Annotated in this window: 51 protein-coding genes, 2 tRNA genes and 2 pseudogenes (1 of these 55 only partly in view); 21 read left to right on the top strand and 34 right to left on the bottom strand. The window is 66.7% G+C overall.

From position 1 onward, the window contains the following. From QM741_RS11830 to QM741_RS11760, 15 genes are all read right to left on the bottom strand, one after another. Window positions 1-1,883, bottom strand: partial view of a serine/threonine-protein kinase gene (locus QM741_RS11830; RefSeq protein WP_415207887.1) — the 5' portion only. It extends 391 nt beyond the left edge of the window; the window shows 1,883 of its 2,274 coding nt (coding positions 1-1,883); it begins with the start codon at window positions 1,881-1,883; its stop codon lies off the left edge, out of view. 53 nt (window positions 1,884-1,936) lie between these two features. After that, window positions 1,937-2,503, bottom strand: a complete 567-nt coding sequence (locus QM741_RS11825) for an ECF-type sigma factor (RefSeq protein WP_415207886.1) — start codon at window positions 2,501-2,503, stop codon at window positions 1,937-1,939. A 140-nt stretch (window positions 2,504-2,643) separates the two neighbouring features. Beyond that, window positions 2,644-3,762, bottom strand: a complete 1,119-nt coding sequence (gene alr / locus QM741_RS11820; RefSeq protein WP_415207885.1) for an alanine racemase — start codon at window positions 3,760-3,762, stop codon at window positions 2,644-2,646. A gap of 160 nt (window positions 3,763-3,922) precedes the next feature. Beyond that, entirely contained in the window at window positions 3,923-5,308 is a 1,386-nt protein-coding gene (locus QM741_RS11815) for a replicative DNA helicase (protein WP_415207884.1), read from the bottom strand. Window positions 5,309-5,557: 249 nt separating this feature from the next. Further along, window positions 5,558-6,007, bottom strand: coding sequence for a 50S ribosomal protein L9 (gene rplI / locus QM741_RS11810; RefSeq protein WP_415207883.1), 450 nt, complete (start codon window positions 6,005-6,007; stop codon window positions 5,558-5,560). A 191-nt stretch (window positions 6,008-6,198) separates the two neighbouring features. Next, entirely contained in the window at window positions 6,199-6,423 is a 225-nt protein-coding gene (gene rpsR, locus QM741_RS11805) for a 30S ribosomal protein S18 (RefSeq protein ID WP_415207882.1), read from the bottom strand. Between the two features lie 69 nt (window positions 6,424-6,492). Then, window positions 6,493-6,930, bottom strand: coding sequence for a 30S ribosomal protein S6 (gene rpsF, locus QM741_RS11800; RefSeq protein WP_415207881.1), 438 nt, complete (start codon window positions 6,928-6,930; stop codon window positions 6,493-6,495). 243 nt (window positions 6,931-7,173) lie between these two features. Beyond that, on the bottom strand, window positions 7,174-8,055 hold the full coding sequence (locus tag QM741_RS11795; RefSeq protein ID WP_415207880.1) for a carbon-nitrogen hydrolase family protein: 882 nt from the start codon (window positions 8,053-8,055) through the stop codon (window positions 7,174-7,176). Window positions 8,056-8,106: 51 nt separating this feature from the next. After that, the gene (locus QM741_RS11790) at window positions 8,107-8,787 is read right to left on the bottom strand and encodes a GNAT family N-acetyltransferase (RefSeq protein ID WP_415207879.1); all 681 of its coding nucleotides are present in this window, start codon (window positions 8,785-8,787) and stop codon (window positions 8,107-8,109) included. A gap of 98 nt (window positions 8,788-8,885) precedes the next feature. Further along, the gene (locus QM741_RS11785) at window positions 8,886-10,046 is read right to left on the bottom strand and encodes an AAA family ATPase (RefSeq protein ID WP_415207878.1); all 1,161 of its coding nucleotides are present in this window, start codon (window positions 10,044-10,046) and stop codon (window positions 8,886-8,888) included. Window positions 10,047-10,073: 27 nt separating this feature from the next. Continuing rightward, window positions 10,074-11,744, bottom strand: coding sequence for a urocanate hydratase (gene hutU, locus QM741_RS11780; protein WP_415207877.1), 1,671 nt, complete (start codon window positions 11,742-11,744; stop codon window positions 10,074-10,076). 114 nt (window positions 11,745-11,858) lie between these two features. Next, window positions 11,859-12,491 (bottom strand): class I SAM-dependent methyltransferase, encoded by a 633-nt coding sequence (locus QM741_RS11775; protein ID WP_415207876.1) that lies wholly within the window; start codon window positions 12,489-12,491, stop codon window positions 11,859-11,861. Window positions 12,492-12,671: 180 nt separating this feature from the next. Further along, window positions 12,672-13,064: a hypothetical protein gene (locus QM741_RS11770; RefSeq protein WP_415207875.1), complete on the bottom strand. Its 393-nt coding sequence runs from the start codon at window positions 13,062-13,064 to the stop codon at window positions 12,672-12,674. Window positions 13,065-13,209: 145 nt separating this feature from the next. After that, window positions 13,210-15,381 carry a bifunctional 23S rRNA (guanine(2069)-N(7))-methyltransferase RlmK/23S rRNA (guanine(2445)-N(2))-methyltransferase RlmL gene (rlmKL, locus tag QM741_RS11765; protein ID WP_415207874.1) on the bottom strand — a complete coding sequence of 724 codons (2,172 nt, stop codon included), beginning with the start codon at window positions 15,379-15,381 and terminating at the stop codon, window positions 13,210-13,212. A gap of 120 nt (window positions 15,382-15,501) precedes the next feature. Then, window positions 15,502-15,678: a 30S ribosomal protein THX gene (locus QM741_RS11760; protein WP_415207873.1), complete on the bottom strand. Its 177-nt coding sequence runs from the start codon at window positions 15,676-15,678 to the stop codon at window positions 15,502-15,504. 112 nt (window positions 15,679-15,790) lie between these two features. On the opposite strand from QM741_RS11760, the gene QM741_RS11755 reads away from it, so the two are divergent. Continuing rightward, entirely contained in the window at window positions 15,791-16,750 is a 960-nt protein-coding gene (locus QM741_RS11755; RefSeq protein ID WP_415207872.1) for a patatin-like phospholipase family protein, read from the top strand. Window positions 16,751-16,797: 47 nt separating this feature from the next. On the opposite strand, the gene QM741_RS11750 is transcribed toward QM741_RS11755, so the two are convergent. Further along, window positions 16,798-17,745: a cation diffusion facilitator family transporter gene (locus QM741_RS11750; protein ID WP_415207871.1), complete on the bottom strand. Its 948-nt coding sequence runs from the start codon at window positions 17,743-17,745 to the stop codon at window positions 16,798-16,800. Between the two features lie 128 nt (window positions 17,746-17,873). After that, window positions 17,874-18,329, bottom strand: coding sequence for a MerC domain-containing protein (locus tag QM741_RS11745; RefSeq protein ID WP_415207870.1), 456 nt, complete (start codon window positions 18,327-18,329; stop codon window positions 17,874-17,876). 147 nt (window positions 18,330-18,476) lie between these two features. Here QM741_RS11745 and QM741_RS11740 point away from each other — a divergent pair, with 147 nt between their 5' ends. Next, complete coding sequence (locus QM741_RS11740; RefSeq protein ID WP_415207869.1) at window positions 18,477-20,462, top strand: TonB-dependent receptor; 1,986 nt, start codon at window positions 18,477-18,479, stop codon at window positions 20,460-20,462. A gap of 16 nt (window positions 20,463-20,478) precedes the next feature. On the opposite strand, the gene QM741_RS11735 is transcribed toward QM741_RS11740, so the two are convergent. The 7 genes from QM741_RS11735 to QM741_RS11705 all read right to left on the bottom strand — a co-directional run bounded on the left by QM741_RS11735 (window position 20,479) and on the right by QM741_RS11705 (window position 26,081). Next, window positions 20,479-20,952: a transcriptional repressor gene (locus tag QM741_RS11735; protein ID WP_415207868.1), complete on the bottom strand. Its 474-nt coding sequence runs from the start codon at window positions 20,950-20,952 to the stop codon at window positions 20,479-20,481. 78 nt (window positions 20,953-21,030) lie between these two features. Then, complete coding sequence (gene queA / locus QM741_RS11730) at window positions 21,031-22,080, bottom strand: tRNA preQ1(34) S-adenosylmethionine ribosyltransferase-isomerase QueA (RefSeq protein WP_415207867.1); 1,050 nt, start codon at window positions 22,078-22,080, stop codon at window positions 21,031-21,033. Window positions 22,081-22,207: 127 nt separating this feature from the next. Next, window positions 22,208-22,372, bottom strand: a complete 165-nt coding sequence (locus QM741_RS11725) for a LiaI-LiaF-like domain-containing protein (protein ID WP_018974141.1) — start codon at window positions 22,370-22,372, stop codon at window positions 22,208-22,210. Between the two features lie 106 nt (window positions 22,373-22,478). Then, the gene (locus tag QM741_RS11720; RefSeq protein WP_415207866.1) at window positions 22,479-23,081 is read right to left on the bottom strand and encodes a response regulator transcription factor; all 603 of its coding nucleotides are present in this window, start codon (window positions 23,079-23,081) and stop codon (window positions 22,479-22,481) included. A gap of 6 nt (window positions 23,082-23,087) precedes the next feature. Further along, complete coding sequence (locus QM741_RS11715) at window positions 23,088-24,305, bottom strand: sensor histidine kinase (RefSeq protein ID WP_415207865.1); 1,218 nt, start codon at window positions 24,303-24,305, stop codon at window positions 23,088-23,090. 24 nt (window positions 24,306-24,329) lie between these two features. Then, a complete protein-coding gene (locus tag QM741_RS11710) occupies window positions 24,330-25,109 on the bottom strand; it encodes an ABC transporter permease (RefSeq protein WP_415207864.1) in 780 nt (259 codons plus the stop codon). A 75-nt stretch (window positions 25,110-25,184) separates the two neighbouring features. Further along, window positions 25,185-26,081 carry an ATP-binding cassette domain-containing protein gene (locus QM741_RS11705; protein ID WP_415207863.1) on the bottom strand — a complete coding sequence of 299 codons (897 nt, stop codon included), beginning with the start codon at window positions 26,079-26,081 and terminating at the stop codon, window positions 25,185-25,187. A gap of 260 nt (window positions 26,082-26,341) precedes the next feature. Here QM741_RS11705 and QM741_RS11700 point away from each other — a divergent pair, with 260 nt between their 5' ends. The 10 genes from QM741_RS11700 (at window position 26,342) to QM741_RS11655 (ending at window position 35,521) form a co-directional block, all read left to right on the top strand. Further along, window positions 26,342-27,838, top strand: a complete 1,497-nt coding sequence (locus QM741_RS11700) for an aminotransferase class III-fold pyridoxal phosphate-dependent enzyme (RefSeq protein ID WP_415207862.1) — start codon at window positions 26,342-26,344, stop codon at window positions 27,836-27,838. A 209-nt stretch (window positions 27,839-28,047) separates the two neighbouring features. Further along, the gene (locus QM741_RS11695) at window positions 28,048-28,398 is read left to right on the top strand and encodes a PsiF family protein (protein WP_415209117.1); all 351 of its coding nucleotides are present in this window, start codon (window positions 28,048-28,050) and stop codon (window positions 28,396-28,398) included. Window positions 28,399-28,708: 310 nt separating this feature from the next. Further along, entirely contained in the window at window positions 28,709-29,065 is a 357-nt protein-coding gene (locus QM741_RS11690) for a high-potential iron-sulfur protein (protein ID WP_415207861.1), read from the top strand. A 127-nt stretch (window positions 29,066-29,192) separates the two neighbouring features. After that, window positions 29,193-31,241, top strand: a complete 2,049-nt coding sequence (locus QM741_RS11685; RefSeq protein ID WP_415207860.1) for a heme lyase CcmF/NrfE family subunit — start codon at window positions 29,193-29,195, stop codon at window positions 31,239-31,241. Further along, window positions 31,238-31,780: a DsbE family thiol:disulfide interchange protein gene (locus QM741_RS11680; RefSeq protein WP_415207859.1), complete on the top strand. Its 543-nt coding sequence runs from the start codon at window positions 31,238-31,240 to the stop codon at window positions 31,778-31,780. Before QM741_RS11685 ends, QM741_RS11680 begins: the two co-directional genes overlap by 4 nt. Continuing rightward, window positions 31,780-32,241: a cytochrome c-type biogenesis protein gene (locus QM741_RS11675; RefSeq protein ID WP_415207858.1), complete on the top strand. Its 462-nt coding sequence runs from the start codon at window positions 31,780-31,782 to the stop codon at window positions 32,239-32,241. The genes QM741_RS11680 and QM741_RS11675 overlap by 1 nt, the downstream gene beginning before the upstream one ends. Further along, entirely contained in the window at window positions 32,238-33,482 is a 1,245-nt protein-coding gene (ccmI, locus tag QM741_RS11670) for a c-type cytochrome biogenesis protein CcmI (RefSeq protein WP_415207857.1), read from the top strand. Before QM741_RS11675 ends, ccmI begins: the two co-directional genes overlap by 4 nt. Before the next feature lie 104 nt (window positions 33,483-33,586). Then, a complete protein-coding gene (gene metX, locus QM741_RS11665; protein WP_415207856.1) occupies window positions 33,587-34,702 on the top strand; it encodes a homoserine O-acetyltransferase MetX in 1,116 nt (371 codons plus the stop codon). A 33-nt stretch (window positions 34,703-34,735) separates the two neighbouring features. After that, window positions 34,736-35,314, top strand: a complete 579-nt coding sequence (locus tag QM741_RS11660) for a cysteine dioxygenase (RefSeq protein ID WP_415207855.1) — start codon at window positions 34,736-34,738, stop codon at window positions 35,312-35,314. A 120-nt stretch (window positions 35,315-35,434) separates the two neighbouring features. Then, window positions 35,435-35,521 (top strand) — tRNA-Leu (locus tag QM741_RS11655). Window positions 35,522-35,762: 241 nt separating this feature from the next. Here the strand turns inward: QM741_RS11655 and QM741_RS11650 are convergent. Next, a tRNA-Gly gene (locus tag QM741_RS11650) sits at window positions 35,763-35,836 on the bottom strand. Between the two features lie 81 nt (window positions 35,837-35,917). After that, window positions 35,918-37,372: an FAD/NAD(P)-binding protein gene (locus tag QM741_RS11645; protein WP_415207854.1), complete on the bottom strand. Its 1,455-nt coding sequence runs from the start codon at window positions 37,370-37,372 to the stop codon at window positions 35,918-35,920. 327 nt (window positions 37,373-37,699) lie between these two features. On the opposite strand from QM741_RS11645, the gene QM741_RS11640 reads away from it, so the two are divergent. From QM741_RS11640 to QM741_RS11630, 3 genes are all read left to right on the top strand, one after another. Further along, window positions 37,700-39,562, top strand: a complete 1,863-nt coding sequence (locus QM741_RS11640; RefSeq protein ID WP_415207853.1) for an assimilatory sulfite reductase (NADPH) flavoprotein subunit — start codon at window positions 37,700-37,702, stop codon at window positions 39,560-39,562. Window position 39,563: 1 nt separating this feature from the next. Then, window positions 39,564-41,300 carry an assimilatory sulfite reductase (NADPH) hemoprotein subunit gene (gene cysI / locus QM741_RS11635; RefSeq protein WP_415207852.1) on the top strand — a complete coding sequence of 579 codons (1,737 nt, stop codon included), beginning with the start codon at window positions 39,564-39,566 and terminating at the stop codon, window positions 41,298-41,300. A 166-nt stretch (window positions 41,301-41,466) separates the two neighbouring features. Continuing rightward, window positions 41,467-42,186, top strand: coding sequence for a phosphoadenylyl-sulfate reductase (locus QM741_RS11630; protein ID WP_415207851.1), 720 nt, complete (start codon window positions 41,467-41,469; stop codon window positions 42,184-42,186). 138 nt (window positions 42,187-42,324) lie between these two features. Here QM741_RS11630 and QM741_RS11625 read toward each other — a convergent pair whose 3' ends face one another. Both QM741_RS11625 and QM741_RS11620 read right to left on the bottom strand, forming a co-directional pair. Next, entirely contained in the window at window positions 42,325-42,672 is a 348-nt protein-coding gene (locus tag QM741_RS11625) for a GFA family protein (RefSeq protein WP_415207850.1), read from the bottom strand. Window positions 42,673-42,726: 54 nt separating this feature from the next. Beyond that, on the bottom strand, window positions 42,727-43,722 hold the full coding sequence (locus tag QM741_RS11620; RefSeq protein WP_415207849.1) for a LysR substrate-binding domain-containing protein: 996 nt from the start codon (window positions 43,720-43,722) through the stop codon (window positions 42,727-42,729). A gap of 299 nt (window positions 43,723-44,021) precedes the next feature. Here QM741_RS11620 and QM741_RS11615 point away from each other — a divergent pair, with 299 nt between their 5' ends. Further along, entirely contained in the window at window positions 44,022-45,047 is a 1,026-nt protein-coding gene (locus tag QM741_RS11615; protein WP_415207848.1) for a cysteine synthase A, read from the top strand. Here the strand turns inward: QM741_RS11615 and QM741_RS11610 are convergent. The 5 genes and pseudogenes from QM741_RS11610 to QM741_RS11590 all read right to left on the bottom strand — a co-directional run bounded on the left by QM741_RS11610 (window position 45,039) and on the right by QM741_RS11590 (window position 49,650). Further along, window positions 45,039-45,929 carry an EamA family transporter gene (locus tag QM741_RS11610; protein WP_415207847.1) on the bottom strand — a complete coding sequence of 297 codons (891 nt, stop codon included), beginning with the start codon at window positions 45,927-45,929 and terminating at the stop codon, window positions 45,039-45,041. The genes QM741_RS11615 and QM741_RS11610 overlap by 9 nt on opposite strands. 192 nt (window positions 45,930-46,121) lie before the next feature. Beyond that, window positions 46,122-46,832, bottom strand: a pseudogene (locus tag QM741_RS11605) (sulfate/molybdate ABC transporter ATP-binding protein); the annotation flags it as partial. 74 nt (window positions 46,833-46,906) lie between these two features. Continuing rightward, entirely contained in the window at window positions 46,907-47,776 is an 870-nt protein-coding gene (gene cysW, locus QM741_RS11600; RefSeq protein WP_415207846.1) for a sulfate ABC transporter permease subunit CysW, read from the bottom strand. After that, complete coding sequence (gene cysT / locus QM741_RS11595; RefSeq protein WP_415207845.1) at window positions 47,773-48,657, bottom strand: sulfate ABC transporter permease subunit CysT; 885 nt, start codon at window positions 48,655-48,657, stop codon at window positions 47,773-47,775. Before cysT ends, cysW begins: the two co-directional genes overlap by 4 nt. Before the next feature lie 6 nt (window positions 48,658-48,663). After that, window positions 48,664-49,650 carry a sulfate ABC transporter substrate-binding protein gene (locus QM741_RS11590; RefSeq protein WP_415207844.1) on the bottom strand — a complete coding sequence of 329 codons (987 nt, stop codon included), beginning with the start codon at window positions 49,648-49,650 and terminating at the stop codon, window positions 48,664-48,666. A 349-nt stretch (window positions 49,651-49,999) separates the two neighbouring features. Here QM741_RS11590 and QM741_RS11585 point away from each other — a divergent pair, with 349 nt between their 5' ends. The 5 genes and pseudogenes from QM741_RS11585 (at window position 50,000) to QM741_RS11565 (ending at window position 56,453) form a co-directional block, all read left to right on the top strand. Further along, window positions 50,000-52,288, top strand: coding sequence for a DUF6600 domain-containing protein (locus QM741_RS11585; protein ID WP_415207843.1), 2,289 nt, complete (start codon window positions 50,000-50,002; stop codon window positions 52,286-52,288). A gap of 108 nt (window positions 52,289-52,396) precedes the next feature. Then, a complete protein-coding gene (thiS, locus tag QM741_RS11580; protein ID WP_415207842.1) occupies window positions 52,397-52,600 on the top strand; it encodes a sulfur carrier protein ThiS in 204 nt (67 codons plus the stop codon). A 77-nt stretch (window positions 52,601-52,677) separates the two neighbouring features. Further along, window positions 52,678-53,490 (top strand): thiazole synthase, encoded by an 813-nt coding sequence (locus QM741_RS11575; protein ID WP_415207841.1) that lies wholly within the window; start codon window positions 52,678-52,680, stop codon window positions 53,488-53,490. Next, entirely contained in the window at window positions 53,487-54,170 is a 684-nt protein-coding gene (gene trmB / locus QM741_RS11570) for a tRNA (guanosine(46)-N7)-methyltransferase TrmB (protein WP_415207840.1), read from the top strand. Before QM741_RS11575 ends, trmB begins: the two co-directional genes overlap by 4 nt. Before the next feature lie 437 nt (window positions 54,171-54,607). Beyond that, window positions 54,608-56,453 (top strand): annotated as a pseudogene (locus tag QM741_RS11565) (SLC13 family permease). A 6-nt stretch (window positions 56,454-56,459) separates the two neighbouring features. Here the strand turns inward: QM741_RS11565 and QM741_RS11560 are convergent. Then, complete coding sequence (locus tag QM741_RS11560; protein WP_415207839.1) at window positions 56,460-56,807, bottom strand: Rieske (2Fe-2S) protein; 348 nt, start codon at window positions 56,805-56,807, stop codon at window positions 56,460-56,462. Between the last annotated feature and the right edge of the window lie 18 nt (window positions 56,808-56,825).

Raw genomic sequence — 56,825 nt, 5'->3', positions numbered from 1 at the left:
TGCGTGTACATCATCAGCGCGACCTCGCGGTCGTCCTCGCGCGGATACTTGCGCCGCAGCAGCTCGACCGCGCGCAGCAGCGGGTTGCCTTCGAACTTCGCGTCCTTGCCGCCTTCGAGGCGCTGCATGTTGCCTTGCCAGGTCCACAGCCGCGCGCGTTCGAGCGAATCGCCGTCGCGCGCGCGGTCGAGCAACGCCTCGCTGCGCGCGAGCAGCGGCTTGGCCGCATCAGGCTTGTCGTGGTTGCTGTAGACGCCCGCGAGCGTAGTCAGCGCAGAAACGACGCGCGCGTCGTCCGCGCCGAACGCCGTTTCCGCCGCGGCGACGCGCGCCCGCGCCAGTTCCTCGGAGCGCGCCGTATCGCCGCTCGAATCGAAGATTTCGATCAGCGTTTCGTAGAGTTCGTCGCGCATTTCGGGCTGCTCACCGAGTTCGGTCTTCAAGCGTTCCGCGCCGTTGTTGAGGATGTCGAGCGCGCTCGCACGGCGCACCTGGATGCCCGCGCGCGTGTTGCGCGTGTCGTCGAACAGGTCGATCAGGAACTGCTTGACCGCCGTCGCGCGCGCGGCTTCGCGCCGCGCCGCTTCGGCCTGCCAGAGCACGCCGGCGACGCCGGCGACGATGGCCAGCGCAAGCAGCGCGCCGATCGCCGCGCCGACGCGATGCCGGCGCAGATATTTGCGCAGCCGGTAGCCCGCGCTGTCGCCGCGCGCGAGGATGGGGCGATGCTCGAGATGGCGGCGCACGTCGTCGGCCAGCGCCGCGACCGAGGCGTAACGCTCGGCGGGCTCGCGCTTGAGCGCCTTGGCGAGGATCGTGTCGAGATCGCCGCGCAGCGCGCGACGCAGTTGCTCGGGCGTCGTCGCGCGTGCCGCGGCGAGCGCGGCCGTGTCGCCGGTCCGTTCGGCCGCGGCCGCCGACGGCCGGCGCGGTTCGTGCTCGCGGATCGCGCGCGCGAGCTGCGCGGGCGTGGGCTCGGTGTCGCCGTAAGAGCGACGTCCGGCCAGCAGCAGGTAGAGAACGACGCCGAGCGAGTAGACGTCGGTCGCGACGGTGACGGGCTTGCCGTCGAACTGTTCGGGCGCCGCGTATTCGGGCGTGAACGCGGCGCCGCCGGCGCGCGTGAGTTCGCTCGTCTCCTCGGCTGCGCCGTCGGCTTCGAGCAGTTTCGCCGTGCCGAAATCGAGCACTTTCGCTTGGCTATCCGCCTGCACGAGGATGTTCGACGGCTTCAGGTCGCGATGCACGATCAGGTTGGCGTGCGCGTAGGAAATCGCCTCGCACACCTGCAGGAACAGGCGCAGGCGCGCGTCGATCGTCGCCTTGTGCCGGTCGCACCAATGGTCGACGCGTTCGCCGTCGACGTATTCGAGCACGAGATAGCGCTGGCCCTCGTCCGTCTCGCCGACGTCGAGCAGGCGCGCGACGTGCGGGTGCTGCAGGCGCGCGAGCAGTTCGCCCTCGCGCGCGAAGCGCTGCTGCGCGGCCGGGTCGAGCGCGGCGAAGCGCAGCATCTTGAGCGCGGCCTCGCCGGCATGGCGGCCGTCGTCGCGGCGCACGCGCCATACCTGGCCCATGCCGCCGACGCCGAGCAGACCGGTCACGCGCCACGGACCGATACGCTGCCCGGCGAGGTCGCGCAATTTGGTTTCCGGCGCCTGCGTGCGCGCCACGTCCATCAGCGCGCTGCCGGCGAGGAAACGCATTGCTTCCGCATCGCCGTCGGTGCGGATCGCCTCGGCGAGTCGCGCGTGCAGTTGCGCATCGTCGCGCGCGACATCGTCGAGCAGCGCGCGACGCGCGTCCTCGTCCGCATCGAGCCAGCGCTCGATCAGCGCCATGACCTCGGGCCAGCGGCCATCGTCCCCTGCGTGCGCGTTCATCGTGATCTCTCCGGCGGTTCCCCTCGACAGACGCAAACCGGCGCGCGCAACGATCAGCCGCGGCGCAGCTGGTCGAGCAGGAAAATGCGTGCCTTGCGCCAGTCGCGCTGCACCGTGGGCGTCGATACGCCGAGCACCTCGGCGATGTCCTGCTGCGACATGCCGCCGAAATAGATCATTTCGACCACGCGGCAGGCTCGCTCGTCGAGGCGTTCGAGCGCGCGCATGGCCTGCTCGATGGCGGACACCGGCATCTCGGTGATCGCCGCCTCGCCGAGCGCGTCGCTCAGGGTCAGCGCGATCTGGTCACCGCCGCGCTTGCGCGCGCCGCGCTTGCGCGCGCCGCGCTCGCGCACGTAGTCGACGATGACGCTGTGCATCGTGCGCGAGGCATAGGCGTAGAACGTGCGCCGGCTCGCGATCGAGACGTTGGCCGCGTTGCCGAAGCGCAGCCAGGCCTCGTGCAGGATCGTGTTCGCGTCGAGCGACACGCTGCCCGCGTTCGCCAGACGGTGCCGCGCAAGACGCATGAGTTCGGGATAGAGCAGCCGGTACAGCGGCTCCTGCGCGGCGCCATCGCCAGCCGCCACCTGCCGCAACAGCTCGGTGATGTCGCCCATGCGCGGTCCTCCCCGGCCGTTCCGGAATATAGCACGGGCGCAGGATCGGGCTTGCCGCGGGCGCAGAGGCATGTGTCGCGTAGGCGCGTCGAGCGAATGCGCGCCAGGCGCATCGGCTCCGGCTGCGACATCCCGTACGACTAGCGATCGTCCTCGACGAACAGCACGCGACGCGTCATGCCGCAGGTAAGGTCATAAGAAATCGTGCCGGCATGCGCGGCGATCGTTTCGACCGGAAGTTCGCGGCTCCACAGCGTGATCCGGTCGCCGACCTGCGCACGCGGCGCGCCGCGCAAATCGATCGTGATCAGATCCATCGACACGCGGCCGACGATCGCAGCGCGCATTCCGTTCACGAGCACCGGCGTGCCGGGTTGCGCGCTGCGCGGATAGCCGTCGCCGTAGCCGATCGCGGCGACGCCGATCGGCATGTCCTCGGGGCATTCCCAGGTCGCCGCGTAGCCGATGCGTTCGCCCTTTTTCACGCGCTTGACCGAGATCAGCTTCGTCGACAATGTCATCGCCGGCTCGAAACCCAGGTCGGTGCCGCTCTTGCCCTCGACCACGGACAGGCCGTACAGCAGACCGCCGACGCGCACCCAGTGGCCCGCAGGCGAAGCGCTGCCGGCGAACGCCGCAGGCCAGCCGAGCAAGCCCGCCGAGTTCGCCAGCGCGCGCGCACCGGCAAGATGGGCGGTGGCTTGATCGAAGCGTGCGATCTGCGCGGCGGTCAGGTCGTTGTCGAATTCGTCCGAAGCGGCGAAGTGCGTCATCAGCACGATGTCGGCGTCGACGTTCGGCAGCGCGCGCAGCTTCGTATAAGTTTCCACAATGCTCCGTGGATCGAAGCCCAGCCGGTGCATGCCCGTGTCGACCTTGAGCCAGACGCGCAGCGGGCGCCCGCTCGCGGAAGACACGCTGCGGTCGGCAGCGAGCCACGCAAGCTGCGATTCGTGATGGATCACCGCATCGAGTTCGAGCCGGCGGAATTCGGCGAGGTCGCCCGCCTCGTCCGGCCCCGACAGCACGACGATGCGCTGCGCGATGCCGGCGGCGCGCAGGCGCAGGCCGTCGCCGAGCGCGGCGACGCCGAGCGCATCGGCATCAGCGCAGGCGCGCGCGACGCGCTCGAGACCGTGGCCGTAGCCGTCGGCTTTGACCACGGCCATCACTCTCGCCCCGCCGGCGCGTTCGCGCACGCGCGCGAGATTGCGGCGCAGCGCGCCGAGGTGGATGGTAGCGAGGGCGGTGCGGCTCATCGATCGGGAACGGAATGAAGGACGGATCGCATTATGGTAGCGGCTCGCGCCGCGGCGACGTCTTGCATCGGGATGGCGAGCCGTGGTTTTTTCATGGCGAATTCGCCGCGCGGCGGCCGCTGCCCCGGTGCGGGCGTCGTGCGATTTCCGTAGGAAAAGCTCAGTCGTAATTGCCGTAACTATCCGCCGCGAAATTCTCGAACTTGGTGTACTGGCCGAGGAAGGTGAGCTTGATGTGCCCGGTCGGGCCGTTGCGCTGCTTGCCGATGATGACTTCGGCCTGGCCCTTATCGGCCGATTCGGGGTTGTAGTACTCGTCGCGGTAGATGAACAGGATCACGTCGGCGTCCTGCTCGATCGCGCCCGATTCGCGCAGGTCGCTCATCATCGGCCGCTTGTCGGTGCGCTGTTCGAGCGAGCGGTTGAGCTGCGACAGCGCGATCACCGGCACGTTCAATTCCTTGGCCAGCGCCTTGAGGCCGCGCGAGATCTCGGAAATCTCGGTCGCGCGGTTTTCCTTGTTGCCGGGCACGGCCATCAATTGCAGATAGTCGATGACGATGAGGCCGAGGTCGTGCTCGCGCTTGAGGCGCCGCGCGCGCGCACGCAATTCGCCCGGCGAGAGAGCAGGCGTGTCGTCGATGAAGATCTTCGCCTCCGACAACAGCGTGATCGCGCTCGTCACGCGCGGCCATTCCTCGTCCTGGATGTCGCCCGTGCGCAGGTGCTGCTGGTTGATGCGGCCGAGCGAGGAGATGAGGCGAAACGCGATCTGCGAGGACGACATTTCCATCGAAAACACCGCGACCGCCTTCTTCGACTTGATCGCGGCATGTTCGGCCATGTTGCACATCAGCGCCGATTTTCCCATTGACGGTCTCGCGGCAAGGATGATGAGGTCGCCCGGCTGCAGGCCCGCGGTCATCTCGTCGAGATCGGCGAAACCGGTCGCGAGCCCCGTGACCGTGCCTTTCGACTCGTAACGCTGATGCAATACCTGGAACGCCTCCTTGACCGCGGCCCGCATCGGCACGAAGCCCTTGCGCCCGCGCGCGCCGGCCTCGGCGATGCGGAACACTTCGAGTTCCGCGCTTTCGAGGATCTCCTGGGTCGAGCGCCCTTCCGGCTGGAAACCGTCGCCGGCGATCTTGGTGCCCGCATCGATGAGCTGGCGCAGCACCGACTTCTCGCGCACGATGTCGGCGTAGGCGCCGATGTTGGCCGCGCTCGGCGTTGCGTTGGCGAGCTCGATCACGTAGCTCGCGCCGCCGACGAGTTCGGCGAGCCGGTTCGACTCGAACCAGTCGGCCAGCGTGACCGCGTCGCACGGCATGTTCTTGTTCGACAGCTCGCCGATCGCGCGGAAGATCAGGCGATGATCCTTGCGGTAGAAATCGTCCTCGCCGAGCTTGTCGGCGATGCGCTCCCATGCGTGCGCGTCGAGCATGAGGCCGCCGAGCACGGCCTGTTCGGCATCGATCGAATGCGGCGGCACGCGCAGCGCGTCGATGCGTGCGGGTTGGAAACGATCTGGAGAAACGGCCATGTGTTCTCGTTATTTTGCCAATGTCTTTACGGTCCCGGGCGTTTCCGATACTTGCAATCGCCAGTCTCACGCTCTGCGATTGGCGTGATTGGAGCGCAGGAAGGATGCTGGCACAAAGGCTTGTGAATTCGCTTGTGGATATCGTGTGGAAATGAAAAAGGCGCCGGAAGGCGCCTTTTCGCTGCGGCGTCGAGCGGACGAACGTCCGCTCGAACGGCGCAAATCATTGCCGATGCAGGTCGGCAATGATCACTCTTCGCCCGTCACCGTGACCTTGACCATCGTATGCACGTCGGCGTGCAGGTGCACGTGGACCTCGAACTCGCCAGTGTGGCGGATCGGGCCTTCGCCCATGACGACCTCGCTCTTCTCGAGCGGATGGCCGGCGGCGCTGAACGCCTCGGCGATGTCGCGCGGGCCGACCGAACCGAACAGCTTGCCCTCTGGGCTCGCATTCGCCTTGATCGTGATCGCGGCGCCTTCGAGCGCGGCCTTGCGCGTCTCGGCGGCGGCGAGGATCGAGTTCGCCTTGGCCTCGTATTCGGCGCGGCGTTTCTCGAATTCGGCCACGTTCTTCTCGGTGGCCGGCACGGCCTTGCCCTGCGGCACGAGGAAGTTGCGACCGTAGCCCGGCTTGACCTTGACCTTGTCGCCGAGGCCGCCGAGGTTCTTCACTTTCTGCAAAAGGACCAGTTCCATTTCTTTCTCCGATTCGTTAGCGCCGCTCTGGAATACGGCGCAGCAGTGGGTTGTTGTCCGAATGTTTTAGCCCCTCTCCCGCCGGGAGAGGGGGTGGGGTGAGGGTTCGGGAATCTTCAACGCGGCACGGAAAACCGGACCCTCATCCGGCCCTTCGGGCCACCTTCTCCCGATGTGAGAAGGAACAATGCTCAGTGCGCGTCGCTGTACGGCAGCAGCGCGAGGAAGCGCGCGTGCTCGATCGCCGTCTTGAGCTGACGCTGGTAGCGCGCCTTCGTGCCGGTGATGCGGCTCGGCACGATCTTGCCGGTTTCGGTGAGGTACTGACGCAAGGTGTTGAGGTCCTTGTAGTCGATCAGCGTCACGCCTTCGGCGGTGAACCGGCAGTATTTCTTGCGGCGGAAGAATTTGGACATGGTGTTTGTCTTCGGTTTCGTCTTTGGCTTCATCATGATGTCCGGGGGCGAATGATCGCGCCCCTGTGATTATTCGGCGGTGGCGGGAGCGGGACGCGGAGCGCGCGGCGCGCGTGGACGGTCGTCGAAATCCTCGCCGCCGAAGCCGATGACTTCCTCGCCGTCGCGGCGGCGGCCGCCCTTGTCGTCCTTGTTCTTGAGGATGTGCGACTGCTCGGTGATCGCCTCGTCGCGCTGGATGATCAGGTGGCGCAGCACCGCATCGTTGAAACGGAAACCGGTTTGCAGTTCCTTGACCACGTCCGCGCCGCACTCGATGTTGAGCAGCACGTAGTGCGCCTTGGCGAGATTGTTGATCGGATAGGCGAGCTGGCGGCGGCCCCAGTCTTCGAGGCGGTGGATCTTGCCCTGGCCGCCTTCGATCAGCGCCTTGTAGCGCTCGATCATCGCGGGCACCTGTTCGCTCTGGTCCGGGTGGACCAGAAACACGACTTCGTAATGACGCATGTTGTCTCCTCGTGGGTATCGCGCGAAGGGATTTCCGCCGCGACAGCCTCCCGTTCCGATCCAGCATGGCGCGGTGAGGCAAGGCTTCGCCAGCACAGTGGCCGTGCGAAGAACTGCGTATTCTAGGAGAAATCAGGGGATTTGCGCAACCGCGGGCTTTCGTCGTCGCCGAAGCCCCGAAAGCCCCCGAGGCCGACACCCGCCGCCGGAAAGGCACGAAAGGCTAGACGCAACCTGGCGCAGCTACCCCTTCTCGACCTTCGCGCGTTCGACGCCGGGCCGCGCCTGCTGGCTCCAGTCGGCGGGGACCGCGACTTGCGCGTCCGCCGCGTTGGCTTCGATCGCGGCGAAATCGATGTCTACGACGAGCCATGCCTGCCCCGCCCGCGCCGCGGCGACGACGCCGTCGTCGGGCAGGCCGCGATCGCTCGGCGCGTACAGCGCGGCGATGCCGGTGTTCGTATCGAGCGCGGGATTGTCGGGTGCGCAGCCCGCCGTCACCGAGCGCGCGACGTAGACGCGGTTTTCCAGTGCGCGCGCCATGCAGCCGATACGCACGCGCGTGGCGCCCGCCTCGGTATCGGTACAACTCGGCACGAGCAGCAGGCGCGCACCGGCCTCGCGCTGCGCGCGCGCGTAGAGCGGGAATTCGCTGTCGTAGCAGATCGCGATGCCGATGCGCCCGTGCGCGGTGTCGAACACCTTGAGCGCGTCCCCCGGCTCGATCACGCGCATGGCCTTCTCGAAACCGGTCAGGGTCAGCTTGTCCTGAAACACGCGCGAGCCGTCCGGCGCGAACAACCACGCGCGATTGCGGTACCTGCCGTTCGGCTGCGCGAGCAGGAACGTGCCGGCCAGCAGATGGATGCCATGCGCCGTGGCGAGCCCGGCGAACAGGCGCAGCCAGCGGTCATGCACGATTTGCAGCGCCGCCAGCGTCGCGGGAATGTCCGCGCGCGTCTTCGGGTCGAGCGTCGAGGCGAGTTCGAGCGCGAGATATTCCGGCAGCACGACGATGCGCGCCCCTTGCACGGCCGCGGCGCCGACTTCCGCGCTCACGCGCGCGGCGAATTCGTCGAACGAAACGGGCGCTTCGACGCGCCATTGGGCGAGTGCGATTTTCATGGAGTCCAGTGTAGCCGGTCGCCGGAGGCGAAATGCGCCCGGCGAGGCACGTCAGTCGCGTCGCAGCGACCAGAACGCAATATCGCGGCGCAGGCGGAAACCGATCCGCTCGTACAAATGCAGCGCGCGCGGATTCTCATGGCTCACGTGCAGGAACGGCAGCTTGCCGCGACTCAGCGTATCGTTCGCCAGCATCGCCGTGAGCCGGCGCGCGTAGCCGTGGCCGAGAAAGTCCGGATGCGTGCAGATCGCGCTCATCTCGCGCGCCGAATCGGTGCCGAGGCGCTCGCCGATCATCGCCGCGAGCCGTCCGCCCTCGTAGATGCCGAAATAGCGCCCCAGCTCCATGGTGCGCTCGCGGAAATAATGCGGATAGACCAGCGCGGTCAGCGCGAGCACGTCGGCGCGATGCGCGGCGGACAACTCGATCGCCTCCGGTCCATCGACGATCGCGATCGGTTCCTCGCAGACCATCTGCGCGAGCGGACGAAACGCTTCGAGCCGCCAATGCGCCGGCACGTGCGGCGCAATCCCGAGCAGATATACGCTCTCGCCCGCGGCGACCAGGGCTTCGAGACCGGACGCGGCATGCACGCTGCCTTCGGCCACGCCGAGGAAGGGCGCGTACTGCGGCGGATAGCGCAGGACGCCGCCCGCGCACAGCGCCGCGCCCGCATGCACGGTGCGCAGCGACGACCAGAACGGATTGTCGAGTTCGCGATGCTCCGACATGACCGCATGCCGTGGATGCCGAACGCGGATTCTTTCGCCCCGGCGCGGCCCGCGCAAGCGCGCCTGCTTTGCCCGGCGGCGTCAGTTAATCGTTCTTGCTACCGCTCCGTCCAATGCCATGCGGGCTGGTCGAGCATGCCTTGCCCGCTCACGATGGTCTGGCTCGATTCCTTCTCCAGACGGATCGTATGGCAATCCGGTTGGCCTTCGAGCGCCGCAATCAGGCGTGGCGCATGCGATACGACCCAAACCTGCGTGCGCGTGGCCGCATCGGCTATCAGGCGGGCCAGCGGCGAAAGGAGATCGGGATGCAAGCTCGTCTCCGGCTCGTTGAGCACCATCAACGGAGGGGGTCTCGGCGTATGCAGCGCAGCGATCCAAAGCAGGTAACGCAGCGTACCGTCGGAGAGTTCCGCGGCCGACAGCGAGCGCAACAGCCCGTGCTGCGAGAAATGCAGCAGGAAACGGCCGTCCATGTTGCGTACTTCGACTTCCGCACCCGGAAACGCATCGGCAACGGCGGCATGGAGCGCACGCGCATCACCGAGTTCGAGGATCGTCTGCCAAGCGGCGGCGACGTCGCGGCCGTCGTGGCTGAGCACCGGCGTGCGCGTGGCGAGCTGCGGCAGGCGGGCGGGCGAATCCGCATCCGAGCGGAAGTGGTCGTAGAAGCGCCAACCACGGATGGTCTCGCGCAGACTCAATACTTCGGGGGCACTCTGCGGGTCGGCGATCTGGCTGAAAACGCTCTCGAACGGATTGAGGTGCTGGTGCGCCACCCGCCAACTGCGCCTGTCGCGCACGCGCGCCATGCCGCCGTTTCGATCGACCAGCGTATTCGCCGCACGCAGAAACGGACCGCTCCAGATCGTCTCGCGTTTGATCTGCGGATCGAGCGCGAAAGCGCTGAGCGACGGCACCGGATAACCGAGGTCGACGGCATAGCCGAGGTCGTCGCTCGCGAATCCCAGACATAGGCGCACGGATTCCCGCCGCGGCCCGCCCTGCACCGGAACCTCGCCGCGGCGCATCGCACGGCTGACAGTCTCCGGCCCCGCCCACAACGCCGAACCGAGGCCGCCCTCGCGCGCGAGCGCCGGCACGATGCCGGTCTGCGCCGATTCGGCCAGCAGCCGCAGTGCGCGATACAGGTTCGACTTGCCGCTGCCGTTCGCGCCGACGACGAGATTGAGCCGTCCCAGCGGCGCAATCAAGTCGCGCAGCGAGCGGTAGTTCGCAACGGCCAGTGTCGTCAACATGTGGGGGCGGCAGATGGACTTCTTTGCTCAGCCCATCGGCAGCTTCAACCCCTGCTCTTTCGCGCACGCCTGCGCGATCTCGTACCCCGCATCGGCATGCCGCATCACGCCCGTGCCCGGATCGTTCCAGAGCACGCGCGCGATGCGCTTGTCCGCGGCCGCGCTGCCGTCGCAGACGATGACGACGCCGGAGTGCTGCGAGTAGCCCATGCCGACGCCGCCACCGTGGTGAAAACTGACCCAGGTCGCGCCGCCCGCGGTGTTGAGCAGCGCGTTGAGGATCGGCCAGTCGCTAACCGCGTCCGAACCGTCCTTCATCGCTTCGGTTTCGCGGTTCGGTGACGCAACGCTGCCGGAATCGAGATGGTCGCGGCCGATCACAATCGGCGCCTTGAGTTCGCCCTTGCGCACCATTTCGTTGAATGCGAGGCCGAGCTTGTGGCGCTGGCCGAGGCCGACCCAGCAAATGCGCGCAGGCAGGCCCTGAAAGCTGATGCGCTGCTTGGCCATGTCGAGCCAGTTGTGCAGGTGCGCGTCGTCGGCGATCAGTTCCTTCACTTTCGCGTCGGTCTTGTAGATGTCCTCCGGATCGCCGGACAGCGCGACCCAGCGGAACGGGCCGACGCCGCGGCAGAACAGCGGGCGCACGTAGGCCGGCACGAAGCCGGGGAACGCGAACGCATCGACGCAGCCTTCGTCCTTGGCCATCTGGCGGATGTTGTTGCCGTAGTCGACGGTCGGAATTCCCTGCGCGTGGAACGCGAGCATCGCCTCGACGTGTACGCGCATCGACTTCTTCGCCGCGTCGCGCACTTTTTCCGGATTCGCTTTCTGCTCGGTCAGCCACTGCTCGACGCTCCAGCCGATCGGCAGATAGCCATGCACCGGATCGTGTGCGCTGGTCTGGTCGGTGACCGCGTCGGGCTTCACGCCGCGCCTGACCAGTTCCGGCAGGATTTCCGCGGCGTTGCCGAGCAGCGCGATCGACTTCGCCTCGCCCGCTTTTGTGTACTTCGCGATGCGTGCGAGCGCGTCTTCGATGTCGCTGGCTTGCTCGTCGACGTAGCGCGTCCTCAGGCGGAAGTCGATGCTGCTCTGGCGGCACTCGATGTTGAGCGAACACGCGCCGGCCAGCGAGGCCGCGAGCGGCTGCGCGCCGCCCATGCCGCCGAGGCCGGCGGTGAGGATCCACTTTCCTTTCAGGCTGCCGCCGTAATGCTGGCGGCCAAGCTCGACGAAGGTCTCGTAGGTGCCCTGCACGATGCCCTGCGAGCCGATGTAGATCCACGAGCCGGCCGTCATCTGGCCGTACATCATCAAGCCCTTTTTATCGAGCTCGTTGAAGTGCTCCCAGGTCGCCCAGTGCGGCACGAGGTTCGAGTTGGCGAGCAGCACGCGCGGCGCATCGGGATGCGTCGGGAACACGCCGACCGGCTTGCCCGACTGGATCAGCAGGGTCTCGTCGTCGTTGAGTTCGCGCAGCGAACGCAGGATCGCGTCGAAGCACTCCCAATTGCGCGCGGCGCGTCCGATGCCGCCGTAGACGACCAGTTCGTGCGGATTCTCGGCGACCTGCGGATCCAGATTGTTCTGGATCATGCGGAATGCGGCTTCGGTCAGCCAGCTTTTGCAGGTGAGCATGTCGCCGCGCGGCGCGCGGATCGTGCGCGCGGTGTCGATACGAGTGGGAGCGTTCATGGCGGAATCCCGAATGGGGGTGCCGCCCATTATCCACCGCTTGAGCGACATCTGGCCAATATCGGAAAGTGCGGCCGTGGACGGCCGCCTGACGATCGGGACGATCGCAAAAAACTACTTGCGCACGGCTCGCATTCGTTCCGAGCGCGCGCGCGAGAACACGAACACCGACGCGGGCGGGATGTTGCGCCAGGCGAAACCGCCGCGGCGCACCGTCAGGCCGAGTTCGTCGAGCAGATCGCGCGCGAGCGGCGGCATCGGCGAGTACGTGAACTGGATGAAGCAGCCGCCCGGCCCGAGCACACCGAACGCGGACTGCATGATCGAACGTTGCAGGTCGCGCGACATGTTGAGCAGGCCGAGGCCGCTGACGACCGCGTCGACCTGGCCCGCGCGCGCGAAGCTCTTCTCCGCGACGATACGGGTCAGATCGCACGCGTCGCCGCAGACGACGCGCGCATCGGGGAATTGCGTGCGCAGATGTTCGTACAGTTCCTCGTTCAACTCGACGACGAGCAGTTGCTCGGGGGCGATGCCGCTGTCGAGCATCGCGCGCGTGAACACACCGGTGCCCGCCCCCAGTTCGATCACGCGACCGGCTTCGGAGGGCAATTCCGCGGTCATCATTCCCGCCAGTTGCGCGCCGGAGGGCGCCAGCGCGGCGATGCTCATCGGGTTCTTCAGCCATTGGCGGAAGAACAGCCAGGCCTGCGAACTGGAGGTGGACGACGATTGCGGTTGGGTCACTGTGGGTCCGCGCGGAAGAAACGGCAGCCATCATAATGTGACGGGATGAAGACGGCCACCCGGCCGACGGATCTTGCCATCGCGGACGAGCGCGGAAACGCAAACAAAAACCCCGCTGCCGAAGCAGCGGGGTTGCAGGCCGGCGCTCAGATTGGGGGAAGACGGCGCCGGGTAAAACGCTCAGCGATGGTAGTAGCCGCCGCCGTGATAGCTGCCGTGGTAACCGCCGCGATATCCGTCGCGGTAGTAGCCGTGACCGTAGTAGCCGCCGCGATACACGACCGGACGGGCGTAGTAACCGCCGTAATAGGCCGGTCCGTAGTACGCCGGATACGGGTCGTAGTAGACCGGCGCCGGCGCCGCATAGTACGCCGGGGCGTAGTAACCCGGCGCGTAATAGCCGCCGCCGATGCCCAGGTAGGTGTGATGCGAACCGATACCCAAACTCAGGCCCGGCAGGTTGATGCCGAGGCTGAAATGATCGCGCGCCGAGGCGGCCGACGCGAATGCGAGCCCGGCCACGGCGACCAGGCCGAAAGCCATCGCACGAAAACCACGCTTGCTGATGTTCATGACTTGCTCCGTCAATTGCAGAAACGATCAGTTTGATCGCAAACGCATGCTGCGGCTTTCGGGCTGAATCGATTCTGAAAAATCGAGCCGATTCCCTTAACCGTTCAGGCTTCTCCCGGAGGCTCCGGCATGAAGCTGAACGAGGCTATTTTTTCCTGAGTTCCCAGGCTTGGTGGATGCGCTTGTCGCGCTCGAAATCGAACGGGATCGTGCTCGCGCCGATGTCGCGAATGTCGAATCCGCCCAGCGCCGCTTCGTCGAGCTTGAAACGGCGGAAGTTGTTCGAGAACAGGATCGCGCCGCCCGGCAACAGGCGTTCGCCGCAGAGTTGCAACAGGCGCGCATGGTCGCGCTGCACGTCGAAATCGGCCGCGCTCTTCGAGTTCGAGAACGTCGGCGGATCGACGAAGATCAAGTCGTACATCGCCGAATGGTTCTGCAGGAAACCGGCCGCGTCGCTGCGCACGAGCTTGTGTCGGCTGCCCCGACCGGAACCGTCGGCGAAGCCGTTGAGGGCGAGATTGCGCGTCGCCCATTCGAGGTAGGTCTGCGAAAGATCGACGCTCGTCGTCTCCGCCGCGCCGCCATGCGCCGCATAGACGCTGACGCTGCCGGTGTAGCAGAACAGGTTGAGGAAACGCTTGTCTCGCGCGAGTTTCCGAACCCGCGCGCGCAACGGGCGATGGTCGAGAAACAATCCCGTATCGAGATAGTCCCAAAGGTTGACCAGGAAGCGCAGGCCGCCCTCGCCCACCTCGATGAATTCGCCGCGATGATCGAGATTGCCGTACTTCTCGCCGCCCTTGCCGCGGCGGCGCTGCTTCAAGGCGATGCGTTCGCGCGGGACGTCCAGGGCCTCGCCCGCCGCGCGCACGAGTTCGCGCAGGCGCGTGCGCGCCAAGTTTTCGTCGACGCTCGCCGGCGCCGCGTATTCCTGTACGTGCAGCCAATCCAGCGGTGCGCCGCCGTCGCGGGGATGCTCGCGATAGATGTCGATCGCCGCCGCGTACTCGGGCAGATCGGCATCGTAGACGCGCCAGCATTCGACTCCTTCGCGCGCGGCGATCTTGCGCAGATGGCGATGGTTCTTCTCGATGCGGTTCTTCACCATCTGCGCGCCGGCCGAGAGCGGCTTCGGTTCCGGCTTCGGCGCATCGGCGGCGGCGATCTCGAAATTGAGGAACACACATTCGAGCGCGCCGTTGTAGAGCTTGTACTTCTTTTCCGCGCGCAGGCCGATCGCGTGCGCGAGATCGTCGTCGGAGGTGATCACGCTCGCATGCCAGCCGGGGAATTCGGACTTCAACTTCGCGCCGAGCAGGCGGTACAGATCGCGCAAGCCCGCATCCGCGCCCATGCGTTCGCCATACGGCGGGTTGCAGATCACCAGGCCCGGCGTCGTCGCTTCTTGCGGACGATGCAGGTGTTCCAGCGTCTGCCTGCCCAGATGGATGAATCCCGACATCTGTGCATGCTGCGCGTTGTGCACCGCTTCGCGCAGCACCCCGGCATCGCGATCGAAGCCGAAGAACACGGGCCGCAGCGCCTGCGCCCCGGCACGCGCGCGCGACTGCGCTTCGTCGTGCAGCGTTTTCCACAATGGCGCATCGTGCCCGCGCCAGCCGAGGAAACCGAAATAGTCGCGACGCAGCCCCGGCGCGATGTCGGCGGCCATCAGGGCCGCTTCGATCAGCAGCGTGCCCGAACCGCACATCGGGTCGACGAGTCCGCCGCCGGCCGCGTACACCGCCGGCCAGCCTGCGCGCAACAGCATGCCCGCAGCGAGATTTTCCTTGAGCGGCGCCAGTCCCTTGCCGAGCCGGTAGCCGCGCTGGTGCAGCGGCGTGCCTGCGAGATCAATGCCGAGAATCGCCTGCCCTTTGCGCAGCACGAGATTGATGCGCACGGACGGCCGTTCGGTATCGACGCTCGGGCGCTCGCCGACGCGCTCGCGGAACTGGTCGACGACCGCGTCCTTGACGCGCAGCGCGGCGAACTGCGTGTGCGTGATGCCTTTCGTACTGCCGACCGCGTCGACCGCGAACGTGTCGTCCGCGCCGAAATGTTCGCTCCAGTCCACGCCGAGCGCACCGTGGTACAGCGCATCGCCGTCGTCCGCAGGGAACTCCGCGATCGGCATCAGCACGCGGCTGGCAAGGCGCGACCACAGGCAGGCGCGGTAGCCCGTTTCGAGACCGCCGCTGAAATGCACGCCGGCCAGCGCTTCGCGCACCTCGCCGGCGCCGAGCGACTTCAACTCGTCGACGAGCAGGTATTCGAGCCCTTTCGGACAGGTGGCGAAAAATGCCTTCGGCATGTGATCAGCGCTCTTCCCGGGCGGCCATCGTGCGTGCGGCGCCAGCGCGGGAAAAAGCGGGTGCGCAAACAAAAACCCCGCGCACGGCGGGGTTTCGGCCGCGTCGCTCGATGCGCGGTCTCAGGCCGCGGGCTTCTTCGCCGCAGCGGCCTTCTTCGCCGGAGCGGCCTTCTTCGCCGCGGGCTTGGCCGCCTTGGCTGCACCGCCGGCCGCCGCCTTCGGCGCGTGCGGACGCACGTTACCGTAGCTGCGGATCGCGATCTTGCCCTTCTTGGTCTTGCGGTCGCCTCTGCCCATCGTGATTCTCCTGTTCATCGGTTCGAAAAAGTCGGCGTAGCTTAACAGCGTGCGCGCTGCCGGCGAAAGGTCGTGATGACGAAAGGCGCCGCGATGCCGCTATCATGCGGACATGGCCAAGGACCCCGCCTCGACGATCAGTCTCGCCTTGCAGGGCGGCGGCGCGCACGGTGCGTTCACCTGGGGCGTGCTCGACTTTCTGCTCGAAGAAGGTTCGCTCGGCTTCGACGGCATCAGCGCCACCTCGAGCGGCGGCATGAATGCTTGCGCGCTGTCGCAGGGCTGGATCGACGGCGAGCGTGACGGCGCGCGCGCGATGCTGGCCACGCTGTGGGAGTCGGTCGCCAAACAGGCGAGCCTGATGCGCTGGGCGTTCGCGTCGCCCGCGGGCGCGGCGACCGAACGCATGCTGCTCGGACTGACGCGCTACTTCACGCCGCAGGAGATGAACCCGCTGGGCATCAATCCGGTGAAGAGCATCGCCGCAGCGCTGTTCGACTTCGAGGCAATCCGCAAAAAATCGCCGTTCAAGCTATTCGTCGCGGCGACGCGCGTGCGCGATGGGCGCCTCGCCCTGTTCGACAACGGCAACCTCACGCTCGACGCGCTGCTCGCGAGCACCTGCCTGCCGCAGTTGTTCGCGGCGGTCGAGATCGACGGCGAGGCGTACTGGGACGGCGGCTACGCCGGCAATCCCGTGATCGAACCGCTGGTCTACCGCTGCAACGCCGAAACCATCGCCTGCGTGCTGGTGCAGCCGATCGAACGCGCGCAGCCGCCGACGAGCGCGCGCGAGATCGGCGAACGCATCACCGAGCTGTCGTTCTCGACCACGTTCATCCGCGAACTCGAAACGCTGCAAACCGCGCAGAACATGCTCGCGAAGAATTTCCCGCTGACCCCGATCGGCCAGCGCCTGAAGAAAATCGACATCCAGATGATCGAGCCGGGCGAATCGCTCGACGGCTACAGCGCGAAGACGCGGATCACCGCGCGCCTCGACTTCCTGCGCGAGCTGCGCGACCTCGGCCGCGAACGGGCGCGGGAGTGGCTGGAAAAACGCCGGAGCTGAGAATCCAAGCAGGTCCCTCTTCCACCGGGGGACGGGAAGCAAGCGCATCAGTGCGCGTGCATGGAATCGTGCGCATGGTCAGGGTCGTCGTGCGCATGCCGCCCGCAATCCTCGTGCGCGCAATCGCGGCGTTCGATCTGCACGGTCGCGTGCGCGATGCGGAACCTCTCGCGCAGGACGCGCTGCACCTGCGCCAGCGCCGCCTGTGCATCGGCCTCCTCGGCCAGGCGCGCGTGCAGCGTGGCGAGGCGGCGGCCGCCGGCCAGTTGCCAAACGTGGACATGGTGCACGTCGACGATGCCCTCGCCTTCCCGCGCGGCGACGGTGACCTGGGTCACGTCGACGCCCTCGGGCGTGCCTTCGAGCAGGATGTGCGCCGAGCGCTTGAGCAGCCGCCACGCACTGTTGACGATCAGCAGCGAGACCAGGATCGAGAACGCCGGATCGGCCCACAGCCAGCCGCGCCAGCGGATCAGCAGCGCGGCCGCGACCGCGCCGAGCGAACCGAGCAGGTCGCCGAGCACGTGCAGGCGCGCGCCGGCCGCGTTGAGGTCGTCGTGGTCGTGGCCGCCGAGCACGCGCAGCACGAACAGGTTCACCGCGAGGCCCGCGATCGCGATCGCCAGCATGACGCCGGACAGAATGGGCGCGGGCTGGGCGAAACGCGCGACCGCCTCGGCGACGATCCATGCCACGAGCACGAACTGGCCCAACGCGTTCGTGTAGCCGACCAACACTTCGAGCCGCGCGTAGCCGAAGCTGCGCTTGTCGTCGGCCGGGCGCCGCGCGAAATACGCACCCATCCACGCGAGCAGCAGCGCGAACGCGTCGACGAACATGTGACCCGCGTCGGCGAGCAGCGCGAGCGAGCCGGAGAACCAGCCGCCGAACGCCTCGACGACGAGGGTCAGCGAGGTCAGCACGAACGCCCAGAGCAGGCGGCGCTCGCCCGCTCCGGCATGGTCGTGGTCGTGGTGGTGTTCGGGTGCGCTCATGCTTCGAGGATGCGCGGCCTGCGCGCGAAGACGATGCATCGATGGTAGGCGTTTGGCATGACGTTACACAATCGCGCGAACCTCTTCCGACATCATGACCGCCCTCGCGGGGACGACGGACGAAACCGCTACGAAACCTCGCCGCGAGGCGGGCAGCAGGTGCCGAACAGATGCGTCAGGCGCAGGTTGAGGATATGCGCGAGCGCGACGCAGCAGCCGCCGAGCGCGACGAGCACGGCGTGCGCGCCGCGCGCCTGGTCGCTGTCGAACCACCACACGCCGGTCCACAGCAGCGCGATGCCGACGCCGGCGATCCACAGCGGAGTGGCGACGCGATGACGGCGGTAGCCGCGGACCAGCGAGCCCAGCGCGAGCGCGCTCGCGAATGCGATGAAGACACGCTCGAAACGATGGTCGCCGAGAAAGCCCAAACCCAGCGCCGGCAGCACGGTCAGCACGAACGGCAGCGCCGCGCAGTGCACCGCGCACAGAAACGACGCGGTCGCGCCGACGCGGTCGGCGATGTGCGCCAGCGCGTCGTACGCCGCGGCTCCTGCGAATTGCGGTGTCGGATCGGAGTTCATGAAGCTAAGTTATAACATAACACGTGAACGACCGCAGTCCCGGCGCCGCGCCGCGAATCGACCGCGCGATCCATGACGAACGGCAGTTCCCCAAGCAAAGATTGTTATGTTATAACATCATGAACATCAATCGAGGAGCCTCTCGCCGTGCCACGTCCCCGTCCGCTTTCCGCCGCATTGTCGGCCCTTCTTCTTTCCGCATACGTCCACGCGGACGCAACCGATGCCGCCGATCAGACGAGCACGCAACTGCCTGGCGTGACCGTCACCGCCTCGCCGCTCGCGCAGCCGGGCGCCGAGCTGATCCAGCCTTCCACGGTGCTCGCAGGTCCGGACCTCGACGACCGGCGCGCCAACACGATAGGCGAGACGATCAACCAGATTCCCGGCGTGCAATCCTCGTATTTCGGCGCGGGCGTGGGCAGGCCGATCATCCGCGGCCTCGAAGGATCGCGCGTGCAGGTGCTCGAAGGCGGCATCAGTTCGCTGGACCTTTCCGGCGCGAGCAACGACCATGCCGTGACGATCGATCCCTTCCTCGCCGACCAGGTCGAAGTGCTCAAGGGACCGTCCACGCTGCTCTACGGCAGCGGCGCCATCGGCGGCGTGGTCAACGTCGTCGACGGACGCATTCCCGAATCGCCGATCGACGGCGTGCACGGCCGCGCCCAGCTCAACGGCAGTACGGCAAGCGACGAGCGCAACGGCGTGGCGCGCATCGACGCCGGCAACGGCGAATTCGCCGTACATGCCGACTACGTGCGCCATCTATCCGACGACTACGACATTCCCGATGGCGGCACGCTGCGCAACAGCGACGTCTCCACGCGCTCTTCCGCGCTCGGCGCCGGCTACACCGGTTCTTCCGCGTTCGCCGGGGCGTCGGTGAGCCAGTACGAAACGCACTACGGCATTCCGGTCGGCCCGAGCGACGAGCCGGTCGACCCCGACGAGGAAATCACGCGCATCGACATGAAGCAGACGCGCGTCGACCTCAAGGCCGGGCTGCTGCAGCCGACCTCGTGGCTCGACCGCGTGACGCTGCGCTACGGCCACAACGACTACCAGCACGTCGAACACGCCGTCGACGAGGAAGAAGGCACGCTGTTCAAGAACAAGGGTTATGAACTGCGCCTGGAAGCGGTTCTCGCGAGACTCGGCGCCTGGCGCGGCTCGTTCGGCATCCAGTATGGCGACCGCGACTTCTCCGCGGCCGGCGAAGAAACGATCGTGCCGAATACGAAGATCAAGGAAACCGGCATCTTCCTCGTCGAAGAGGCGAAGTACGACCCGTTCGAGCTGCAACTCGGCGCGCGCTACGACGACAACAAATTGAATCCCGTCACCGGCGACAACGTGAAATTCCAGGCGCTGAGCCTGTCCGGCGGCGCAAAATGGGAGTTCACCAATCATTGGGACCTGAACCTGAACCTCGACCGCGCGCAGCGTGCGCCGGACGAGGAAGCGCTGTTCGTATACGGCGCGCACGATGCGACCGGCAGCTTTGAAATCGGCGACCCGAATCTCAAGAAGGAAACGGCCAACCAGATCGACCTCGCCCTGCACTACCACAGCGACGACGTGCATGCGAGCATCGGCGCCTACGTCAACCGCTTCGACGATTTCATCTATCTCGCCGAAACGGGCGAAACCGACCCGGAGGAAGGCCTGCCGATACGCGCATGGTCGCAGCACAACGCAAAGTTCCACGGTCTCGAGGGCGAAGTGAAGTTCAAGCTCTCGCAAGGACCGTGGGGCCGCTTCGACCTGCGCATCTTCGCCGACACCGTACGCGCCAGTCTGACCGACGGCGGCGGCAACCTGCCACGCATCGCGCCGGGGCGCCTGGGCGCTACGCTGATGTGGGAAGACCAGGGCTGGCGCGCCTCGCTCGGCGCGGTCGGCTACGCGCGGCAGGACGACGTGGCGCAGTTCGAAACGCCCACCGCCGGCTTCACCCTCGTCAACGCACATCTCTCGCGCCAATTCACCGCGGGCGCCGCCGCCTGGGAGCTGTTCCTGGACGGCCAGAATCTGGGCAACCAGGAAGCGCGTATGGCCACCTCGTTCCTCAAGGATCGGGCGCCGCTGCCCGGACGCTCGCTGGTATTCGGCATTCGCAACTATTTCTGACGTGCGAAGGTCGAATTCACGCGCTTGCGCAACGCCTGCAGACGCCGTGCACCTCGAGCGTCTGCGCGCGCGTGCGGAAGCCGAGCGCCTTGGCCTGTTCGGTGAGCAGCCGGGCGACGCGTTCGTCGCAGATCTCGGTGGCCGACTCGCACCGGTCGCAGATCAGGAACGGCACGTGGTGCACCACGCTCGGGTGATGGCAGCTCACGTAGGCGTTGATCGACTGCAGCTTGTGGATGAAGCCGTTCTCGATGAGGAAGTCGAGCGCGCGGTAGACGGTCGGCGGCGCGGCGTTGCTGCGGTCGTCCTTGAGCCGGTCGAGCAGGTCGTAGGCCTTGACCGGCTTCTCCGAACTCGCGATCAGGTCGAGCACCTGCTGGCGGATCTCGGTCAGGCGCAGCCCGCGCATCTCGCACGCGGCCGTCACCTCGCGCACAAAGGCGTGCGCGTCGTGGCGGTGTTGGTGCGCGCTGGCGGACTTGGCGGACATGGGCGGTGCGAGTCGGGCTGGAGCCATCATACACCGCATGAAATGGGGGCGACGACGGCGCGCGGCAAGATGCCGGCGCTAGCCCCCTATCGGCGGAAAAATCAGCATCGCGTCGCCGTACGAGAAGAAACGGTAGCGCCGTTCGACCGCATGGCGATAGGCGTCGAGCATCCGCTCGCGGCCGGCGTAGGCCGAAACCAACATCAGCAACGTCGACTCGGGCAGGTGGAAGTTGGTGATCAGCGCGTCGACGCTGGTGATGCGGTAGCCGGGGAAGATGAAGATCTGCGTCTCGCCCGCGAACGGCTCGACCACGCCGTCGCGCTTGGCCGATTCGAGCGCGCGCACGACCGTGGTGCCGACCGCGATCACGCGCCCACCTCCTGCGCGGGTCCGACGCATCTTTTCTACAAGCTCAGCTCCAACATTCAGCCACTCGCGGTGCATGACGTGGTCCTCGAGCCGGTCGCGGCGCACCGGCTGGAACGTGCCCGCGCCGACGTGCAGCGTCACATAGCCGAAGTCGACGCCCTTCTCGCGCAGCGCATCGAGCAGCGGCGCGTCGAAGTGCAGGCCCGCCGTCGGCGCGGCCACCGCGCCGGGCCTGTGCGCGAACACGGTCTGATAGCGCACTTCGTCGTCGGCGGCGATGGCCGAAGCCTTGTCTTCGCGCTCGATGTACGGCGGCAGCGGCATGCGGCCGAGCTTAGGCAGCAGCTTTTCCAGCGGCTCGGGCGATTCGAAACGCAACGAGTGGAACTCGCCCTCGCGGCCGAGCACGAGCACCGTGCTGGCGTCGCCGAGCACGATGCGCGAGCCGTCCTTCGGCTTCTTCGACACGCCGAGCTGGGCCAGCGCCTCGTGCGCGCCGGTGATGCGCTCGATCAGGATCTCGACCGCGCCGCCGGTTTCCTTGCGCCCGTACAGGCGCGCGTGCAGCACGCGCGTGTCGTTGAACACGAGCAGGTCGCCCGCGCGCACGTAGTCGACCAGATCGGTGAAGCGACGATCCTCGAAACCGCGCGCCGCCGCATCGACCACGAGCAGGCGGCCCGCCGAGCGCTGCGCCAGCGGCGTCTGCGCGATGAGTTCGCGCGGCAGGTCGTAGTGGAAATCGGATTTCTTCAAGCGCCGGGATTCGGATTCGTAGATTCGGGGAAAGCATAGCTTCCCTTCTCCTACCGGGAGAAGGTGCCCGAAGGGCGGATGAGGGAAAAGCGCTCCGATTCCCCAGGTGAACCGCATCTCGCGAAAACTACTTCGCTCCCGACTGCCAACGCTGCACGCCGATCGCGATCAGGATCAGCGGCCACCACTTCGCGATCAGATGGCCGACGTCGGGAATCAGGTTGAAATTGGCGAGCAGGAAAAACACGCCCAGGCCGATCAGGATCAGGCCCGTGGTTTTGTTGGCGGACATGGAAACGTCTCGATGAGATGGGCGCGCAATCGCGCGAGCAGGATTGTCGGGAAATGCAGATGAATTGCCGCTGTCCGTTCGAGCTTTCGACACGGCTGCTTCGCCGCTACAGCCAACCCTTCTGCCGCGCAAGCCGATACGCTTCGATGCGGTTGCCGACGCCGAGCTTGCCGATCGCTTCCGACAAATAATTGCGCACGGTGCCCTGCGACAGATGCAGTTGCTCGGCGATGTCGCCGGCCGAAGCGCCCTCGCCGGCCAAACGCAAAACCTGGCGCTCGCGGTCGTTGAGCGGGTCGGCCTCGCTCCACGCTTCGAGCGCGAGCTGCGGATCGATCGCGCGGCCGCCGCGGTGCACCTTGCGCAATGCGTCCGCAAGCTGGTCGGCCGGCGCATCCTTGAGCAGGTAGCCGCTGACGCCCGCGTCGAGCGCGCGGCGCAGGAATCCTGGCCGCGCGAACGTGGTGACGATGACGACCTTGCACTCGAGCCCGCGCCCGCGGATGCGCTGGGCGAGTTCGAGGCCGGTGAGACGCGGCATCTCGATGTCGGTGACGACGACGTCGGGCACGTCGCGCTGCACGAGTTGCCACGCTTCCTCGCCATCGGCCGCGCTGCCGAGCACGTCGAGATCGGACTCGAGCCGGAGCAGTGCGGAAAGCGCACCGCGAACCATCGCTTGGTCTTCGGCGAGAAGGATGCGGATCATCGCTTTTCAGAGTTGAGGGCCGAGGGGCGAGGGGCGAGCATCGCTGTCCCTCTCCGGGCGGGAGAAGGGCAGCGATTGTGCGGGCAGCGGCAACGTCACCGTCAATCTCGTGCCCTGCCCGCGCGGCGAGTCGATGCGCAGTTCGGCGCCGATCGCGACGAGGCGTTCGCGCATGCCGGCAAGGCCGTTGCCAGGCACGATCGCGCCGCCGCGGCCGTCGTCCTCGATGCGCAAGGTCACGCCGCCGTGCGCGGCCTCGAGCACGATGTGCACGTGCGCCGCGCGCGCGTGGCGCTGGATGTTCGTCACCGCCTCGCGCACCGCCATCGCCAGCGCGGTTTCGATCTCGACCGGCACGCCGACGTCGGCGAGCGCGTAGTCCAGATGCACCCCGTCCGCTTCGAGCAGCAGCTTGGCGGAGGCGACTTCCGCGTCGATGCCGGCCGCGCGGATGCCGGTCACCGCGCGCCGCACCTGCGCGAGCGCGTCGCGCGCGACGCGCTCGACCTCGGCCATCTCGCGCTTGGCCGTCGCCGCATCGCGGTCGAACAGCCTGTTCGCCAGTTCCGACTTGAGCGCGATCAGCGACAAAGTATGCCCGAGCAGATCGTGCAGGTCGCGGCCGATGCGCTCGCGCTCGGCCGTGGCGGCGAGGCGACGGACTTCTTCCTGGGTCAGACGCAGTTCGGCTTCGCGCTGCTGCTTGCGCACGAAGTTCAAGTTCATGAAGCCGATCGCGGCGCCGATGACGATGCCGTTGATCAGGTACGGCCAGTCGAATTGCAGGACGAACAGCCATTCGGCACTGAACGCCAGCAGCACGAGGAAAATGTAGACGAGCGGTCGCCGCGTGCCGCCCGAGGAAGGCAGATATGCGCAGGAGTAAATGACGTAGGTCTGCGCGCCGGGATTGAACGGGGTCAGCGCCAGACCGAGCGCCGCCATGCCGAGGGAACACCAAAGCACCTGCGCGCGATCGCGGTAGTAGATGCGGAAATAGAGCCAGAGGAACACGGCGAAGCTGACCAGCGTCGGCCCCATCCAGTGGTGGAACACGTCGCCGGTCTCGAACAGCGGCACGAAGAACAGCCAGAACGTCCACGCCAGCATCGCCGCAGGCATCCAGTGCGCGGGCGATTTCGGGTTGGCGTTGCGGCTCGTCCAGGTGTGCAGCAGCGCGTTTTCGCTCGGGGTGAAGATTTTCTTGAGAATCGTCGCGAACATGAATCCGTCCTTTCCGGAACTGCTTCAACCCGCTCGCGCGAGCCAGCGCCGCGCAATCGCAAAACAGACGGCGGTGAAGACGACGAGAAACGCAACATGCATCGCCGCCGAGCCCGCATGCTCACGCCCGATCGCCGCAAGCGCAAGCTGGGCGAGATGATACGGCGGCCACAGCACGGCGATATCGCGGATGAACTGCGGCAGCATGGTCAGCGGCATCCACAGCCCGGACAGGAACGCCATCGGCAGGTAGATGAAGTTGACGATCGCCGGCGACGCGGACGCGTTGGCGCGGCAGCCGACCAGCAGGCCCAGCGCGCAGAACGGCAGCACGCCGAATGCCGCGATCGCGCCGAGCAGCAGCCATTGCGCGGGATCGAGGCGCACGCCGCCGAGCGCGGCCGCCATCGCCGCCAGCATCGCGTAGATGATCAGCGCGAACGCCATCGCCATGAGCATCTTCGCCGCGAGATACGCGCCCGGCGGCATCGGCGCGACGCGCTTCAGCGCCAGCCAGCCGCGCTCGCGCTCGATCGCGACCGACACGCCGAAGCCGAACAGCCCGGGCGCCATCACGCCGAACACGCTGTAGGTGGCGAACAGGTAATGCGCCGCGGCGCCGTTGCCGCGGTTGAGCAGCACGCCGAACAGCAGATAGAACAGCGGCGGAAACAGCAGCGAGGGAATCGCGAACGCCGGCGTGCGCAGCACGCGCAGGAATTCGTATTTCGCTTCGAGAACGTAAGCGCGCAGCGAATTGACCTGATGTAGCATGGCTGCGTTTTCCATCACAACGGTATTCATGGGCGTGGACTCCTTCTTGCTCGTCATTCCCGCGAAAGCGGGAATGACGCCTGATGATCGGGAAATGCGCATTCTCTATGCCGCCTCTTTCGTGATCTCGACGAACGCCTCGGCAAGCCCCGCGCGGCGCACTTCCAGCTCGCTCAATCCGGCATCCTCGAGCAGCAGCTGGCGCACGACTGCTTCGGCAGCATCGGTCACGATTTCGATGCGCTCGCCGTCGCGCTCGACGCTGCGCACCTGCGGCCATCCCGCGATCGCCTCGCGGCTCAGCGCCGACACGCAGCGGATGCGCTTCTGCGCGACGCGCGCGCGGATCTCGGCCACGCTGCCGGCCGCGACGATGCGGCCCTCCGCGAGCACGACGACGCGATCGGCCAGCGCCTCGGCTTCTTCGAGATAGTGCGTGGTCAGCACCACCGCGCAGCCGTCGGCGACGAGCTGGCGGACCGCGCGCCACATCGTCTCGCGCGCGTCGATGTCGAGGCCGGTGGTCGGTTCGTCGAGGAACAGCAGTTCGGCGCGCCCGCAGATCGCGAGCGCGAACTGGGCGCGACGCTGCTGGCCGCCGGAGAGCTTCGCGTAGCGGCGGTCGAGCAGGTCGCCGACGCCGGCCAGGGCGACGACGTCGGCGACCGTGCGCGGCCGCGCGTAGTAGTTGCGGAACAGGTCGATCAGTTCGCCGACGGTCAGCGTTTCCGGCAGCGAGGTCGCCTGCAGCATCGCGCCGATGCGGCGGCGCGCGGCCAGCGCGTTCGGCGCCATGCCGAACAGCGACGCGCTGCCGCCGTCCGCCTGCTGCGGGCCGACCAGCAGTGAAATTGCCGTGGTCTTGCCGGCGCCGTTCGGCCCGAGCAGCGCGAGCACTTCGCCGCGATGCACTTCGAGGTCGACGCCGGCCAGCGCCTGCGTCTGCCCGTAGCGTTTGACGACGTCGGCAAGTCGGGCGACGGGATGGAGTGTGGAATTCATGCCTGGCTCCTGCTGCGATGGACGCATTTTCGGCCGCGCGGCGCGGCGGCGGACAGTCAGGGATATCAGCCATCCGGGATGACGAGCGTCATGTCCGGCAACGCCGAATTGGCCCCATCAAACCCACTTGAAACTGGCACTCGGCCATACCAAATCCGGGTTCTATCATGCGCGCCACAATCGGCAATTGTTTGCCTGTTGATCATTTGGCGCCGCACGTTGGCGCCGTTCGCGTTTCCGCATCGCCGAGGGAGAACACCATGTCGTCCATCGCCCAACTCAACGAACTGCGCGGCTTCGGCGGCGCGATCCGCACGCGCGGCCTGGACGACGCGACGGTCGAACGCTTCGCGCGCGAAGACCGCGACCTCGCCGTCGCGATCGACGCGGCGCACGTGCTGTTCACCCAGTTGAAGAACGAAATGCCCGACCTGCTTGAGCTCGACGAAACCGGGCAGCTCGCGCGCGTGCAGGCCGACTACGTCAACTTCTACCCGACCGACGCGATCAATCCCTACGTCGCGCTCGCCGCGCGCGGGCCGTGGATCGTCACGCTCAAGGGCGCGGTGATCTACGACGTCGGCGGCTACGGCATGCTCGGTCTCGGCCACACGCCGCAGGCGGTGCTCGACGCGCTGGCCAAGCCGCAGGCGATGGCCAACATCATGACCCCGAACCTGGCGCAGTTGCGTTTCGCCGATGCGATCAAGCGCGAGATCGGGCATACGCGCGCAGGTTCGCCGTACGCGAACTTCCTCTGCCTCAATTCCGGCTCCGAAGCGGTCGGCCTCGCCCTGCGCATCGCCGACGTCAACGCCAAGCTCGCGACCGATCCGAATGGCAAACATGCCGGCAAGACGATCAAGCGCCTCGCAGTCAAAGGTGCCTTCCACGGCCGCACCGACCGCCCGGCCGTGTATTCGGATTCCTCGCGCAAAGCCTATGCGCAGAACCTCGCCAGCTTCCGCGACGAAAAAAGTCTCGTTACGGTCGAGCCGTACAACGTCGACCAGTTGCGCGCCGCGTTCGCCGACGCCGAGAAGAACGGCTGGTTCATCGAGGCGATGCTGCTCGAACCGGTGATGGGCGAAGGCGATCCGGGTCGCGCGGTGACGCCGGAGTTCTACGCCGCCGCGCGCGAACTGACGCGCGCGCACGGCACGCTGTTCGTGGTCGACTCGATCCAGGCCGGCCTGCGCGCACACGGCGTGCTCTCGGTGGTCGACTATTCGGGCTTCGAGAAGCTCGACGCGCCGGACATGGAAACCTACTCGAAGGCGCTCGGCGCCGGCCAGTACCCGCTCTCGGTGCTCGCCGTCAGCGCGCGCGCGGCCGCGCTGTACCGGACCGGCATCTACGGCAACACGATGACCGCCAATCCGCGCGCGCTCGACGTCGCTTGCGTCGTGCTCGCCTCGATCACGCCGGAGCTGCGCGCCAACGTGCGCGCGCGCGGCGCCGAGTTCATCGACAAGCTGCAGAAGCTGCAGAAGGAACTGCCCGGCCTGATCACTCGGGTGCAGGGCACCGGTCTGCTGTTCTCGTGCGAGCTCGCCGCGCAGTTCAAGTGCTACGGCGCGGACAGCACCGAGGAGTGGCTGCGCGAGCACGGCGTCGGCGTGATCCACGGCGGCACCAACTCGCTGCGCTTCACGCCGCATTTCGCGGTGTCGAGCGTCGAGGTCGACCTCGTCGTCGCCGGCGTGCGCCAGGCGTTGCTGCACGGGCCGCGGCAGAGCGTGGACGCGGCGGCGTAGGGGATTCGATCCGGCGGGCGCACTCGGCTTGTGCTCCCACCCGTCGTTGCCGCGAAACCGGGAACGGGCGGCAGGCGGTCGCGATGAATTCCTACAAAACGTTGCGCAACCTCCCCTGTTTCCCCGCGCGGCAACCGGCGTAGACTAGCGGCCGATCCGGCATGAGGCCGGCCACGCCACAGGAGTCAGCCATGAAAACCGCAACAGCCATGTTCGCCGCTTTCGCTTTCGCCGCCGTCCTCGCTTCCGGTTCCGTGTTCGCCGCGGAGAAGCAACTGACGCCGCAGCAGGAACGCATGAAATCCTGCAATGCCGACCCGAAGGCGAAGACGCTCAAGGGCGACGAACGCAAGGCGTTCATGAGTTCGTGCCTCAAGGGCGATTCGGCGGCCGCTGCCCCGGCCGCCGCCGCCGCGCCGGCCAAGCCGCTGACGCAGCAGGAGAAGATGAAGGCCTGCAACGCCGATCCCAAGGCCAAGGAACTCAAGGGCGACGCGCGCAAGACATTCATGAGCAGCTGCCTCAAGGGCGATGCCGCCGCTGCAGCGCCGGCACACTGAACGCAGCAATCCACGATGCAAAAAAACCGGGCTCATGCCCGGTTTTTTTGTTTCCGGAATTCAACCGCCAAGCGACCGAACCAAGGATCCGCCATGGATCACTTGCCTGTGGGGTCTCGCGCCGGGACATACCGCGACAATCTGTCACACAACAGCAACAACGATTCCATCATGCACGGCATTGCGCGTACACTCGACAGCGGTTCGGTTCAGACAACCGCCCTGCGGTTGGCATCATTGCCTCCGGCGGACCCGCGTTGAACGAGCCACTCCCATCGCCAGCATTTCCACTGCCAGCAAAGGTGACATCATGAAGAAGACCGATGCATCGAATATTTCCGGGGCCGACCCGAGCCGCCGTCGCTTCCTCGCCGGCGCCGGCACCGCGATCGGCGCTGCCGCTCTCGTCGGCGCCTTGCCGCGCCGCGCGCGCGCAGACGACCTGCCGCATCTCTCGCCGACCGACGCGACCGCGCAGACGCTCGGCTACGTCGAGGACGCGACCAAAGCCGACAGGGCCAAGTTCCCGACCTACGCCGCCGGCAACGATTGCGCGAACTGCAATTTCTTCCAGGGCGGCAGCGCCGCTTGGGGCCCGTGCCAGCTGTTTCCCGGCAAGGCCGTGAACGCCAAGGGCTGGTGCTCGGCGCACGCGAAGAAAGCTTGATCCCGCTGCATCTGCGTTCCCGCACAACGGCCTTCTCCACGACGTGGAGAAGGCCGTTTGCTTTCTCGCATCCGCGCTGGGTCTCGCGTAATCTAGCGGCCCGCAAAATCCCGCCCTCGACTCGACCATGCTCCCCGAACTCGGCCAATTCGCGCTGATCCTCGCGCTGCTGCTCGCGCTCGCGCAGTGCGTGCTGCCGCTGCTCGGCGCGTGGCGCGGCAACGCGGCGCTGATTGCGACCGCGCGGCCGATCGCCGCTGGCCAGTTCGTGTTCGTCGTGCTCGCGTTCGGCGTCTTGACCTGCGCATTCCTGACCCAGGATTTCTCGGTCAAGTACGTCGCGCAGAATTCCAACCTCGCGCTGCCCTGGTACTACCGCTTCTCGGCCGTGTGGGGCGCGCACGAAGGCTCTTTGCTCTTGTGGGTGCTGATCCTCAACGTGTGGACATTGGCCGTCGCCGCGCTCAGCCGGCGCCTGCCCGACGTGGTGATCGCACGCGTGCTCGGCGTGCTCGGCTTCATCTCGGTCGGATTCCTCGCGTTCATGATCTTCACCTCGAACCCGTTCGCGCGGCACCTGCCGGGCCTGCCCGACGGCGCCGACCTGAATCCGATCCTGCAGGATCCGGGGCTGATCATGCATCCGCCGATGCTGTACATGGGCTACGTCGGTTTCTCGGTCGCGTTCGCGTTCGCCATCGCCGCGCTGCTCGGCGGCGAACTCGACACCGCGTGGGTGCGTTGGGCGCGGCCGTGGACCAACGTCGCCTGGGCCTTCCTCACGCTCGGCATCACGCTCGGTAGCTGGTGGGCGTACTACGTGCTCGGCTGGGGCGGCTGGTGGGCCTGGGATCCGGTCGAGAACGCCTCGTTCATGCCGTGGCTGGTCGGCACCGCATTGATCCATTCGCAGGCCGTGACGGAAAAGCGCGGTTCGTTCCGCGCTTGGACGCTGCTGCTGTCGATCTTCGCCTTCTCGTTGTCGCTGCTCGGCACCTTCCTCGTGCGTTCGGGCGTGATCACGAGCGTGCATTCGTTCGCGAGCGATCCGAAGCGTGGCCTGTTCATCCTCGCATTCCTGACGATCGTCGGCGGCGGTTCGCTGACGATCTACGCGATCCGCGCGCCGAAAGTCGCCGGCGGCCAGCCGTTCCGCATGCTCTCGCGCGAGACGCTGCTGCTGATCAACAACCTGCTGTTCGCCTGCGCCGCGGCGATGGTGCTGCTCGGCACGCTCTATCCGCTGATCGGCGATGCGCTCGGCGTCGGCCGCATCTCGGTCGGTCCGCCCTACTTCGGCTTCATGTTCCCGCTGCTGATGTTGCCGGTCGTGCTGCTGATCCCGTTCGGGCCGTTCTTCCGCTGGGCGGCGGGCGACTGGCGCGCGAGCCTGCGCGCGCTTGCGCCGGCATTGGCACTCGCCGTGGTCTGCGCGCTTGCGGCGTGGCTGCTCGTCGGCGACTTGCCAATGCGCGGTGTCATCGGCGTCGCCGCGAGCCTGTGGGTGGGCGCCGGCATCGTGCTCTACGCGCTCAAGCGCTGGCGCGAAGCGCCGCGTGGCCGCCGCTACACGCCGGAGATGCTCGGCATGATCGCGGCGCACTTCGGCATCGCGATCTTCCTTGCCGGCGTACTGGTCACCGAGGCGACCAGCGTGGAGTCCGACCTGCGCATGGCGCCCGGCGAGACGAAGAACATCGCCGGTCTCGACTTCACGTTCAAAGGCGTGATCAACGCGCAGGGTCCGAATTTCACCGCGCAGCAAGGCGTGATCGAGGTGTCGCGCAACGGCGCGCCGATCGCCACGCTCAATCCGCAGAAGCGCCAGTATGCGGGCAATACGCCGGTGCAGACCAAGTCCGATATCCGCCCCGGCATGTTCGCCGACATCTACGTCGCGCTCGGCGAATCGCTCGATCCTTCGACGGGCTCGGGACAGGCCACGGGCGCCTGGGCCTTGCGTATCTACGTGAAACCGTTCGTGCGCTGGATCTGGCTCGGCGGTCTCCTGATGATGCTCGGCGGATTCGTCGCCGCTTGCGACCGCCGCTTTCGCGTCATTGCCGGGAATCGGGAACCGGGAGTCGGGAATCGTTTGAAGAAAAATCCGGAGAGCCGTGTTGCTCCTTCCGATTCTCCATTCCCGATTCCCGATTCCCCGCTCTCCCAGCCATGAACCGCCTGCTGCCCCTGCTCGGTTTCTTCGCCCTGGTCGGCCTGCTCGGCTTCGGCATCTGGTGGAACACGCATCACGAGACGAACGAAGTGCCCTCGCCGCTGATCGGCAAGTCCGCGCCCGAGTTCGTCCTTCCGCTTCTGTACGATCCCGCAAAGACACTGTCGAAAAAGGAGCTGCTCGGCAAGCCCTACCTCGTCAACGTATTCGGCTCGTGGTGCGTGACCTGCCAGTACGAGCATCCGATCCTGACCGAAAAGGTCAAGCCGCTCGGCATCAAGCTGATCGGCATGGCCTGGAAGGACCAGCCGGAAGACGCCAAGCGCTGGCTCGCCCAGTTCGGCGATCCTTACGATGCGGTCGTCAGCGACGTGGACGGCCGCACCGGCATCGACTTCGGCGTATACATGGCACCGGAAAGCTTTCTCGTCGATGCGCAGGGCACGATCCGCTACAAGCGCATCGGTATGTTCACGCCGGAACTGATCGAGAGCGAACTGTTGCCCGAGATGGCAAAGCTGCAGCAGGCCAGGCCGTGATGCGCCGCATGCTTTTCGTCGTCGCGGCTGCGCTCTGCATCGGCCTGTTCGCCGCGGCCGCCCACGCCATCGATCCGCTGCCGTTCAAGGACCGCGCCGAGGAAGTGCGCTTCCAGAATCTCGCGCGCCAACTGCGCTGCCTGGTCTGCCAGAACCAGGATCTCGCCGACTCCGACGCCGACCTCGCCAAGGACCTGCGCAGGCAGGTGTTCGACATGATGCGCGCGGGCAAGAGCGACGCCGAGATCAAACAGTATCTCGTCGCGCGCTACAACGACTTCGTGCTCTACGATCCGCCGCTGAAACCCGGCACCTGGCTGCTCTGGTTCACGCCGTTCGCGCTGGTCGCGATCGGCGCCGCCGTCGTGCTGCGCATCCTGCGGCGGCGCGCGCGCGCCGCTGCGGGCGAAGCGCTGACGCGCGGCTCTCCAGCCGCCCCCGCCGGAGACGACGACTGGTGACGCCCGCATTCCTGATTCTCGCCGCGCTGATGCTGATCGCGGCGCTCGCCTTCGTGCTCCTGCCGCTGCTGCGCGGCCACGCCGCGTCCGATCCGCAGCACGAAGTGCAGCGCAAACTCAAGGCGCTCGACGCCGCGCGCGCGGACGGCATCCTCACCAACGCCGAATATGCCGACAAGCGCAGCGCGCTGGTCGCCGCCTCGCCCGCGGCCGCGACGGCGAAACCGCGGCGCACGCAAGCCGCGTTCCACGCCGCGATCGCCGTGGCCCTGCTGCTGCCGGCCGCGGCGATCCTGCTCTACCGCGACATCGGCGCGCCGCAGGCACTGGACCCGGCCAACCTCGTTGCAAGCGCGGACGACGCCGGCGACGGCCACGGCGCGAACATGCAAGCGGCAATCGCGCAACTCGCCGAAAAGATGAAGCGGGACCCGAACAATGCCGAAGGCTGGGCGCTGCTCGGCCGCGCGTACAAATCCACACAGCGCCTCGAGGAGGCGCGCGACGCGCTCAAGCATGCGCACGATCTCGCGCCCGACGATGCCGACCTGATGGTCGAATACGCGGAAGCGCTGATCTTCGCCGGCTCCGATCACCGCATCCAGGGCGAACCGCTCGCGCTGATCGAACGCGCGATCGCGGCCGATCCGAAGAACCAGAAAGGCCTCTGGCTCGCCGGCGTCGCCGACTCGCAAGCCGGCAAGTACGACGACGCGATGAAGAAATGGGACGCGCTGCTGCCGCTGTTGCCGCCCGGCTCCGATGTGGCCGCGTCCGTGCGGAAACAGATCGCGCAGTTGCAGGCGCTGCGCGACGGCAAGACGCCGCCCGCCGAAGCCGCGTCGGATGCGCCCGCAACAGCCGCCGCGCCCACTGCCGGCGACGCGACCGAAGGCCCGCACATCGCCGTCGAGGTGACGCTCGATCCCGCACTCAAGAACAAGGTCGCGCCGGGCGACACCCTGTTCGTCTTCGCCAAGGCCGCGAGCGGTCCGCCGATGCCGCTCGCGATCGCGAAGCTCACCGCCGCACAACTGCCCGCCAGCGTCACCCTGACCGACGCGATGAGCATGCTGCCGAACATGAAAATCTCCACTTTTCCACAAATCATCGTCGGCGCGCGCATCTCGAAATCCGGGCAGGCGATCGCGCAGAGCGGCGACCTGCAGGCGCTGTCCGCACCGCTGCCGAACACGCGCGGCGAGCCGATCGAACTGACCATCGACCAGGTCGTTCCCTGACGCGACGCGTCGTACCGGCGTCAATACGATATGCCGGGCAGGCATGTGCAAATGCCATCGCGACCGGCTAAAGTCGCCTGCGCTTTCCGCACTCCCTCCGACGCATGCCCGACGCCCGCCAGTATTTTTTCCTGCCCTCGCCATTCGCCATGCGCCGCGGTGGCGCGCTCGTCGGCGCGCAACTCGCCTACGAAACCTGGGGTGCGCTCGACGCGGTGCGCGGCAATGCGATCCTGATCCTGACCGGCCTCTCGCCCGGTGCGCATGCGGCGTCGAACGCAGCCGATCCGACGCCGGGCTGGTGGGAGGACATGATCGGCCCCGGCAAGCCCATCGACACGGATCGCTGGTTCGTCATCTGCGTCAACTCGCTCGGCAGTTGCAAGGGCTCGACCGGCCCCGCGTCCATAAATCCACAAACGGACAAAGTATACAAACTCGATTTCCCCGAGCTGACGCTCGAAGACGTGGGTAACGCCGCATATGAACTCGTGCGCGGGCTCGGCATCGACAAGCTCGCCTGCCTGATCGGCAACTCGATGGGCGGCATGAGCGCGCTGGGCTATCTCGTCGAGCATCGCGGCAGCGCGCGCGCGCACATCAGCATCTCGACCGCGCCGCAGGCGCAGCCGTTCGCGATCGCGATCCGCTCGCTGCAGCGCGAGGCGATCCGCCTCGACCCGAACTTCAACCTCGGCAACTACGACGACGAACATTATCCCGAGACCGGCATGTCGATCGCGCGCAAGCTCGGCGTGATCACCTACCGCTCGGCGATGGAATGGGTCGGCCGCTTCGCGCGCATCCGCCTCGACCACGACCGCGGGGACGACGACCCGTTCGGCGTCGAATTCCAGGTCGAGTCCTACCTCGAAGGCCATGCGCAGCGCTTCGTGCGCAGCTTCGATCCGAACTGCTACCTCTACCTGTCGCGCGCAAGCGACTGGTTCGACGTCGGCGAGCACGCGCCGGACGCCCGCGGCCACGGCAACGTCGCCGCCGCGCTGAAAAAGATCGACGTCGAACGCGCACTCGTGATCGGCGTGTCGACCGACATTCTTTTCCCGCTCTCGCAGCAGGAAGAAATCGCGACCGGCCTGCGCACTGCCGGCGCCGTGGTCGACTTCGTCGCGCTCGACTCGCCGCAAGGCCACGACGCCTTCCTCGTCGACATCCCGCGTTTCGGCACGGCCATCGCCGGATTCCTCGCGAAGCTGTAGAATGGCCATATCGATATAGCCCGGTGTTATTTTGTGTTGGCACTCGACTTCCCCGGCTCCGCCCATCTCGTCGAACGCCTCGATCACGCCGTCGGCCACGATCGCGAGACCGAGATCGCCGACGCCCTGCGCACCACGCTGTGCGAATTGATCCGCGACCCTTCCGTCAAGCTGCCGCAATGCGTGTTCTCGCAGGCCGCGGACCACTACGCGCGCCGCGAGCTGTACCGCAGCGAGCAGCTCGGCTACAGCGTCATCGCGATGACCTGGGGGCCTGGCCAGGGTACGCCCGTGCACGACCACGCCGGCATGTGGTGCGTCGAGGGCGTCTGGCACGGCTCGCTCGAAATCACGCCCTACGAACTCGTCGAACGCGACGGCGAACGCTACCGCTTCGAATCGCGCGGCACGATGAGCGTGGGCCCCGGCTCCGCGGGCAGCCTGATCCCGCCGCACGAATACCACACGATCCGCAATCCGAGCGACGACTCGCTCGCCGTCACCCTGCACATCTACCGCGGCCCGATGACGCAGTGCTCGGTATTCCGGCCATTGACCGACGGCTGGTACAACCGCGACCGCCGCGTATTGACGCTGGATGCGATGCCCTGAGCCGCAAGTGCAGGGCATCGACTCGAACTCGCCGCGAACGCATCGACACAACGAGTCGCACCACGCGAAGCGCATGGCCACCCCTCTCGATATCGCTTATACTGCGCGCCGCTCATCGAAGCCGGTGTGGCGGAATTGGTAGACGCGACGGACTCAAAATCCGTTTCTGGCAACAGAGTGTGGGTTCGATTCCCTCCACCGGCACCACGATAGCGAGCAAGGACTTCCGAGAAAGTCGCAAGTAGGTTAGAAACCCGCGCTACGACGCGGGTTTTTGTTGTCCGGCACCAATTGCGTCCACCGGCACTCGCTGGAAGTCGCCCACAATGGGGAAATAACCGAAGAATTTGGCGAAATCTGCCGGGAATACGTCCCCTCCTTTCGGGGGAACGAATCGGTTCCGGCTTGTCGCCGGTGGATACCCATGGATTTCCGTGGAGTGTCGTACTGGAGCGGGCGAAGGGAATCGAACCCTCGTCAGTAGCTTGGGAAGCTACAGCTCTACCATTGAGCTACGCCCGCACCGGCGAACAAACGTCTGCGCGTCGCCTGCCGCGAAGCTTATCGGTCCCGCCGCGCGAAAAGCAAGAATCGGTGCCAATCCTACGCGATGGCGGAGACGAGTGCGGCGGCGTGCGGCGGCGCGGGCCTGCGCGTCGCCGCCGGCTTCGCCACGCGGCGCAATTCCGACGGCAGTTCGCAGGCGATCGCCTTGGAAAGACTGCGGATCTCGGGCAGACCGCTGCACTCCCAGACCGATCCGCGCAGCAACGTACCCAGACAGCGCAGGCCGTGGCGCGGCGTGCCGTCGGCGCGCAGCAGGCGGCCTTCGGCGTCCGTGGCGAGACCGAGGTCGAGTTCGTCGGGATGGGCAACGCCCTCGCTCACCATCTGGTGGATCAGCGGGTGGTCCGTCGCGTTCACCGAAATGTTGAAGCCGGTGGCCTGGATGACGAGGTCGGCGGCGAAGCTGCGCACGTTTTCCGCGCCGCGCGGTTGCACGCGCACCTCGATCTGGTCTGCCGCGCTGGCGTGCACGTCGATCGAACGGACGTGCGCGGCGAGAATCTTCAGCCGCCCCTGCGTGCGCAGGCGCGCGAGTTCGTTCGTGGTCTGCTGCGGCAGGCGGTGGCGCGCGGACTCCCACAGCCAGCGCAGATGGCGCAGGAAACGGGCGCGCTCGCGCTCTTCGAGCAGGCGCCAGAGATTCTGCGTTTCCGGGCGCAGGCCGTCGACGACCGAGCGCCATTCCACGTCCTCGTCTTCCATCGCCGCGCGGATCTCGCGCAGCCAGTGCGCGACCTGCGGCCGCGCGCGCAGCGCTTCGATCAGCGACGCCTGGTGTTCGTAGGGCTGGCCCGGCGCAGGATTGTGGCTGCGCGGCAGCCGGCCGTGGCGCGAGATCGCGGTAAGCTGAGCGTTCGGCCACAGCCGCGCGGCGCTCTGCAGTGCGTCGACTGCGGTCAGACCGGTACCGAGCACGACGACGCGCTCGGGCGGTTTGCGCGGCAGCGGCCAGTGCCAGGGATCGGCCGTATAGGCGTGGCTGGCGCGAGCGGCCGCAGTGACTTCGGCCAGCGGCGTCGACGGCAGCGCGCCGATCGCGAGCACGACGCCGTCGGCATCGAACTCCTCGCCGTCGGCGGTGCCGACGACGTAGCCCGTGGCGTCGTCGCCGCGCACGCTCGTTGCGTCCGCGGAGAGCACGCGAACGGCCACGCTACGCTCGCGCGCAACGGATATCTCGCGCGCAAGCACGGCTTCGAGGTAGTCGCCGTACCAGGCGCGTGGCGCGAAATCGAAGCCCTTGACCGGCCAGCCCTGCGCCTGCGCGTAGGCGACGAACGCGCCGACATCGTCGGCGAACAGGCCCATGTTGGCGGCACGCACGTTGAGCAGGTGATGCTCGGTCGTGGTCGAATAAGCGACGCCACGGCCCGGCGCCTGCCGGCCCACGAGCCAGATGAGATCGAACTCGCCGGGCTGGCCACGACGCAGGAACTCGCCCACGACGGCCGAGCCCGCGGCTCCCCCGCCGATCACGATAAGTCGCTGCATATTGTCTGTTCGAGAGCCGCACAATGCGGCGATAGCTGAATGGAACCACAACGATCGTTAGGGAAGCGCTAAATCCGCAGTACGCGGCGCGATGGGGTCATGACGCGCGGACATGCGGCGCCGGGGCATTGCGGAGCGCACCGCGCTTCGCCCACAGCCGGACGATGTCCAGTGCGCTGGCGGCATATGGCGCGAGGTAATAACCATGCCGCACGACCCATATAACAAAAGGTACGTTCAGGCGGCCGCAAGCGCGGACTACGATCGCTTGCACATCGTCTGTATGTTCAGACGTCTAGCCGTCCAAATGTCATCGCGAGCGCCGACGTGTCCGCCCAACCGAACCGCATTCTGTCGCCCTTTTCCGAGGACAAGCTCGCCCTGCTTGCGCGCTTGACCGAAGGGCTGGATACCGATTCGCTCTACTGGCTGTCCGGCTACGTCGCCGGCGTGGCCGCATCCTCGCGCCACGTGCCGTTGAGCACATCGGTTGCAAGCAACACCGCGGTGCCGTTGGCGGCGCCGGCCGCCGAAGCGGCTTCGCCGCTGCGGCTGACCGTCCTCTACGGCAGTCAGACCGGCAACGCCAAGCGCCAGGCCGAGGCGCTCGCGCGCGAAATGGAGGGCGCGGGGCTCCACGTGCGCCTCGTCCGCGCCGACGCCTACAACACGCGTGAACTGGCCGGCGAACGCCTGCTCTACGTGGTGATCTCGACCCAGGGCGACGGCGATCCGCCCGACGATTCGCGCGGTTTCGTCGAGTTCCTCGCTGGCAAGCGTGCACCGAAGCTGCCGCAACTGAAGTTCGCCGTGCTGGGCCTCGGCGATTCGAGCTATCCGCAGTTCTGTGCGGTGGGCGCCAAGATCGACGCGCGCCTCGCCGAACTCGGCGCGTCGCGGCTGTTCGAACGCGGCGACGCCGACCTCGACATCGCCGCCGTCGCCGCGCCGTGGTCATCGACGGCGCTCGAACAGGCGCGCGATCTGCTCAAGACGGAGGCGCCGCCGGCGCATCGCGCGGCCACCGTCACGCCGCTGCGCGGCACCGTATATGCGCCGACATGGGCGCGCGAAAAGCCGTTCGCGGCGCCGCTGCTCGCGAACCAGCGCATCAGCGCGCGCAACGGCACGAAGGACATTCGCCACATCGAACTGTCGCTCGAAAACTCAGGCCTGACTTACCAACCGGGCGATGCGCTCGGCGTCGCGTCGACGAATCCGCCCGCGCTCGTCGATGCCGTGCTCGCGCAATTGAAGCTCGACGGCGAACGCGCCGTCGCGGCGCAAGGCGAATCGCATTCGCTACGCGAATGGCTGCTGCGCAAGCGCGAGATCACCGCGGTGTCGAAGCCGTTCCTCGTCGAGCACGCCAAGCGCGCGAAAAGCGAAGCGCTCGACCGCGCCCTTGCGCCCGACGGCAAGGATGCTCTGCGCGAACTGCTCGGCGAATATCAGCTCATCGACGTGCTGCGCGCTTTCCCGGCGACGTGGAACGCCGAGGAATTCGTTGCCGCGCTGCGCTCGCTGGCGCCACGCATGTATTCGATCGCATCGAGCCAGAAGGCAGTCGGCGACGAAGTCCACCTCACCGTCGCGGTGCTCGATTACGAAAAGTTCGGGATCCGGCACGTCGGCGCGGCGTCACAGTTTCTGGCTACCCTCCCGGAAGACGCCGACGTGCCGGTCTTTATCGAAGACAACGAACGCTTCCGCCTGCCTGCCGACGCCGCGCGCGACGTGATCATGATCGGCCCCGGCACCGGCGTGGCGCCGTTCCGCGGCTTCATCCAGGATCGTGCGGCCACGCGTTCGATTGAATCAGGGCGCACCGGCCGCAACTGGCTGTTCTTCGGCAATCCGCATTTCCGCACCGATTTTCTTTATCAGGTCGAATGGCAGAAGGCGCTCAAGGACGGCACGCTGCACAAGCTCGACCTCGCGTTTTCGCGCGACCAGCCCGAGAAGGTCTATGTGCAGCATTCGCTGCGTCGCCGCGGCAGGGAACTCTACGACTGGATCGCCAACGGCGCGTACGTCTACGTCTGCGGCGATGCCACGCGCATGGCGCATGACGTCGATGCGGCGCTGCGCGACATCGTGATCGAGCACGGCGGCAAGTCCGATGAGGACGCGCGCGACTTCCTCAACCGGCTTGCGGCCGAGCGCCGCTATGCGCGCGATGTCTACTGACATGTCCACGACCACGGGCGCTCCTTCCGCCGTCGAAGGCATCAAGAGCCGCAGCCGGCGCCTGCGCGGCACGCTGCTCGAAAGCCTCGCCAACGACGTCACCGGCGCGATCGCCGACGACGACACGCAGCTGATCAAGTTCCACGGCAGCTACCAGCAGGACGACCGCGACCTGCGCGAGGAGCGCCGCGCGGCCAAGCTCGAACCCGACTACAGCTTCATGATCCGCACGCGCCTGCCCGGCGGCGTGGTCACGCCCGCGCAGTGGCTCGGCCTCGACGCCATCGCCACGCGCTTCGGCAACGGCACGCTGCGCCTGACCACGCGCCAGGCGTTCCAGTTCCACGGCGTGATCAAGCGCGAACTGAAGGCGACGATGCAGGCGATCAACGCCGCGCTGATCGACACGGTCGCGGCCTGCGGCGACGTCAACCGCAACGTGATGGCCGGGGTCAACCCGCTCGAATCGGCGCTGCACGCGCGCATCCACGACGACGCGGCGAAGCTGTCGGAGTTCCTCAAGCCGAAGACGCGCGCCTACTACGAAATCTGGCTCGACGAGGAGAAGGTCGCGGGCTCCGGCGAGGAATACGAACCGATCTACGGCGAGGTCTACCTGCCGCGCAAGTTCAAGGTCGCCTTCGCCGTGCCGCCGTTCAACGACGTCGACGTGTTCGCCAACGACCTCGGCTTCATCGCCGTCGTCGAGAACGGCCAGTTGCTCGGCTACAACGTCACCGCGGGCGGCGGCCTCGGCGCGACACACGGCGAACCAGCCACCTATCCGCGTCTGGGCGACGTGCTCGGATTCGTCGCGCCCGATCGGGTCAACGCGATCGCCGAGGCGGTCATCAAGACCCAGCGCGATTTCGGCAACCGCAGCGACCGCAAGCACGCGCGCCTGAAATACACGATCGACGACCGCGGCCTCGGTTGGTTCAAGAGCGAAGTCGAACGCCGCTTCGGCGCGCCGCTGCGCCCGGCGCTGCCGTTCCTCTTCGAACACAACGGCGACCGCTTCGGCTGGGGCGAAAGCGCCGGCGGCCGCGCCCATCTGACCCTGCGCATCGAGGCCGGGCGCGTCGCCGATCGCGGCGAGCACACACACCTGACCGCGCTGCGCAAAATCGCCCAGATCCACAAGGGCAAGAATTCGGGTCTCGAATTCCGCCTGACGCCAAACCAGAACCTGCTGATCGCGAACGTGCCGAACGGGGACCGCGCGGAGATCGACGCGATCGTCACCGAGCACAGGCTCGACCTCTACCGCACGGCGACGCCGCTGCGTCTCAACGCGCTCGCTTGCGTCGCGCTGCCGACCTGCGCGCTCGCGATGGCCGAGGCCGAGCGCTACCTGCCCGACTTCACCGACAAGGTCGAAGCGCTGCTCGACAGGCACGGCCTGCGCGACGCGCGCATCCATCTGCGCCTCTCGGGCTGCCCGAACGGCTGCTCGCGCCCCTACCTCGGCGAGATCGCGCTGATCGGCAAGGCGCCGGGCCGCTACAACCTCATGCTCGGCGCCGATGCGCGCGGGCAGCGGCTCAACCGGCTGCACCGCGAGAACGTCGACGAAACGCAGATCCTGGCGACGCTCGACGACTTGTTCGCGCGCTACGCGTCCACGCGCGCGGACGGCGAGGCCTTCGGCGACTTTCTCGTGCGCACCGGCCTCCTCGCCGAGGCGCATTACCAGACCATTCCCGTTACCCTGCTCGAACCGCTGGCGGCGGCGTAGCCCGAAGAGCGACGATCCCATGCTGCAGCATTCGACGAACGTCTCCCCCACCGCCCACGACGGCGCCGTTCAAAGAGCGTCCACCCGCGGCGCCGCTTCCTGTCCGCGCCCGCGGTTCCGCACCACTCGCCCCAATATCAAAAACAACAGCGCCGGAGCGCGCGCCATGAAACTTCCCGACATCGAAACCGCCGCCAAGGATCCGACCGAGCTCGCCGAACTCAATGCATGGCTCGAACACTGCAACGCGCATCAGCGCGTGGCCTGGGCTCTGGAGAACCTGCTCGGCGAACACGTACTCTCGTCGAGCTTCGGCGCCCAGTCGGCCGTGCTTCTGCACCTGGCCACGCGCGAACGCGCCGACATCCCGGTCGTGCTGATCGACACCGGTTATCTGTTCCCCGAAACCTATCGCTTCGCCGACCAGCTCACCGAGAAGCTCGCGCTCAACCTCAAAGTCTACCGTCCGCAGATCGGCGTCGCCTGGATGGAGGCGCGCCACGGCAAGCTCTGGGAGAACGGCGTCAACGGCATCACCGAGTACAACGCGCTGCGCAAAGTCGAGCCGATGCGCCGCGCGCTCGCCGAACTCGGCGCCGGCACCTGGATCGCCGGCCTGCGCCGCGCGCAGTCGACCACGCGGCGCCATTCCAACGTGCTCGAAGTGCGCGAAGGACGCTGGAAACTGCACCCGCTCGTCGACTGGAGCGACCGCGACATCTGGCAATACATGCAGCAGCACGACCTGCCCTACCACCCGCTGTGGGAGCACGGTTACGTCTCGATCGGCGACGTGCACACCACGCGCGCGCTGGGCGATGGCATGCGCGAGGAAGACACGCGCTTCTTCGGTCTGAAGCGCGAGTGCGGGTTGCATTTCGACTGACGCTCGCGCGCAGCTTTTTGCGCGTCGTTCCGGCGAAAGCGGGAATCATAGGAGCTCGGTTCATCGAGCCCGTCTTGGAGAGACGCGGTCACAAAAGAGCCAAAGCGGGCGCGACCGGATCGCGACGTACGATCGACGTCAGCGCGAACGTCCGTCGAAATGGGTAACGTTCAGCGCATCCAGGTCGATGTTCTCCAGGCAGCGCACGTTGATCGCCGCCATCGCCTTGCCCGACGGATCGACGCCTTCCGCGAACGGATGGATGCCGCATGCCGGACAGAACTTGTGCTGGATCACGTGTTTGTTGAACGTATAGTTGGCCAGCGCGCGATCTCCGCGCAACACATGCAAGTTCTCGCGCGGCACGAACCACAGCAAATACCCTGCGCGCGTGCAGATCGAGCAATTGCAGCTCATCACGCCGGCGAACTCGCCGTCCACTTCGTAGGCTACCTGCCCGCAATGACAACTGCCTTGGTACTTCATCGCTCCGCTCCCGGTTACCGAAAAACCGTAGCGTAGCCGAGACAATGCGCGAAGTCAGGCGGCCTCGGCGACGAGCTTGTTCTGCAGCTCGGACCAGTATGGTGGCAGCGGCCATTGCGCTGGTTCCTCGCCGGCGAGCGCGCGCTGCAGGTCGCGCTGGTCGATCTGTGGCGCGATCAGTTCGGCGAGCGTCGCAGCGTATGCGCGCAGCACGCGGTCGCGGCGCAGCACGAGCCAGGTCGTGCATTCGGGGAACAGGCCGCCGGCATCGATCTGGCGCAGGTCGTCCGCATCCTCCGCAGTGAAGGCCATGTCGGCGAAAATGCCGACGCCGAGGCCGGCGCGCACGTAGGTCTTGATGAGATCCGCGTCGCGCGAAGTGCAGGAAAAGCGCGGCACGATGCCGGCCGCGGCGAACGCGCGGCGCAGCGAGGATTCCGGGCGCAGCGAGGATTCGTAACTGACCAGCGGTTCGCCGTCGAGGTCGGACAGCTTGAGCGGCCGCTTGAGGTCCGCAAGCTTGTGTCCGCCCGGCACGACCACCGCGCGGCGCCAGCGGAACAGCGGCACGGCGAGGCCGTCGCTCGGCGAGGAGCCGGTCGTCGAAATGATCGCAAGGTCGGCCTGGCCGCGCTCGAACAAACCCATCACCTGCGCGTCGCCGATCGGTTTCAAGTGCACGTTCACCGCGGGATAACGCTGCTTGAGCGTGGCGATCGCGTGCGGCAGCACGAAGCGCGCCTGCGTGTGCGTGGTCGTGATCGTCAGCTCGCCCTTGTCGTCGCCGCGCAGGTTGGCGGCCAGCGCGCGGATGTTGCGCGCTTCGGCGAGGATGATGCGGGCGCGCTCGATCACCTGCTCGCCGGCGGGCGTTATCGCGGAGAGACTTTTGCCCTTGCGCGCGAAGAGCTGGAAACCGAGTTCGTCCTCGAGCTGCTTGAGCTGCTTGGACAGGCCGGGCTGGGTGGCGTGGACCTGGTCGGCGGCCTGGGTGATGTTGAGGCCCGCGTCGGAAATGGCGACGAGGTAGCGAAGCTGGGTCAGGGTCATGACGGCGTATTCGAAGGATGTCGCAATCGGGATTCGGCAAGGCGCAAAACGGAGGCTGGGCGGCGACGACAGCAAGCGCAACACGAGACGTTCATGGACTTCTCCGACGGATTTCGCCCAGCATAACGACTGGTTATTTGGGCGTCCAGACGTATAGACGGCCAAATATGCGATTTTCTCGACCGTTTCCGCGTAATAACTCCCGGCAATATGCGGGAATCTCGGTGCCGACGAGTCCTTTTTGACTTTTCGCCCGCGACCTTCGACGCTACGCGCCACGACTCCTGTCTTCGCCCATCATGGACATCCGCCACGATTTCGCCGACGCCGTCGGCCGCACTCCGTTGATCCGCCTGCGCCGCGCCTCCGAAGCGACCGGCTGCGAAATCCTCGCCAAGTGCGAGTTCGCCAATCCGGGCGGCTCGATCAAGGACCGCACCGCGCTTGGCCTGCTGCTCGACGCCGAGAAAACCGGCGCGCTGCGTCCCGGCGGCATCCTCGTCGAAGGCACCGCGGGCAATACCGGCATCGGCCTAGCCCTGCTCGGCGCGAGCCGCGGCTACCGCACCGTCATCACGATGCCGGACACGCAGAGCCGCGAGAAGATCGATGCGCTGCGCGTGGCCGGCGCCGAAGTGCATCTCGTGCCAGCGGTGCCCTATGCGAATCCCGAGCACTACGCGCATGTCGCGCGACGCATGACCGAGGAGCTGAACGCGCGCGAACTCGGTCGCGCCTGGTTCGCCAACCAGTTCGACAACACCGCGAACCGCGATTTCCACGAAGCGACGACCGGCCCGGAAATCTTCGTCCAGACCGGCGGCCGCATCGACGGCTTCGTCTGCGCCACCGGCACCGGCGGCACGCTGGCCGGTGTCGGCCGCTACCTCAAGGCGAACAAGCCCGGCGTCACGATCGCGCTCGCGGACCCCGCGGGTTCGGCGTTGGCAAGCTACGTCAACACAGGCGAACTGAAAGCGGAAGGCAATTCGATCACCGAAGGCATCGGCTCCAGCCGCGTCACCGCCAACTTCAAGGATGCGCCGATCGATCTGGCCTGGTCGATCCCCGACGACGAGTCGCTGCCGCTGCTGCACGCGCTGCTGGCCGAGGAAGGCCTCAACGCCGGCGGTTCCAGCGGGGTCAATATCGCCGGGGCGATCCGCCTCGCGCGCGCGCTCGGCAGGGGCCACACCATCGTCACCGTGCTCGCCGATGCGGGCACGCGCTACCAGGCGAAAATTTTCAATCCGCAGTTCCTGCGCGCGAAGAACCTGCCGGTGCCGGCGTGGCTCGATCGCGCCTTCCCGCCGACATCAGGCTGAGACGAAGCGCACGCGCAGGCGCGGCCACAGCGTGATCGTCGCCAGGCCGAGCAGGACCAGCGTGCCCGCTTCGAGCTTCCACACCGGCACCGGCTCGCCGAACCAGATCGCCGCGCTCGCCATGCCGACCACGGGCACGAGCAGCGACAGCGGCGAGATCGTCGCTGCGGGATAGCGCGCGAGCAGCCAGTTCCACACGCCGTAGCCGAACAGCGTGTTGGCGACGCCCTGCCAGACCGATGCGGCCCAGCCGAACGCGCTGGCGTGCGCAAGGCCACCGGCGATGCGCTGCGGACCTTCGAAGACCAGGCTCGCCAGCAGCAGCGGCGGCACCGCGAACAGGCTCGACCAGACCATGAAACCCAGCATGTTCAGCGCGGGAGCGACTTGCGCGGCTTTCTTCGCCACCAGGTTCGCGACCGCCCACGACAGGCCGCAGCCCAAGGTCAACAGCAGGCCGAGGACCGTCGTATTCGCGTCGACGTGGAAGAAGAACATCGCAAGGCCGGCGACGCATAGCGCCAATCCCGCCGCCTGGAATGCGCGCATGCGTTCGCCGAGCAGCAGCATCGCCAGCATGATCGTGAAGAACGCCTGCGTCTGCACGAGCAGCGAGGCGACGCCCGGCGCGATGTCCCTGCGCATCGCGATGAACAGCAGGCCGAACAGGCCGAAGCCGAGGAACAAGCCGTTCGCGACGAGGAACCGCCACGGCACCGCGGGCCGGCGCACGAAGATCAGCCACGGCACGCAGGAAAAGAAGAAGCGCAGCGTGGCGAACAGCAACGGCGGCAGCTCGCCGAGGCCGAGCTTGATGACGACGAAGTTCGTACCCCAGACGACGATGACGGCGAGGGCGAGCAGCAGGTGCGGAAAAGACATACGCGGATCGCGGACGGTGGGTGCGGCATTCTAGCCGCCCGCGCGGTGCTTCCGCCGAAATGAAGGATTCTTCATCCGCCTGCGCGAATGCGCCGGCTTTCAGCCCACGCGCACCACATGCGCGACCCGCTCGTGCACCGTGCGCGGAGGTTGCGGATGGGCGGCGGCGAAGCGCCCCGCGGCGTCGCGTTCGACGAACTCGGCGACGAAACGCGTCGCCGGGCGGCGCAGGATCGCCTCGGGCGTGTCGACCTGCTCGATCGAGCCCGCGTTCATGACGACGACGCGGTCGGCGAGTTCGAGCGCCTCCTCCTGGTCGTGGGTGACGAACACGGTGGTGTAGCCGGTTTCGTCGTGCAACTGGCGCAGCCACACGCGCAGTTCCTTGCGCACCTTCGCATCGAGCGCGCCGAACGGCTCGTCGAGCAGCAGCACGCGCGGCTCGATCGCGAGCGCGCGTGCGAGCGCGACGCGCTGGCGCTGGCCACCGGAAAGCTGGTTCGGGTAGCGCGCCTCGAGTCCGCCGAGCTGCACGAGCTTGAGCAGTTCCTCGCCGCGGCGGCGGATCTCCTCGCGCGCGGGCCGGTACTTGCGCTTGCGCACGCGCAGGCCGAAAGTGATGTTGTCGAGCACGCTCATGTGCTTGAACAGTGCGTAGTGCTGGAAGACGAAGCCGACGCGACGTTCCTGCACGGACAGCTCGGTCGCGTCGATGTCGCCGAAGCGGATGCGACCGGAATCGATCGGATCGAGTCCCGCGATCGCGCGCAGCAACGTGGTCTTGCCCGACCCCGACGGCCCGAGCAGCGCGAGCAGTTCGCCCGAGGCGATGTCGAGGTCGATCGCGTTCAGCGCGGCGACGCTGCCGTAGCTCTTGTTCAACTGGCGTATCGATATTTGCATGGTGGATTTTTGTTGGGAAGTGCGGCCAAGGATGGCCGCTTTTTGACTTTCGCGATCACGGACGATCGCACGAATTACCGCCCGCGCAACGCGGCAAGCTCGTCGCCGTGGCGCCATTCGAGGAAGGTCTTCAGGCCGAGCGTGACGAGGGCGAGCAGCGCGAGCAACGAGGCGACCGCGAACGCCGCGACCATCTTGTTGTCCTGGTACAGCACCTCGACGTGCAGCGGCATCGTGTTGCTCATGCCGCGGATCTTGCCCGACACCACCGACACCGCACCGAACTCGCCCATCGCGCGTGCATTGCAGAGCAGGATGCCATAAAGCAGGCCCCAACGGATGTTCGGCAGGGTGACGTGCCAGAACGTCTGCCAGCCGCCCGCACCGAGGCTGAGCGCGGCGTACTCCTCGTCGCTGCCCTGCGCCTGCATCAGCGGGATCAGTTCGCGCGCGACGAACGGAAAAGTGACGAACACGGTCGCCAGCACGAGGCCGGCCTGGGTGAAGATGATGCGCACGTCGTGGTCGATCAACCAGCTTCCCAGCCACGTCTGCGCACCGAAAATCAGGATGAAGACCATGCCCGAGATGACCGGTGACACCGAGAACGGCAGGTCGATCAGAGTGACGAGGAAGTGCTTGCCGCGGAACTCGAACTTCGCCACCGCCCAGGCCGCAGCGACGCCGAACAACGTGTTGAGCAGCACGGCAATCGCGGCGATCTTCAGCGTCAGCCAGATCGCCGATAGCGAATCCGGATCGGCCAGCGCGGCGAAGTACGCCGTGATCCCGCCGGCGAACGCCTGCACGAACACGACGATCAGCGGCAGCAGCAGGAACACGACCAGGAACGCGAAGGTGAAACCGACCAGCAGCCAGCGCACCGGCCGCGGCTCGGCGGTGGCGGAGCGGAACGGGCGATGCGTGGCCGCCGCGGCGCTCATGCCGTTCTCCTTTCCGACCGCCGTGTCCACGCCTGCAGCAGGTTGATGCCGAACAGGATCGCGAACGACAGCGCGAGCATCGCCGCCGCGATCGCCGTCGCCGCGCCGAGCTCGTGCTGGTCGAGATTGATCGCGATCAGCAGCGGCGCGATCTGGGTCAGATTCGGCAGGTTGCCGGCGATGAAGATGATCGAGCCGTACTCGCCGACCGCGCGCGCGAACGCGAGCGCCGTGCCGGTCAGCAGCGCCGGCTGCAGCGCCGGGAAGACGATGCGCGACACCGCCTGCCAGCGCGTTGCGCCGAGCGTCGCCGCGGCTTCCTCGTATTGCCTGTCGACTTGTTCGAGCACCGGCTCGATCGTACGCACGACGAACGGCAGGCTGATGAAAGTCATCGCGACGATGACGCCGAGCCGCGTGTAGGCGACCTTCACGCCGATCGCTTCGAGCGGTGCGCCGAGCCAGCCCTGTCCGGGACTCAGCACGGTCGGCACCGAATAGAGCGTGGTCAGGGCGATGCCGGCGACCGCAGTCGGCAGCGCGAACGGCAGGTCGATCATCGCCTGCAGCGCGCGCTTGCCGGGAAAATCGTAGCGCACGAAGGCCCAGGCGATCAGGCTGCCGAACACAGCATTGACCGCCGCCGCGATCAGCGCGCCGCCGAAGCTGAGCTTGAGCGCGTTGACGACCTGCGAGGTGTGGAGCACCTTCCAGATGCCGCCGACGCCGAGCCCGGCGGCATTGATCGCGAGTGCGGCGAGCGGAATCAGCACGATCAGCGACAGATAGCTCAGGGTGAAACCGAGCGTCAGGCCGAAGCCCGGCATCGCGCGCCGGCGCGAGGGTGCGCGGGTCAGGTGCGGGATCGCGATCGCGCCCATCCGGCCTTACTTCTTCTCGTAGATCTGGTCGAACACGCCGCCGTCGCCGAAGAACTTCGGTTGCGCCGCTTTCCAGCCGCCGAACTGCGCGATCGTGGTCAGATCGATCTTCGGGAAGCTCGAGGCGTACTTCGCCGCGACGGTGGGATCGAGCGGACGATAGTGGTTCCTGGCGATGATTTCCTGCGCCTCGGGCGTGTAGAGGAACTTCAGATACGCCTCGGCCAGTTTTTCCGTGCCGTGCTTCTTCGCGTTCTTGTCGACCACGGCGACCGGCGGCTGGGCGAGGATCGACGTGGCCGGTACCACGATATCGAATTTGTCCGCGCCGAATTCGCTGATTGCGAGATAGGCCTCGTTCTCCCAGGCGATCAGCACATCACCGAGGCCGCGCTGGGCGAAGGTGACGGTCGAGCCACGCGCGCCGGTGTCGAGTACGGGAACGTTTTTGTACAGTGCGGCGATCCACGCCTTCGCCTTGGTTTCGCCGTTGCCGTTCTGCTTGAGCGCGTAGGCATACGCGGCGAGGAAATTCCAGCGCGCGCCGGCCGAGGTCTTCGGATTCGGCGTAATCACCTGGATGCCGGGTTTGACCAGGTCGCCCCAGTCCTTGACGGCTTTCGGATTGCCGTGGCGCACGAGCAGCACGATGGTCGAGTTGTACGGTGTCGAATCGCCCGGCAGGCGCTTCTGCCAGTCGGCCGCAAGCAGGCCGTTGTCGGCGAGCACGTCGATGTCCGAGGCGATGCCGAGCGTGGCCACGTCGGCCTCGAGACCGTCGATGATCTTGCGCGACTGCGCGCTCGATCCGCCATGCGACTGCTTGACCGTCACCGTCTCGCCGGTCTTCGCCTTCCAGTCGGAGACGAATTTCTCGTTGAGCTGGGCGTAGAGTTCGCGCGTCGGATCGTAAGATACGTTGAGCAGTTCCGCCGCGCGCGCACCGACCGTGAACACGGCCAGCACGGCAAAGCCGAGGACAAATCGTTTCATGACCACCCCGAATCTGAATGATTGGCGGACAGGGTAACGGAACTCCGTTGCGCCGCAATATGCGCGAACGCATATCCTTATCGCTGCGGCGACTTTGCACGCGGGCGTGTTGACTTTCCGTTAGCCGGGCGTACGCGCTAAGCGCAGGGTGAACGATCCCGTTTCCCGCCTCATGCAGAACGAAAATCGAAAGTGCACGTTCAGCCAGATTACGCTTAACTATGCACGCAGGTTCGTCGAACCTGGCAAGGGGACCGCCGCAGCGCCATCCGCAACCGTCGCGCCTTCCCGAGCCGGACTGGCGATCCTGTCCAATCACCCCTCGCGCAACGCATAAGGAGCGTTCGCCATGAACATGTTCAAGTCTGCCGCCGTTCTGCTCGCCGCCTTGCTGATCGCCGGCACGGGTTTCGCACAGCCGGCGCCGGACTATGCCACCGACGCACAGGGCTATTCCGATGAGGGCGATGCGTCCTCCCCTGCCGTCGATCCGCCTACGCGCGTCGCGCGCCTGTCGCTGATCCAGGGCGCGGTCAGCTTCGTGCCGGCCGGCGAGGACAGTTGGGTGCAGGCCGAAGTCAACCGTCCGTTGATCTCGGGCGACAAGCTCTGGACCGACAACGGCGCACGCGCCGAATTGCAGATCGGCGCCGCGACGATCCGCGTCAACGCCCAGTCGAGCTTCAATTTCCTCAACCTCGACGACAACATGGCGCAGATCGAGCTGACCCAGGGCACGCTCAACCTGCGCGTGCGCCGTATCTACGACGGCCAGACCTACGAGGTCGACACGCCCACGCTGGCCTTCGTCATCAACCGCGTCGGCGAGTACCGCATCGACATCTCCCCGGACGGCAACGGGACGATGGTGACCGCCTTCCATGGCGGCGGCGATGCCTACGGCGAGGCCGGCGCGCGCTTCCGCATCGAGGAAGGCCAGTCGGTGCGCTTCAACGACCCGCGGCTGAGCGACTACGTCAGCAATCCGGTGCCGAGCCCGGACGATTTCGACCGCTTCTGCTTCGAGCGCAACGGACGCTGGGACAATTCGCGATCGCGCCAGTTCGTCTCCGAAGACGTCATCGGCTACGACGACCTCGACACCAACGGCAATTGGGACAATTCGCCCGACTACGGCGTCGTCTGGTATCCGAACCAGGTGGATGTCGGCTGGACGCCATACAGCTACGGCCACTGGGCCTGGGTCGGCGTCTACGGCTGGACCTGGGTCGACTCCAGCCCCTGGGGCTTCGCGCCGTTCCACTACGGCCGCTGGGCCTGGATCAACAACCGCTGGGGCTGGTGCCCCGGTCCGGCGCACGTGCGTCCGTACTACGCGCCGGCGCTCGTCGCCTTCGTCGGCGCCGGCGGTGCGCGCCTGGCTTTCGGCGCGGGCGGCCCGGTCGGCTGGTTTCCGCTGGGGCCGCGCGACGTCTACGTGCCGAGCTACCGCGTGAGTCGCAACTACTTCACCAACGTCAACATCCACAACACGACGATCAACAACGTCACGATCAACAATTTCTACGGCGGCTACCAGCGCGGCAACCTCGACTACGGCCGCATCAACTACGCCAACCGCAACGTCGCCAACGCGATCACCGCGGTGCGCGGCGACGTGTTCGTCAACTCGCGCCAGGTGCGCGGTGCGGCGGTTGCGGTCAACCGCGAGAACTTCGCCAACGCGCGTGTCGCCGGCTTCGCCGCGATCGCGCCGACGCGCGCGAGCCTCGCCTTCGACGGCGGTGCGCGCCGCGGGTCCGCGCCGCCGCAGTCGGTGCAGGCGCGCAACATCATCGCCGCGACGCGGCCGCCGGCGCCGATGGCCTCATTCGCGCAGCGCGAGGCGCAACTGCAGCGCAACCCGGGCCGCGCGTTGCCGGTCACCCAGTTGCGCGCCGCGCCAAGCGTGATCGGCAACGGCGCGCAGGCCCAGCACGCCGCGCTCGCCGCGCGTCCCAACATCAACGTCGTCACCCGCGAAGGCATACCGGCGCGCTCGCTCGCGCCGACGGTGCAATCGCGCACCGACCCTGTGCAGACCGAAAGCCGCGTCGTCACCGGCAATGGCCCGCAGGTCGACAGGTCTCGCGTCGACAACCGCGGCATCGACGCGCGGCGCACGCTCGACAACAGCACCCGGTTGCAGAACGAGCAAGTGCTGCGCGGCAATCCGACGCCACAGGCCAACACGATACAGGGCCGCAACGTGGTCGTGCCGCCGACCGTGCACGCCCCGGCGAACGAACAACGCACGCTGCCGTCGAGCCGCTACGTCAATCCGAACGCCGCCGACAACGGCGGCCAGCAGCGCTCGCTGCGCAACGGCACGCCGGAATTCCGCTCGAACCAGATCGAGCATGCGCCGCCGGCGAATCTCCAGCAGCAGCGCACGCAACAGGAAATGCAATTGCGCCGTCCGCAGGAGATCCAGCAGATGCAGCGTGCGCCGGTCCAGGTACAGCGCGAAACGCAGGAGTTCAAGCCGCGCCAGCAAGTGCAGCCGCAGCAGTTCCAGCAGCATGCGGTCGAGGCGCCTCGGATCCAGCCACAGCAGAACGTGCCGCAGGCGCATTCCGAGGAATCGAAGTCGCGCACCCGGGTGAAGCACGACGACAACGATCGCAACCATCGTTGAACACCCGGTTCGTCCCATCGCAGAAACGCCCGACCCGCGCCGGGCGTTTCGTTTTTCGGCATACCCACCGCGCGATTGCACGCGGCCCCGAAGCGTTACAATGCGCACATGCCCACCATCCAGCTCAACGGCGAAGCGCGACAGATGCCCGAGGCGACCAGCGTCGCCGCGCTGCTTGCGGACGCCGGCTATGGCGACCGCCGGGTCGCCGTCGAGATCAACCGTGAAATCGTGCCGAAAAGCCTGTACCGCGAACGCCTGCTGTGCGAGGGCGATCGCGTCGAGATCGTGCATGCGCTGGGTGGCGGTTGACAGCCGAATGCGACGGTCGGCGGCCCATAGCCGGCTGCACGCGCCATGAAACTTTGCCTCGTATACAGATGCAGCCAATGAACGTCCGGATCCACCCCGTTGCCGCCGCCGAAAACGACCCGCTCGTCATCGCCGGCAAGACTTACCGCTCGCGCCTGCTCACCGGTACCGGCAAATTCAAGAACCTCGAGGAGACGCGCCGCGCGACCGAAGCCGCCGGTGCCGAGATCGTCACCGTCGCGATCCGCCGCACCAACATCGGCCAGGACAAGGACCAACCCAACCTGCTCGACGTGCTGCCGCCGCAGCGCTACACGATCCTGCCTAACACCGCAGGCTGCTACACGGCCGAGGACGCGGTGCGCACCTGCAGGCTTGCGCGCGAGCTGCTCGACGGCCACAACCTGGTCAAGCTCGAAGTGCTCGGCGATGCGAAGACGCTGTTCCCCGACGTGGTGCAGACGCTGAAGGCGGCCGAGCAACTCGTCGCCGACCAGTTCGAGGTGATGGTCTATACGAGCGACGACCCTATCCTCGCGCGCCGGCTCGAAGAAATCGGCTGCGTCGCCGTGATGCCGCTGGCCGCACCGATCGGCTCGGGCCTCGGCATCCAGAACCGCTGGAATCTCGTCGAGATCGTCGAAAACGCCAAGGTACCGGTGCTCGTCGACGCCGGCGTCGGCACCGCGTCGGATGCCGCGATCGCGATGGAACTCGGTTGCGACGGCGTACTGATGAACACCGCCATCGCCGGCGCGAAGAATCCCGTGCTGATGGCGAGCGCGATGCGCAAGGCCGTCGAGGCGGGACGCGAGGCCTTCCTCGCCGGGCGCATTCCGCGCAAGCGTTTCGCCAGCGCATCGAGCCCGATAGACGGAATGGTCGGATGAGCGAGGCGCAGCAGCGCCATATCCGCAGCTTCGTACTGCGCCAGGGCCGCTTCACGCCGGCGCAGCAGCGCGCATTCGAACAGCATTGGGCGCGGTTCGGCCTCGAGCCTTCCGCCGTGCCGCCCGACTACGCACGACTGTTCGGCCGCGCCGCACCGCTCGTGCTGGAAATCGGCTTCGGCAACGGCGAGCAGCTCCTGCACGCCGGACTGCACGAACCCGAGAAGAATTTTCTCGGCATCGAAGTGCATCGCCCCGGCGTCGGCCGCCTGATGAACGCACTCGCCGCGCACAATGTGACGAACGTGCGCCTGTACAACCATGACGCCATCGAGATCCTGCGCGACGCGATCGCGCCGGAATCGCTCGTCGAAGCACGCATCTATTTCCCCGATCCGTGGCCGAAGAAGCGCCAGCAGAAACGCCGCCTGATCCAGCCCGAGTTCGTTGCCTTGCTCACGAGCCGCGTCGAGCTCGGCGGACGCTTGCATTTGGCCACCGACTGGGCCGACTATGCCGATCAGATGCTCGAAGTGCTCGACGCCGCACCCGGCTGGCGCAACGTCGCCGGCACCGGTCAGAGCGTGCCGCGCCCGGATTGGCGCATCGAAACGCATTTCGAGAAACGCGGCTTGCGCTTGGGTCATGGGGTGTGGGACTTCATCTACGAACGGGTTTGAGAACACGACCGGAGAATCGCCGCAGAGCACCACGCTTTTAATTTGCTTTTGATCTTCGGGTCCCCGTTTGCCGTGGCGAGGGCATGACGGAAAGGCCCGCAGGGTCGGCGCGATGGATCGCGCCGATTCCGTTGTCTGGACAGGGATGTGCAGTCAACGGAACCCGGCATGACCTCGCGGACTCGCAGCGCAGCTGCGAGCGCGGCATCCGGGGTGCATTTCTTTTGGTTACTTTATCTTTGGGCAAGCAAAGAAAAGTAACCCACTCGCAGGGATGCGAGTGGAAAACGAATGGACGCGGTCAGAGCAGAATCAAGAACAAAAAAAATCTGGATTCCAGCTTTCGCTGGAATGACGAGCAAGAGCAAAGTCACTGGATTCCCGCCAGAAGCACGCGGGAATGACGAGCAAAAAGAACGAGCACAGCACCGGATGAGATGAACCAAGGACTCCTCCTCACCCACGACATGCTGCTCGTGTTCGGCCTGCTCGCCTTCACCGTGCTCATGCTCGTGCTCGAATGGATACGCGGGGACCTGATCGCCCTGCTCGTCATCGTCGTCGTCGGCATCACCGATCTGGTTCCGGTCGAGCAGTTGTTCGACGGCTTCGCCGGCAACGCGGTGATCTCGCTGCTCGGCGTCATGATCATGGGCGCGGGGCTCGACCGCACCGGCGTGCTCAACAAGGCGGCATCGTTCATCGTGCGCGTGGCGCGCGGCGCGGAGTCGCGCCTGTCGTTCGCGATCAACGCGATGGTCGGCGGGCTGTCGTCGATCCTGCAGAGCCAGGCGCTCGCCGCATTGTTCCTGCCCGTGGTCGGCCGCATCAGCTCGCGCACCGGCGTGCCGCTGTCGCGGCTGCTGATGCCGATGGCGTTCTGCATCCTCTGCGGCACGAACATGACGATGGTCTCGAATTCGCCGCTGATCCTGCTCAATGACCTGATCGCGAGCGCCAACCGCAACCTGCCGCAGGGCGCGCGGACGATCGCGCAATTTTCGCTGTTCTCGATCGCGCCGGTCGGCATTCCGCTGCTGCTCGCCGGACTCGCCTACTTCGCCCTGTTCACACGCAGGCTGTTGCCCGCCGAGAAGGAAAGCCAGGGCGTCACGCCGGGCCGCACCGATACCTACTTCGCCGAAACCTACGGCATCTCGGGCGAGGTATTCGAACTGACCGTGACCGCCGAGAGTCCGCTCGTCGGCATGAGCGTGCTCGAGGCCGAGGCATTGCGCGACGCGCCGCTGATCCTCGCGATGAAAAACGGAGACGAAGTACGATTGGCGCCACCCGCGGATACGATGATCTGGGTCGGCACCGTGTTGGGCACGCTCGGCAAGCGTACCGAGATCGAGCACTTCGCCAATCTCAACCTGTTGCTCGCGCAGACGCGGCTGCGTTGGTTCCGCGACATGTTCAACCCGACCCGCGCCGGCATCGCCGAAGCCGTCATTCCGCCGAACTCGGATTTCATCAAGCAGACCGTCGGCAATCTGCATCTGCGCAAGCGCTACGGCATCAGCGTGCTCGCGGTCAATCGCGGCGAGGAAATCCATCGCGAGGACGTGCGCGCCATCGCGCTGCGCGCCGGCGACACGCTCGTGCTGCACGGGCTCTGGCGCGACCTCGCCGTCGCTGCCGAAGATCACGACATCGTCGTCGTCACCGACTATCCGAAAGACGAGGGCCGCCCGCACAAGATTCTGGCATGCCGTCGCTTTCTTCGCGCTCGCGATGGGCCTGGGCCTGTTCACCGATCTGAAACTGTCGATCGCGATGCTGACCGGTGCGGTCGGCATGCTGCTGGCCGGCGTGCTCAAGATGGAGGAAGCCTACGCCGCGATCAACTGGAAGACGATCTTCACTCTCGCCTGCCTCATTCCGCTCGGCTGGGCGATGGACGCGACCGGCGCCGCGGCCTGGCTCGCGCAGGAAGTGCTGCGCTATGTCGGCGGATGGCCGCAGTGGGCGCTGCAAGCGGTGGTCGCGGTGCTCACCCTGTTCTTCGCGCAGATCGTCTCCAACGTCGGCGCAACGGTGATGATGGTACCGATGGCGATCAACGTCGCACTCGCCTCGAACGGCAATCCCGCGATCTATGCGCTGATTGTCGCGATCTCGACCTCGAACAGTTTCCTGATCGCGAGCGCAAACCCCGTACTCACCCTGGTCGCGGGCCCCGGCGGCTACCGCGCGCGCGACTTCCTGCGCGTCGGCCTGCCGCTGACTCTGCTCATGCTCGCGGTGATGCTCGTCGCGGTGAATGTCGTCTTCCGCTGACGCGTTCTACACATCGCCAACGAGCACGACTTCGTCGCCGATCGATTCCACCGGCACCGCCGCGAGGCTCGCGCCGCGGCACGGCCCCGACACGCATTCGCCCGAATCGAGCCGGAACATCGCGCCGTGCGCAGTACAGATCACGTGACCGTCTTCGATCAGGAATTGGTTCGGTGCCCAATCGAGGCGGCGGCCGGCATGCGGACAAACGTTGCGATAGGCGCGCACCGCGGCGCCGCAACGGGTCAGCATCAGCGAATCGCGCACTGCGTCACGTTCGTCGATCACGCCGACTTCGATCGCGCCGCCGTCGGCGATGTCGTTGATTTTGCATAACGTTTTCGTAACGCCCATCGGGTTTTAATTGGCGCG

The sequence above is a fragment of the Rudaea sp. genome (assembly GCF_047601565.1).
Lineage (GTDB): Bacteria > Pseudomonadota > Gammaproteobacteria > Xanthomonadales > Rhodanobacteraceae > Rudaea.
The sequence above is the reverse complement of the archived record's forward strand: the minus strand, read 5'-3'. Positions and strand labels throughout refer to the sequence as shown.

What these genes read in the sequence shown, in the direction of transcription:
- hutU (WP_415207877.1), bottom strand. Translation starts at nt 11,744, where the DNA reads ATGAACGCTCCCACTCGTATCGACACCGCGCGCACGATCCGCGCGCCG.
- QM741_RS11575 (WP_415207841.1), top strand. Translation starts at nt 52,678, where the DNA reads ATGAACGTCCGGATCCACCCCGTTGCCGCCGCCGAAAACGACCCGCTC.
- QM741_RS11700 (WP_415207862.1), top strand. Translation starts at nt 26,342, where the DNA reads ATGTCGTCCATCGCCCAACTCAACGAACTGCGCGGCTTCGGCGGCGCG.
- QM741_RS11715 (WP_415207865.1), bottom strand. Translation starts at nt 24,305, where the DNA reads ATGTTCGCGACGATTCTCAAGAAAATCTTCACCCCGAGCGAAAACGCG.
- alr (WP_415207885.1), bottom strand. Translation starts at nt 3,762, where the DNA reads ATGAGCCGCACCGCCCTCGCTACCATCCACCTCGGCGCGCTGCGCCGC.
- trmB (WP_415207840.1), top strand. Translation starts at nt 53,487, where the DNA reads ATGAGCGAGGCGCAGCAGCGCCATATCCGCAGCTTCGTACTGCGCCAG.
- QM741_RS11645 (WP_415207854.1), bottom strand. Translation starts at nt 37,372, where the DNA reads ATGCAGCGACTTATCGTGATCGGCGGGGGAGCCGCGGGCTCGGCCGTC.
- QM741_RS11705 (WP_415207863.1), bottom strand. Translation starts at nt 26,081, where the DNA reads ATGAATTCCACACTCCATCCCGTCGCCCGACTTGCCGACGTCGTCAAA.
- QM741_RS11690 (WP_415207861.1), top strand. Translation starts at nt 28,709, where the DNA reads ATGAAGAAGACCGATGCATCGAATATTTCCGGGGCCGACCCGAGCCGC.
- rlmKL (WP_415207874.1), bottom strand. Translation starts at nt 15,381, where the DNA reads ATGCCGAAGGCATTTTTCGCCACCTGTCCGAAAGGGCTCGAATACCTG.
- QM741_RS11675 (WP_415207858.1), top strand. Translation starts at nt 31,780, where the DNA reads ATGCGCCGCATGCTTTTCGTCGTCGCGGCTGCGCTCTGCATCGGCCTG.
- rplI (WP_415207883.1), bottom strand. Translation starts at nt 6,007, where the DNA reads ATGGAACTGGTCCTTTTGCAGAAAGTGAAGAACCTCGGCGGCCTCGGC.
- QM741_RS11585 (WP_415207843.1), top strand. Translation starts at nt 50,000, where the DNA reads ATGAACATGTTCAAGTCTGCCGCCGTTCTGCTCGCCGCCTTGCTGATC.
- QM741_RS11825 (WP_415207886.1), bottom strand. Translation starts at nt 2,503, where the DNA reads ATGGGCGACATCACCGAGCTGTTGCGGCAGGTGGCGGCTGGCGATGGC.
- QM741_RS11815 (WP_415207884.1), bottom strand. Translation starts at nt 5,308, where the DNA reads ATGGCCGTTTCTCCAGATCGTTTCCAACCCGCACGCATCGACGCGCTG.
- QM741_RS11785 (WP_415207878.1), bottom strand. Translation starts at nt 10,046, where the DNA reads ATGTTGACGACACTGGCCGTTGCGAACTACCGCTCGCTGCGCGACTTG.
- QM741_RS11695 (WP_415209117.1), top strand. Translation starts at nt 28,048, where the DNA reads ATGTTCGCCGCTTTCGCTTTCGCCGCCGTCCTCGCTTCCGGTTCCGTG.
- cysT (WP_415207845.1), bottom strand. Translation starts at nt 48,657, where the DNA reads ATGGGCGCGATCGCGATCCCGCACCTGACCCGCGCACCCTCGCGCCGG.
- QM741_RS11720 (WP_415207866.1), bottom strand. Translation starts at nt 23,081, where the DNA reads ATGATCCGCATCCTTCTCGCCGAAGACCAAGCGATGGTTCGCGGTGCG.
- QM741_RS11610 (WP_415207847.1), bottom strand. Translation starts at nt 45,929, where the DNA reads ATGTCTTTTCCGCACCTGCTGCTCGCCCTCGCCGTCATCGTCGTCTGG.
- rpsF (WP_415207881.1), bottom strand. Translation starts at nt 6,930, where the DNA reads ATGCGTCATTACGAAGTCGTGTTTCTGGTCCACCCGGACCAGAGCGAA.
- QM741_RS11790 (WP_415207879.1), bottom strand. Translation starts at nt 8,787, where the DNA reads ATGTCGGAGCATCGCGAACTCGACAATCCGTTCTGGTCGTCGCTGCGC.
- QM741_RS11710 (WP_415207864.1), bottom strand. Translation starts at nt 25,109, where the DNA reads ATGAATACCGTTGTGATGGAAAACGCAGCCATGCTACATCAGGTCAAT.
- QM741_RS11795 (WP_415207880.1), bottom strand. Translation starts at nt 8,055, where the DNA reads ATGAAAATCGCACTCGCCCAATGGCGCGTCGAAGCGCCCGTTTCGTTC.
- QM741_RS11630 (WP_415207851.1), top strand. Translation starts at nt 41,467, where the DNA reads ATGAAACTTCCCGACATCGAAACCGCCGCCAAGGATCCGACCGAGCTC.
- QM741_RS11680 (WP_415207859.1), top strand. Translation starts at nt 31,238, where the DNA reads ATGAACCGCCTGCTGCCCCTGCTCGGTTTCTTCGCCCTGGTCGGCCTG.
- metX (WP_415207856.1), top strand. Translation starts at nt 33,587, where the DNA reads ATGCCCGACGCCCGCCAGTATTTTTTCCTGCCCTCGCCATTCGCCATG.
- QM741_RS11625 (WP_415207850.1), bottom strand. Translation starts at nt 42,672, where the DNA reads ATGAAGTACCAAGGCAGTTGTCATTGCGGGCAGGTAGCCTACGAAGTG.
- cysW (WP_415207846.1), bottom strand. Translation starts at nt 47,776, where the DNA reads ATGAGCGCCGCGGCGGCCACGCATCGCCCGTTCCGCTCCGCCACCGCC.
- QM741_RS11755 (WP_415207872.1), top strand. Translation starts at nt 15,791, where the DNA reads ATGGCCAAGGACCCCGCCTCGACGATCAGTCTCGCCTTGCAGGGCGGC.
- QM741_RS11760 (WP_415207873.1), bottom strand. Translation starts at nt 15,678, where the DNA reads ATGGGCAGAGGCGACCGCAAGACCAAGAAGGGCAAGATCGCGATCCGC.
- QM741_RS11745 (WP_415207870.1), bottom strand. Translation starts at nt 18,329, where the DNA reads ATGAACTCCGATCCGACACCGCAATTCGCAGGAGCCGCGGCGTACGAC.
- QM741_RS11615 (WP_415207848.1), top strand. Translation starts at nt 44,022, where the DNA reads ATGGACATCCGCCACGATTTCGCCGACGCCGTCGGCCGCACTCCGTTG.
- QM741_RS11735 (WP_415207868.1), bottom strand. Translation starts at nt 20,952, where the DNA reads ATGTCCGCCAAGTCCGCCAGCGCGCACCAACACCGCCACGACGCGCAC.
- QM741_RS11750 (WP_415207871.1), bottom strand. Translation starts at nt 17,745, where the DNA reads ATGAGCGCACCCGAACACCACCACGACCACGACCATGCCGGAGCGGGC.
- QM741_RS11770 (WP_415207875.1), bottom strand. Translation starts at nt 13,064, where the DNA reads ATGAACATCAGCAAGCGTGGTTTTCGTGCGATGGCTTTCGGCCTGGTC.
- QM741_RS11620 (WP_415207849.1), bottom strand. Translation starts at nt 43,722, where the DNA reads ATGACCCTGACCCAGCTTCGCTACCTCGTCGCCATTTCCGACGCGGGC.
- thiS (WP_415207842.1), top strand. Translation starts at nt 52,397, where the DNA reads ATGCCCACCATCCAGCTCAACGGCGAAGCGCGACAGATGCCCGAGGCG.
- rpsR (WP_415207882.1), bottom strand. Translation starts at nt 6,423, where the DNA reads ATGTCCAAATTCTTCCGCCGCAAGAAATACTGCCGGTTCACCGCCGAA.
- QM741_RS11725 (WP_018974141.1), bottom strand. Translation starts at nt 22,372, where the DNA reads ATGTCCGCCAACAAAACCACGGGCCTGATCCTGATCGGCCTGGGCGTG.
- QM741_RS11685 (WP_415207860.1), top strand. Translation starts at nt 29,193, where the DNA reads ATGCTCCCCGAACTCGGCCAATTCGCGCTGATCCTCGCGCTGCTGCTC.
- QM741_RS11560 (WP_415207839.1), bottom strand. Translation starts at nt 56,807, where the DNA reads ATGGGCGTTACGAAAACGTTATGCAAAATCAACGACATCGCCGACGGC.
- QM741_RS11590 (WP_415207844.1), bottom strand. Translation starts at nt 49,650, where the DNA reads ATGAAACGATTTGTCCTCGGCTTTGCCGTGCTGGCCGTGTTCACGGTC.
- cysI (WP_415207852.1), top strand. Translation starts at nt 39,564, where the DNA reads ATGTCCACGACCACGGGCGCTCCTTCCGCCGTCGAAGGCATCAAGAGC.